Raw genomic sequence first — 57,253 nt, 5'->3', positions numbered from 1 at the left:
TACCAAAACCATTGCCGGGACGAAGATTATGATCTTGGTTCGTGGGGTTATGATTTTTATTTTAGCCCAGATTTTGGCCAACATCATCGGTCTGACGACAATCTCTTGGTTGATCAATCAGGTTATTACCTATGGGGTGATTGCTGCCGTGGTGATTTTTTCACCAGAGATTCGGACGGGTCTTGAAAAGCTGGGGCGAGCGACCGAGATTTTCTCAGCAACCCCGATTAGCAATGAAGAAAAAATGATTCAAGCCTTTGTCAAGGCAGTTGCCTACATGAGTCCGCGTAAGATCGGTGCTCTGGTAGCCATTCAGGGAACGCGGACGCTGCAGGAGTACATTGCGACAGGGATTCCACTGGATGCGGATGTATCTGGGGAACTTTTGATTAATATTTTCATTCCCAACACGCCCCTGCATGACGGTGCTGTCATTATCAAGGATGATAAAATTGCTGTTTCTTGTGCCTATTTTCCGCTGACAGAAAGTACAGGTATTTCTAAGGAATTTGGAACCCGACACCGAGCAGCGATTGGACTTTCAGAGGTTTCGGATGCCTTCACCTTTGTTGTTTCTGAGGAAACAGGCGGTATTTCTACGACACATAATGGAGTTTTCAAGCACGATCTAAGTTTAAGCGAGTTTGAATTAGAGCTGCGCAAGGTCTTTTTGTCAGATAAACAGGAGAAAAAGAATTTAAAAAACAGGTTGCTAGGAGGATGGAAGAATGAAACAGAGTAAAAAAATTCTCTATATTATCTCCTCTTTATTCTTTGCTATAGTTTTATTTGTTTATGCGACATCCAGTAGTTTTCAAAATAGTATCAGTATCCGGCAAATAACTTCAGAAACCTACAGCAATACAATTTCGAATGTGCCGATTGATATCAAATACGACAGTGAACGCTATTTTATCAGTGGATTTACCTCAGAAGCCACAGTTGTTTTAACCGGGGCAAATAGAGTTAGCCTGAGCAGTGAAATGCAAGAGAGCACACGGAAGTTTCGTGTGGTGGCTGATTTATCCAATGCAACGGAAGGGACAGTGGAGGCTCAGCTAAAAGTGGAAAATCTGCCAAGCGGCCTGTCTGCAACAGTCAATCCGCAAAAGATTTCGGTCAAGATAGGGCAGAAAGCAAGTAAGAAAGTAGCCGTTCGTCACCTGATTACCAATAGTCAGGTAGCTGAAAATGTCTCCATCACGAATGTTGCTCTTGAAGACACAGAAGTAACGGTGACAAGTGATGCAGAGACTTTAGATAATATTGAGTATGTAGCGGCGATTTTACCGTCAAATGTTACGATTTCAGGAAACTACAGTGGTATGGTACCGCTCCAGGCTGTTGATGCCAATGGAAATGTCATGCCTAGTGTTGTGACACCATTTGAAACAACCATAAAAGTAATCACAAAAGCAAAAAATTCAAACTCGTCATCCAGTTCGAAATCTGGCTCAAGTTCGAGTTCGACTTCATCAAGCAAGTAAAGTAAAATTTGAAAGGAAATTTTTATAAAATGGGTAAATATTTTGGAACCGATGGTGTTCGTGGAGAAGCAAATGTAGAATTAACGCCAGAATTGGCTTTTAAGTTAGGTCGTTTTGGGGGCTACGTTCTAAGCCAACACGAAAGTGAGGTGCCTCGAGTCTTTGTTGGCCGCGATACGCGTATCTCAGGAGAAATGCTGGAGAACGCATTGATTGCGGGGTTGTTATCAGTCGGCATTCATGTTTATAAGCTTGGTGTGATTGCCACTCCGGGCGTGGCTTACTTGGTCAAGTCAGAAAAAGCTAGCGCTGGTGTCATGATTTCTGCCAGCCACAATCCTGCTCTTGACAACGGCATCAAATTCTTTGGTGGTGATGGATATAAATTGGATGATGAACGCGAACTAGAAATCGAAGCTCTGCTAGACGCCGAAGAGGATACGCTTCCGCGTCCAAGTGCAGAAGGTCTGGGAAGATTGATGGATTATCCAGAAGGCTTGCGGAAATATCAACAATATCTAGTTTCAACTGGTTTAGAGCTAGAAGGCTTGCATGTTGCCCTTGATACGGCAAATGGCGCAGCTTCAACCAGTGCCCGGCAAGTTTTTGCAGACTTGGGAGCCCAGTTGACAGTTATTGGGGAAAGCCCAGATGGTCTTAACATCAACTTAAACGTTGGCTCTACACATCCAGAAGCCTTGCAAGAAACAGTCCGTGAATCGGGAGCTGCGATTGGACTTGCTTTTGATGGGGACAGTGATCGGCTGATTGCCGTTGATGAAAATGGAGATATTGTAGATGGTGACAAGATTATGTATATCATTGGTAAATATCTTTCAGGGAAAGGTCAATTAGCCCACAATACGATTGTAACAACTGTTATGTCTAATCTTGGTTTCCACAAAGCCTTGGATCGCGAAGGAATCAATAAAGCGGTGACCGCTGTCGGCGACCGCTATGTGGTAGAGGAAATGCGGAAATCGGGCTACAATTTAGGCGGCGAGCAGTCTGGACATGTCATTATCATGGATTATAATACCACTGGAGATGGTCAATTATCAGCGGTGCAATTAACAAAAGTGATGAAAGAAACTGGCAAGAGCTTATCTGAATTAGCTGCAGAAGTGACGATTTACCCACAAAAATTGGTCAATATCCGCGTCGAAAATGCCATGAAAGATAAGTCTATGGAAGTTCCTGCTATCAGAGAGATTATTGAAAAGATGGAAACTGAGATGGCAGGAAATGGCCGCATCCTTGTCCGCCCAAGTGGAACAGAGCCCCTTCTACGTGTCATGGCTGAAGCTCCAACTCATGAAGAAGTGGATTATTATGTCGATACGATTGCGGACGTCGTACGTGCCGAGATTGGCATTGAATAATTAAGTTCGGATTTAATTTCATAAATACATTAGTGGGGAAGAAAAAGGCTTGAGATCAACTGATTTCAAGCCTTTTCTATGAAAAAGAATGCGGAGTATGAATAGGGCTCCCTTTTTAACGCCTTAGCATTTTTTTAATTAAGCTAAGGATTTTAAACTTAAGAGGGTTGGGATAGTAGCGGAAAGTCCCCATTTTTCGGACGATGAAGCCGTTGAAATTCTGCTTGAAGCGCAGAACGCCGTCAGATCCGTCGAAAATTCCCATAATACCGAGGAAATTATAAAATGGAATGCCTCTCTTGATGCCTTCGGTCATAACGTATTCCTGCAGCAAGGCTGGAGCGTAGAATTTGTTAAACTCAGGATAGGAGCCGCTGAAGAGGTAGGTTGCTTCCTGAGGAGTGTAGATAAAGAGGCTGGCAGCCAGGATTTGGTCTTGGTCGCCGTACTTGTCAATCAGTTCTTGGGCTTCTGCTTTGCGGGTTTCAAAGCTATCAAACTGGCTGGAAAGCTCTCGCAGCTGATTTTGCTTCTTTTCAGATTGAGGATTTTTTTCCAAATCTGCCTGCAGTTTCTGAATTTTCTGGCCCAGTTTTTCTTGATCTTTTTGTAAGTTTTGAAGATAGTCCTTGAAGTTAAGGCTAGCTGTCATAAAGTCCGCTTGCTGACCAAAGCTATCATAAAAATCTTGATAGTAGTCTAGTGGTTTGTCATCATATTCCCGTCGGTCAGAGGTAGCAGCCGTGATGTCTTTGAAAATGCTGAGTTGGTCGCGTTCCAGCCTTGTTAGCTTGATACCAAAGGTATTAGCCTTTTTGACGGTCGCCTTGCCGTTTTTACTGAAGGATTTGAGCAAGTCTTTCTCTGTCAGATCAGTTAGGTCTTTGACATAGTGCCAATCAGGCTCCCCGCCCGGATAGCCCGTCTGAAGACCGTCAAAGGCAAAGCCTAAGTCAGTCAGTTGCTGGATAAGGTCGACTTTTTCATCAGATGTGGGCTGGCCATTGCTGTCAAAAGTCTGATAAGTCTCGTAGGGCTTGATAATCAGCTCTAGGGCGCCTTCTTTTTTTGCATAAACCTGCAAGTCTTGATAGAAGGGAGTCAGGTATTTAGCATCAGTAGAGACGGGGCCGCAATTGATTTCCATGTGGAGACCGCCAGTCATAGGCATACTGTAGAGGACAGCAGACACCACTACCTGTCCCTGCGGGTCAGTGTAGCCCACATACCGGGTGCTGAAGCCACGCTTACTCAGCAGCTCTGCCATTTCCACTGTCTGCATAAAAGAGCGTTGGGAGCTAGCTGAGGTATGCTGGATGAATTCTTCTTGGCTGAGAAGTTTAAAAGTCATAAGCTTCCTTTCTTTTAATGCTTGCTGCGCAGTTTCTTTCTGAGAGTGTAGGCCATATTGGAGAGGTGGTAAAGAGGATTGGTCGGCAGGTTAAACTCACCAGCAAATTCCTCAATGGTTGGATTGAACTTGGATTTAAAACTGTAGAGACCGCCCTTGAGGTCGTTTTCGATTCCGCCCATATTTTGCCAATCTGCTCCGCGCTCAAAAGCATGTTTGGCCGTTTCGTACCAAGTGATGATAGCTGGCTGGTAGCGACGGTATTCCTCGTCCATTCCGGCATAGATATTTTCAGAGGTCTTGCCGTATTCTAGGACCAGGGTGCCAGACAGGGGAACGACAGCAGTCCCTTGGCTGATTTTGTCCTGTAGGAAGTCAATCTCTTCTTGGAGGCGTTTCTGTTCTTGCTGGTTATTCTCAATCTTGCCGGGCTTGGTTTTCTCGGTAAATTTCTCTGCTTCTTTGAGTGTCTTGGTCAGCTGAGCCTGTAAGTCTTCCAATCGTGCCTTTAGATCAATGCTGGACAAGGTGATGTAGGAGTGCTCAGGATAAGTATCCAAGAGTTTTTGGTAATAGTCTTTGCCTCGCAGGTGGATGTTTTTTCTATTTTCCGTTTTCTTCATCAGGGCTGAAAAGTCATCCAGTAATTCTGCTCCGCCAAATTGGATTTGAATACCTTTGTTACGGGCTGTACGAATAGCCTGCCGAGTACTCTTAGAAAGCAGATCCTCGCTGAAATCTTCTTTATGAATATTGGCCTGCAAGCGAGGCTGGATGGTTTCATCCAGAGACTCAGTCCGTCCGACCCAGACAGCTCCAGCTTGCTGTAGCTCTTGAATCAGCTTAACCGTCTCAGTCTTGTCTTGCAATTCGCCACCCATCTTGCTTTCTACCAGAAAGAGGCTGGGATCAAACTTGACAAAAAGAGCTTTTTTCTCCTTGGCAAATTTCTTGAGCGACGCCAAAACAAAGGTCAGCAGCTCCTTGTCACTATAGTCCATGATGGGACCGCGCGGGATATAAAGCATAGTCATCCCCAAGGGCAATGGTTTGATCAGGATACTGCCTGCAGCAACCAAGTGGCCGTCTTTATAGAAGCCCAAGCGCTCGTTTCCCCAGTTGTCCTTGATTTGAGCCCAGGCTGCGCTCTGCAGGAGATTGGCCTGCGGATGAGCCGTGACAAAATCGTCGTGTTCCTGAGCTGAAATTCCAATTTTGTAGCTATACATTATTTTAAAACCCACTCTCTAATAGCGTGTGCTACACCAGATTCGTCGTTCGATTTGGTGATATATTTGGCAATTTTTTTGAGTTCTTCCCTGCCGTTTTCCATGACAACAGGAGAGCCGACTGCTTCTAGCATGGCGCGGTCGTTTTCTTCATCACCGATAGCCATGGTCTGCTCCTTGCTCAAGCCAAGTTTTTCAGCCAGATGGAGGATAGCAGCTCCTTTATTGACAGTTTTTTTGACAATTTCCAGATAGAAAGGAGCGGACTTAACCAGCGTATATTTTTCTGCTAATTCCGGCGGTAGCTTGGCAATGGCCGCATCCAGAATTTCCGGCTCATCAATATACATGCACTTGACGATTTCTTTATCAGTCATTTCCTCAGGTGTGCGGTAGTAGACGGGCATATTGACCAAGCTAGATTCATAGACCGTGTATTTTCCAATATTGCGGTTAGCTGTATAGATGCCGTCCTTGGTGATGGCATGCATGTGAACGCCTAATTTTCGTCCTAGCAGCTCGATATCCAGATAGTCATCATAGGTCAGGGTTTCTTTAATCAATTCTTCGCCTGTGACCGTATCTTGAACCAGTCCGCCATTGAAAGTAACAACATAGTTGTCCGGCTGATTAAGCTTCAGGTCTTCCAGCAGTTTTTGGACACCGGGAATCGGGCGGCCAGTTGCAATGACGATTTTGACACCAGCAGCCTTGGCATCCTGAATAGCAGAGAACACTTCAGGAGTGATTTCTCGTTTGTTATTTAAAAGGGTACCGTCAATGTCAACGGCAACTAATTTGATAGACATATTTATTCTCCGTAAGTAAATTGGTCGTTTTTGATATAGTGCATAAAGGTCTGGTTTTTTTCGCTGAAAAGTCCTGTATCTGCCAGCATTTCCTTAGGGAAGTAGAAGCGATTATCGCCCTGTCTGGTCCCTGCTAGCGAATGAACGATAGGAGACAGGCTGGACAGTTCTGCTAAGTTGCCATCTTTTTGCAGGATCTCAATCTGAGTCCGGGGTTTTTCAACATCAGGCCGATAAAAATCATAGGGTAAGTCAAAATTGCGATGGATAGCAGTATAGTAATCAGGGTCAAAACCGACTTGCCCAACCAGGTCTCGCATGATATCCAAATGCGCTTCGTTTTCTTGAGAGAAGACAATAGACTTGAAGACCTTGCGGTTGATAAAACGCTGAGCCAAGTCAGATAAAATCTTGTCTGGACTGGTCATCCAAACTTGGAAATAGGTATTCATGACACCATCATCCAAGGCCAGATAATCCTGCAGGGTCACTCTATTTTCAAAGAATGGAATGAGGTTGGGCGATGACAGCGCAAAATAATCCTTCTGAGCTGGATAGAGAAACTTAGCTCGCTTGAGCAGATTTTGTAGCAGCACTTCCATAGCTCGGCTGGCTGGGTGGAAATAGACCTGCATGTACATCTGGTAGCGGCTGACCACATAGTCCTCCACCGCGTGCATACCATTGCGCTTGAAGGCGATGCCGTTTTCTACAGGACAAATCACTCGTAGAATTCGAGTCAAATCGAACTGACCGTAAGAAGCGCCAGTAAAGAAGGAATCTCGTAAGAGATAGTCCATCCGATCCACATCAATCTGACTGGAAATCAGCTGAACCACTTGCTTATTAGGATAGGTATGATTGATGACGCTGGCTACCTTTTCTGGGAAATCAGGTGAAACCTGCACCAGTGCCTGATGAATCTCAGTCTCTGGACTGGTGATGATTTGACGTGTAATGTCTTCGTGGTTGGTATCAAAGAGCCGCTCGAAGGTGTGCGAATAGGCCCCGTGTCCCAAGTCATGCAGAAGAGCGGCCGTCATGGCTAGCAGGCTCTCATGACTGTCCCAGACATTGCTGTATTTTTCATTGAAAATCTCGGTGATACGCCGGGCAATCTCATAAGCTCCCAGACAATGCGAAAAACGGCTGTGCTCCCCGCCGTGGAAAGTATAGCCAGAAGTGCCCAGCTGTTTGATGCGGCGCAGCCGTTGAAATTCTTTGGTATTGATTAAATCATAAATGACCTGATGGTCCACATGAACGTAATTATGGACTGGGTCTCGAAATACTTTTTCAACCATAGTCCTATTATATCATAAATGCTCAGCGGACGAAATTCAAAGGGTGAGGTAGAAAGGGAGAATTCTACAGAAATTTTTGATAAAATAGAGAAAGGAAAAAAGAAATGTGAGACAATAATGAAAATTAGAATGAGAAATCAAATCAAACTAGATGATCAAATAGAGTTGATTGACCAAATCTACGATGTGGAATGGACACAAAAAGGTGACTATCACTACTTGCTCTATAAGAATGAGGAGAAGGAGAAGGTAGTTTTGAAATTTAATGCCGATAAGCTGACCATGACCCGTTTTTCCAAGCCCAAGTCCATATTATCCTTTGTCAAAGACAGTCAGCATTTGGTGGCGATTCCAACACCGCTGGGAGTTCAACAGTTTGTTACAGACACTCAGCATTATCACTTAGATGTAGACAATCAGGCTTTGGAACTTCATTATAATTTGAAAAGAGCCGACGATGATCAGCTTTTTGCTTCCTATCAGATGAAAATCGAATGGAAAGAAGAAAAAATTGAAAACTAGCTGCTCCGCCTTGAAAATTACAAGAATTTTGGTATAATAAATACACTCAAGGGAGTAGCTAACGGTCACACCGTTACAAGGTCGTCAATACGAAAGAAATTTCCGGCCTTGTATGAAATAGCGAGACTTGTTAATTAACAGGTCTCTTTTTGTTTATTTTGAAAGAGGCCCATCAAAAGGAGGAGACATTTTGTCAAAAGAACAAAAGCGTCAAGCTTTTTATACTCAAAGCCCTGAAGAAGTTTTGCAAGCAATGGAAGCTTCCGAACAAGGATTGACCAGCAGCCAAGCCCAGCAACGTTTGGCGGACTACGGCCGCAATGAATTAGAAGAAGGGGAGAAAAAGTCCCTCTTGATGAAATTCATTGAGCAGTTCAAGGATTTGATGATTATCATCTTGTTGGTAGCGGCGGTCTTGTCTGTCGTAACATCAGGTGGTGAGGATATTGCAGATGCTATCATTATCCTAGCTGTGGTCATCATCAATGCTATCTTTGGTGTCTATCAGGAAGGCAAGGCAGAAGAAGCCATTGCAGCCCTTAAATCCATGTCAAGCCCAGCAGCGCGTGTACTGCGTGACGGTCATGTCACTGAATTGGACTCCAAAGAATTAGTGCCTGGTGATATCGTTAGATTGGAAGCCGGTGACGTTGTCCCAGCAGATATGCGACTTTTGGAAGCTAATTCCCTGAAAATCGAAGAAGCAGCTTTGACAGGTGAGTCTGTGCCAGTTGAGAAAGATTTGACTGTTGCAGTAGCTGCTGATGCTGGTATCGGCGACCGAGTCAATATGGCCTTCCAAAACTCCAATGTCACCTACGGCCGAGGAGTAGGGGTTGTTGTCAATACAGGGATGTATACGGAAGTCGGCCATATCGCAGGTATGTTGCAGGATGCGGATGAAACGGACACACCGCTCAAGCAAAATCTTAATAGTCTGTCTAAAGTTCTGACCTATGCTATCTTGGTGATTGCCGCGGTGACCTTTGTAGTCGGTGTCTTCATTCAAGGTAAAAATCCACTGGATGAGCTGATGACTTCGGTTGCTCTTGCGGTTGCGGCTATTCCAGAAGGTCTGCCAGCTATCGTTACCATTGTGCTGGCTTTGGGAACACAGGTTCTGGCTAAGCGGAATTCGATTGTCCGTAAGCTTCCAGCTGTTGAAACTTTGGGCTCAACTGAGATTATCGCTTCAGATAAGACCGGTACCCTGACTATGAATAAGATGACGGTCGAAAAAGTCTTTTACGATGGGAACCTGAATGAAGCTGGTCAAGATATTGAACTTGGCTTGGAGCTGCCGCTCTTACGTTCGGTTGTCCTAGCCAATGATACTAAGATTGACCAAGAAGGGAAGCTAATTGGTGACCCAACAGAAACAGCCTTTATCCAATATGCTCTGGACAAGGGCTATGATGTTAAAGGATTTTTAGAGAAGTATCCTCGTGTGGCTGAGCTGCCATTTGACTCAGACCGTAAGCTCATGTCTACTGTCCATCCATTGCCAGACGGGAAATTCCTAGTGGCAGTCAAGGGTGCTCCTGACCAACTCTTGAAACGCTGTGTTTCCCGCGATAAGGCTGGAGATGTTGCAGCGATTGATGATGCTACATCACAGCTGATCAAGTCGAACAACTCAGAAATGGCTCACCAAGCTCTGCGCGTGCTAGCTGGCGCCTACAAGATTATTGATGCAGTTCCGACTGACTTAACTTCTGAAAATCTAGAAAATGATTTAATCTTTACTGGTTTAATCGGTATGATTGACCCAGAACGTGCAGAAGCAGCAGAAGCTGTTCGCGTGGCCAAGGAAGCTGGTATTCGTCCAATCATGATTACTGGTGACCATCAGGATACAGCAGAAGCTATTGCTAAGCGCTTGGGTATCATCGATGCGGGAGATACTGAAGATCATGTCCTGACTGGTGCTGAGCTCAACGAGCTTTCTGATGCAGAATTCGAAAAGGTTGTTGACCAATACTCTGTCTATGCGCGGGTTTCTCCTGAGCATAAGGTACGGATTGTCAAAGCTTGGCAAAACCAAGGTAAGGTTGTTGCCATGACAGGTGATGGTGTCAATGACGCACCAGCTTTGAAAACAGCCGATATCGGTATCGGTATGGGCATTACAGGTACAGAAGTATCTAAGGGTGCTTCTGATATGATTCTTGCGGATGATAACTTTGCGACCATCATCGTCGCCGTAGAAGAAGGACGCAAGGTCTTCTCAAACATTCAAAAGACCATCCAGTATCTCCTTTCAGCTAATACAGCTGAGGTGCTAACTATCTTCCTGGCTACCTTGTTTGGTTGGGATGTATTGCAACCAGTTCACCTGCTATGGATAAACCTAGTAACGGATACTTTCCCAGCTATCGCCTTGGGGGTTGAACCTGCTGAGCCAGGTGTCATGACTCACAAGCCTCGTGGCCGTAAGTCTAGCTTCTTCTCTGGTGGTGTCATGAGTTCCATCATCTATCAAGGACTGCTGCAAGGTGCTCTCGTTCTGTCCGTCTATGGCTATGCTATTGCTAATCCAGTTCATATGGGCGATGTAAAAGCGATTCATGCGGATGCCCTTACCATGGCCTTTGCGACTCTAGGGCTCATCCAGCTCTTCCATGCTTACAATGTAAAATCTGTTTACCAATCTATCTTTACAGTTGGTCCATTCAAGTCTAAGACCTTCAACTGGTCTATTCTGGTTTCTTTCATCCTCTTGATTTCAACCATTGTGATTGATCCACTTGAAAAGATTTTCCATGTGACCAAGTTAGATTTGACCCAATGGACGGTTGTCCTAGTCGGCAGTTTCTCTATGATTGTCATTGTTGAGATTGTTAAGTTCATCCAACGTAAATTAGGTATGGACAAAAATGCTATTTAACAGCAAAAAGTCATCTACGGATGGCTTTTTTGCTTAAACACTAAAAATGAACTCCCAAGTCATCTGAGAGCTACGATTCAAAGTTTTCATTATTAAAACTTCAATTTCAATCACCTTTAAAGCATCTCGCAGTTCGGCTGCAGATGTTTTTTCTTATAGTCTCAAAATTCGGCTAAATCTTTAACAGCATTATAACGCTTGTGCAGGCGATACATTTGGGGAATCTTATACTGAGGAAAGGCATTAAAACCATTCCGAGTCAACTCCCTTTCACAGCTGTAGCCCAGAGGCCGCAGGTGGCAGGGGAAGGTGTCAATTGCATACATAGAGTGACGATGGTGGAGAAGGTAGTAATAAAAGTCTTGATAGAGAACAAATGCAGGGCAGTGGTAGGCAGACTTCTAGTTGATTTTTGAGCATTAAATTACATGAATACTGTATTTCCCTTTGAAAATGTCTCCTTAAATCCGCTCTTACCCTAAAAATTTGTTATAATAGAGAAAGAAAGATTTGAAGGGAGAAACTGATGTCTGTAAAGGTCAAAGACCTATTAAATAAAGTACGACTTCATCTGATATACGGAGATGAAAATCTCTTAGAAAAAGAAATTCAGACTTCTGACATTTCTCGTCCAGGACTTGAAATGACGGGCTATTTTGATTACTACACACCTGAGCGTATTCAGCTAATCGGAATGAAAGAATGGTCTTATCTGATGAAGATGACCTCGCACAATCGTTATCAAGTGCTTTTGAAAATGTTTCAGCCTGAAACGCCTGTGGTTATTATTGCGAGAAAACTTGAAATTCCCGAGGAAATGCTCCAAGCTGCAGAAGAAAATAAGGTTGCTATCCTTAGAAGTAAGACACCTACCAGTCGCTTATCTGGTGAAATATCTAGTTATCTGGATTCACGCTTGGCAGAACGGACCAGCGTCCATGGGGTTCTGATGGATATCTATGGTATGGGAGTACTGATACAGGGGGACAGTGGAATCGGTAAGAGCGAGACTGGCCTTGAACTTGTCAAACGAGGCCATCGTCTAGTTGCAGATGACCGAGTGGACATCTATGCCAAGGATGAGATGACCCTCTGGGGAGAGCCTGCTGAGATTCTGCGCCATCTTCTGGAAATCCGAGGAGTTGGGATTATCGATGTCATGAGTCTATACGGCGCCAGCGCGGTCAAGGATTCATCACAGGTTCAGATTGCGGTTTATCTGGAAAATTATGACTCACATAAAGCATTTGACCGTTTAGGAAATAACGCCGAGGAACTGGAAATTGCAGGGGTTGGTATTCCGCGTATCCGTATTCCTGTTAAGACTGGGCGTAATATTTCCGTTGTCATTGAAGCGGCAGCGATGAACTATCGGGCTAAGGAAATGGGCTTTGATGCCACTAAGATTTTTGAGGAACGCTTGACTAATCTGATTAGCCAGAATGAGGTGACAGATGCTTGATCCAGTAGCCTTTACAGTAGGTCCCTTCAGCATCCGTTGGTACGCTCTTTGTATTGTCAGTGGCTTGATTTTAGCAGTCTACTTAGCTATGAAGGAAGCTCCACGCAAGAAAATGATCCCAGATGATATTATAGACTTTATCCTGATTGCCTTTCCTTTGGCTATCCTTGGAGCGCGGCTTTACTATGTGATTTTTGAATGGTCTTATTATAGCAAGCAGCCTCTGATTGAGATTTTTCAGATTTGGAATGGAGGCTTGGCCATCTATGGCGGTTTGATAACCGGCGCCCTAGTCCTCTATTTCTTTTCACAGAGAAGGCTGATCAATCCCGTTGATTTTCTGGATATTGCGGCACCAAGTGTCCTGATTGCCCAGAGTATCGGCCGTTGGGGCAATTTCTTTAACCAAGAAGCCTATGGAGTGGCGGTCAAGAGTCTCAACTATCTGCCGTCTTTCATTCGCGACAATATGTACATAGACGGTGCTTACCGTCAGCCGACCTTTTTATACGAATCCGTTTGGAATTTACTTGGCTTTGTCTTGATACTGATTTTACGACGTAGGTCTAAATTCTTCCGTCAGGGAGAATTGGCAGCCTTTTACCTAATTTGGTACGGCTTTGGTCGGATGATTATCGAAGGTATGCGGACAGATAGTCTCATGTTCCTAGGTATTCGTGTATCTCAGTGGCTGTCTGTTGCCCTGATTTTACTGGGCCTTGGCATTATCATTTATCAGAGAAAAAAACAAGCCCCCTATTATCAAGAATGAGAGGAGAAAACTATGCTTGAAATTGCTTATACTTTAGTTGCTGTCGCATTGATTGTCTTTCTAATATACATGACCATTACCGTCAAAACTCTCGGCGATAAGGCTGGGAAAATGCTAGATGAGACAGAAAACACCATCAAAGTTTTGACTTCTGATGTCAATGTAACCCTGCATCAAACCAATGATTTACTGGCTAAGGTCAACGTTCTGACAGATGATATAAACCAAAAGGTCGCAACCATTGACCCGCTATTTACGGCAGTTGCAGATTTATCTGAGTCTGTATCTGACTTGAATGATCAGGCTCGCACACTGAGCAAGAAGGCTGTTGCAGCCGGAAAAGGAACTGCGAAAACAACTGCAGGTTTAACTGCTCTTCGTTTTGCATCAAAATTATTCAAAAAATAAGAAAGTAGGTTTATTATGGGAAAAATTTCATCACTCTTGTTAGGTGCCGTTTCTGGTGCAGCAGCAGCGTATTTTCTGACCAGTAAAAAGGGAAAAGAAGTTACGGAAAAAGTACAAGATTTTGTCAGTGATTATCGGGAAAATCCAGACAAGACACATGAGGTAGTCGTCCAGTCAGTGAAAGATTTTTCTGACCAAGCTGTGAAGACCATCAACCAAACCAAAGAGAAGGTCGAAAAAGGTGAAATCACAGCCGAAACAGTGTTAGAATCTGTAAAAGACACAACTAAATCAGTGGTAGACTACTCACAGGATAAATTCCAAGAAATCAAAGAGAAATTTGAAAAAGAAGAGGAAATTTTTGAGGAAGTAGTCTCTGAGACGCTGACTGAAGAAGAGGAAACAACTCCTTCAGAAGAGATTATCATTGATTTAGAAACAGAAGCAAAAGAGAATGAGAAATAAAAAATAGGCCGGCATCCGCTGGCCTATCTTGATTTCTCCCAAAGAAAGCGTTATCATATTTATAAAAGGAGGTATTGATATGAAGAGTTTAAAAATGATTGCCTTGTTTGGGATGGCATTCTGTTTGCTGGCTTGTTCCCAGCAGAAATCTTCGGACAAACCCCAGTCTAGAAGCTCTGCCTCTTCTTCTCAAGCTTCGAGCACTAGCCAACCTAGTTCTAAGCAATCTAGCACTAGCCAGAATTCCATTTCCTCAGAGTCGGAAAGCCCCAGCCAAAGCAGTGAAAATGGTAAGCAAGCGACACAGCCTTCCAGCAAAGAAGCAGCTCTTTCAATCAGAAAACGCTTGGAAGTCCCTATGCAGGTTCAGAGAGCTTGGAATACTTGTGCACCGACTTCTGTCAGTATGATTTTAGCTTACAAGGGGGTCAATGTCAGTCAGGAAGAATTGGCGCGAGCGATGGGAACCGACGAGACATTCGGTACCCATAATGTCAATGCTGTCCGTGTCTTAAATCAATATCTGTTTGGCTATGCGGAAGTGCCGGCAGGTCAAGCGGGCTACCATCTAGCGACAGTGAGCAGTAGTGCAAAGAATTCTGAAGATATGCGCCTTTTTAAGGAGCGCTTACGCAAGAATATTGATGATGGCTACCCTATGTATTATACAGTTAATAACGCTCTTCTCTATCCAGGCCGCAAGGGAGAGCACAATGTTGTGGGAACAGGGTACGAGCTATCGGTAGATGGCACTGATATCCTGGCTGTTTATTATCTAGATCCTTCTTATTTGGTTCAGGACCCTGTTTATGGAGGGTTGAAGAAGGTCAGTCCAGAAGAGTTATTGACTGCGATGGTTGCCTGCCAGGAGCCAAATTATGCTTGGTAAATATAAAAGAGGCTGGGACAAAAGTCCGACCTCAAATATAAAAAGCGAACAAAACTAGTTTTCTGGTAATCAGAATTCTGCTTTGTTCGCTTTTTGCATTTAATTATAGATTTGAAGAGCTTAATAATTAAGATTTTTAAAAATTGAAATCTTTTTGTCTCAGCCTCCTTTTCAAAATTGTAGGGACATAAATTAATTTTTATCAGAATGTTTTTTTGCAAATGTTCGATAGAGCTGAATAGCAAACAAACTAGTTGCGATGGCAAGTACAAAAGCTATAAAAGCATTTACTTTGAAAGCCAAAAATATAAAACTAAATAAAACGGTTAAAACACAGAAAACAGCAATATTTAAAAAGAAGAACAATTCACTTAACTTTGGATCGGATTCAGCTTCAGGTAGATACTCTTGATAGAGTGGGGATTGTATAGTTTCATCTTGATAGGTATAGTCAATAGGGTCATCATATTGTTGGTATTTTCTTACGGGCATAATTCTCTCTCCTTCAGTACTCTATAATTTTACCATGTTTGTCTGTTTAAAATATTACAAGAACATTACAAAACGACTAAATTCGAATTAAGAATAGCTAGTAAATATTTTTTTGTTATAATAGATGGTATGAAAAAGATAATTATTACAGCTACAGCTGAAAGTGTAGAGCAAGTTGAGCAACTCTTACAGGCAGGAGTTGATAGAATTTATGTCGGTGAAAAAAATTATGGTCTTCGATTGCCTCATAATTTCACTTATGATGAATTAAATCGTATTTCTTCTCTAGTCCATCAGCACGGGAAAGAGTTGACAGTTGCCGTAAACGCTCTCATGCACCAAGATATGATGGATAAAATTAAGCCGTATTTAGACTATCTTCAAGAGATTGGGGTTGATTACATTACAGTCGGAGATGCAGGTGTTTTTTACGTCCTGCAGCGTGATGGCTACAATTTTAAGACTATTTATGATGCCTCTACTATGGTTACCAGCAGCCGTCAGATCAACTTTTGGGGCAAAAATGCTGGTGTCTCTGAAGCGGTTTTAGCGCGTGAAATCCCATCGGCTGAGCTCTTTAAGATGCCAGAAATTCTGGAAATCCCTGCCGAAATCTTAGTTTACGGTGCCAGTGTTATCCATCATTCGAAGCGACCTCTCCTGCAAAATTACTACAATTTTACGCATATAGATGATGAAAAGACCAGAGAAAGGGACCTTTTCTTAGCAGAGCCAAGTGATCCCAAAAGTCATTATTCGATTTTTGAAGACAATCATGGTACGCATATTTTTGCCAATAATGATCTGGATTTGATGACCAAATTGGGAGAATTAGTTGAACATGGCTTTACCCACTGGAAGCTGGAAGGACTTTATACGCCAGGTCAGAATTTTGTCGAGATTGTCAAGCTCTTTATCCGAGCCCGTGACTTGCTTGAAAAAGGTGAATTTACCCATGACCAAGCCTTCTTGCTGGATGAGTTGGTTCATAAACTGCATCCGAAGAATCGTTTTCTGGATACTGGTTTTTATGATTATGATCCAGATATGGTAAAATAAATATAGGGCAACTGCATGTCCAGTTGCTTTTTTGATTTAATTCGAATATCGGAATTAGAATTGTAAAAATAAAGTTGCTTATCTTGCTTTTAGCAGTAAATTGCTATAAAATAGATAAGGTTAAACATCAACACTTTTATATTGCAAATAGGAGAAAAGATGACAAAAAAATTAAAACGTCCAGAGGTGCTCTCACCAGCTGGTACGTTAGAAAAGTTAAAAGTAGCTGTTCGTTATGGGGCAGATGCTGTTTTTATTGGTGGTCAAGCCTATGGTTTGCGCAGTCGTGCGGGAAACTTCACTTTTGAGCAAATGGAAGAAGGGGTTCAGTTTGCGGCTGAGTATGGTGCCAAGGTCTATGTAGCAGCTAATATGGTCATGCACGAAGGAAATGAAGCTGGAGCTGGAGAATGGTTCCGTCGTTTGCGGGATATCGGGATTGCAGCTGTTATTGTTTCTGACCCAGCCCTGATTGCCATCGCGGCATCAGAAGCGCCTGGTCTGGAGATTCATCTGTCAACGCAAGCAAGTGCCACTAACTATGAAACGCTTGAATTTTGGAAAAATCTTGGTTTGACACGGGTCGTTTTGGCGCGTGAGGTTTCTATGGCCGAGCTAGCTGAGATTCGCAAGCGTACAGATGTTGAAATTGAAGCTTTCGTTCACGGGGCCATGTGTATTTCTTACTCTGGCCGTTGTACCCTTTCCAATCACATGAGTATGCGTGACGCTAACCGTGGTGGCTGCTCGCAATCTTGTCGCTGGAAATATGATCTTTACGATATGCCTTTTGGTCAAGAACGCAAGAGTTTACAGGGAGCAGTTCCAGAGGAATTCTCCATGTCCGCAGTTGATATGTCCATGATTGACCGCATTCCTGATATGATTGAAAACGGTGTTGATAGTTTGAAAATCGAAGGTCGGATGAAGTCTATTCACTACGTTTCGACGGTGACCAACTGTTACAAAGCAGCTGTGGACGCCTATTTGGAAAGTCCAGAAAAGTTTGAATCTATTAAGCAAGATTTGGTAGATGAAATGTGGAAAGTAGCCCAACGTGAGCTGGCAACTGGCTTTTACTATCATACGCCAACTGAGAATGAGCAGCTTTTCGGAGCCCGCCGTAAGATTCCAGAATATAAGTTCGTTGCTGAAGTGGTTGCTTATGATGAGGCCACACAAACTGCGACCATTCGCCAGCGGAATGTTATCCATGAAGGCGATCAGGTAGAATTCTACGGACCTGGTTTCCGCCATTTTGAAACTTACATTACTGACCTCCATGATGACAAGGGCAATAAGATTGACCGCGCGCCGAATCCAATGGAATTGCTGACGATTACCGTTCCACAGCCAGTCCAAGCTGGTGATATGGTTCGTGCCCGCAAGGAAGGCTTAATAAATCTATACAAAGAAGATGGCAGCAGTGTGACTGTTCGTGCTTAATTCGGAGCAAAGTCAGGAGGAATTTGCTAGTTAAGCAAGACTTGCCTGTACTGATGCGAATTGATAGCAGAACTAGTTATCCTATAAATACTGCCATTGACTTTCAAAGATAAAAAACTCTTCAAATCGCTTTTGATTTGAAGAGTTATTTTTTTGGTTTGCGACTTTCGAGCCGAATATCTTTCTTTTGAGCTTCACGGATATTATTGGGGACCAGACTGATGCGCTGGATATCAGGCACACGGATGATGGTTGTCATGCTTTTTTTGAAATTCTTGACAATTAACTGCTGGCGGTCACGGTCATATTTGACAATATCGCCAGTAAAATTCTTATCCAGAAAAATAACATGGACACCAGAATTTTTCCGCAGAGCCAGGTCAATGGTCTGCAGGATGTGACTGTTGTCGTCCTCTTCCTTATCTGTCTTTTTGTAGTTGATAAACTCATTAGTTTTTTGTAAAATCATTTCGAGATATTTTTTCATAGCTAAAATCTCCATAACTTGTTACAATATATTATATAATAAAATAATTAAAAAAGTAAAATCTTTTACGAATAATGAGATAGAAAGTAGAAAAGAGGTAAAGTATGGCAGAATTTAAATTTGAAATCGAGGAAAAATTGCTCGTTTTATCGGAAAATGAAAAAGGCTGGACCAAAGAACTCAACCGCGTAAGTTTTAACGGTGCGCCAGCCAAGTACGATATCCGAACTTGGAGTCCTGACCACAGCAAGATGGGCAAGGGAATTACCCTTTCCAATGAAGAATTTCAAGTTCTTTTGGATGCATTTAAAAATGGATAGACGCAAAGTCTATCCGTTTTTATTGTCTGAAAAATAGGAATGAAAAGCCAGACTCCTAAACATAGGAATGCTGATGAGAGTGATTGCGACAATTTTTAAAAGATCAGGAAGAATGAAAGGTGTGACACCAACAGCAATGGCCTTGGAAAATCCCATGTTAGCCAGAAAATGAAGTCCGATTACGCCACCGACAAAGACCAGTGCATCTCCGAGCAGGTTAGCCAAAAAGATCGTGTAAAACTTGCTATCCTTACTTGTCAAACTAGAAGTGAGCAATGCAAAGAGCAGATAAGCCCAAAGATAGCCTGCGCTTGGCCCGAAGAGGGCTTGAAAACCACCGCTTCCTCCGGCAAAGACTGGCAGGCCAATAGCACCCAGCAGCAGATAGAGCAGAACAGACAACACCGCTTCACGAGGCTTAAAAATGGTCGCAATCAAACCGACAGCAAAGGTCTGTAGGGTAATGGGAATGGTCCCAATGGAGAAACTAAGCTGGGAGAGTACAGCTAGGAAAGCAGCACCAATAGCTGGAAGGGCAAGAAGAAATGCTCTGTTCTTGTTCATAATAGTAAACCTCTTTTTAAAATTATGGTAACTATTCTAAATCAAAATAAAAAAAAGTCAAGTCTTTTTATATCAGACTAGACAGTTGTTTGCTTATTTCCGCTTTTTGCGACTCCGAATGAGGAGGAAGATAAAGGCGATTAAGCCAAAAATATTAAAGAAAATAATTCCCAGAGCTGCTAATAATTTTTTCGTTTTGCTCATTTCCAATCCCCTTTCTCTTAGTATTTCTTCTTATCATATCAAAAATTCCTCTTCTTGAATAGCAGAAAGGGTAAAAGATGGCTGGCAAGTAAATACAACAAGAAAATAAGACTGTCTTGAAAAATTACAACTTATAAGCTTGTTTAGAACAAGTAAGCATGCTGAATAAAAAAAGAGGAAGATCCTTTAAATAAATCTCCCCTAATTTTAGAAATAATTTAGAATTTCTTGAATGATAATTGAATCTTATGCTTTAAAATAAAGTAAGAAGCCAAAGAACAAAGCCAGATAGTGTGACTACTCTATCCAAATGGCATAAGACTTCTTTCTTACAAAAATGTAAGATAAAAATCAAAAATGAAAGGATAAGTTATGGTTGCCTTCTTTTCTTTATTTTATGATAATAATGAGCTTTCGTTAAGTTTCTAGTGTTAGCGCATGGTGACAAATTCTTCGGATCCGGTCGGATGGATGGCAACGGTGGCGTCAAAGTCAGCCTTGGTGGCTCCCATCTTGATAGCTACGGCGAAGCCCTGAATCATTTCATCTACGCCATATCCGATACCGTGTAGGCCAATGACTTTCTCATTGTCACCAGCGGTGATGAGCTTAAAGCGAGCCTGTTGGCGGTGGCGAGTAACAGCTGAGTACATGGAGGTAAAGCTAGAGGTGTAGACATGAGTTTGCTCAACACCATAATCTCGAATAGCTTCTTCCTCCGTCAGACCTACTGTTCCAATAGCGGGATGGGAGAAGACGACAGTTGGAATAGTTGAGTAATCCATCTTAGCATCTGTCTTGCCGTTAAAGAGGCGCTCAGATAGGGTGCGGCCAGCCTTGATTGCTACCGGTGTCAGCTCTTTTTCGCCAGTCACATCGCCCAAGGCATAGATGCCAGGTACGATAGTATTTTGGTATTCATCCACAGCGATGAAGCCTCGGTCATTTAGGGTAACCCCTGCAACATCAAGATTGAGGCCTTGGACATTTGGCTTACGCCCAATAGCCCAGATGATATGCTCTGCTGTGTGGTTGCTCCCATCTTGGAAGTGGATTTTCAGCTGGCCATTAGCCAGTTTTTCCACTCGTTCGGGTATCCTGTGAGCATGAAGACTTGGACCAGATTTTTCCATCTCTGCCACCAATCCGTCAATCAGATAGCTATCGAAATTACGGAGGGGACGGTCGCGACGGACAAAGAGATCCGTCTTAACACCTAGAGTATGGAGGACGCCGGCTAGTTCCACTGCGATATAGCCTGCTCCGACAACGGCAACAGACTTGGGAAGCTCTTCCCAAGCAAAAACATCATCGGAAGTCTCGCCGTATTCTGCACCAGGAATCTGAGGAATGGCTGCATGAGCGCCTGTTGCGATAACGATATGTTTGGCGCGAATTAGCTCTCCATTGACTTCGACTGTGTGCTTGTCAACGAAATGAGCACGACCTTCAATCAGTTCAACGCCGTTGCGTTTGAAGCTTCCATCGTAGGATGAACGAGCGCGATCAATGTAGGCTTCACGGTTTTTTCGTAAGGTAGCAAAGTCAAAGTGCTGATTTTCTGAAGTAAAGCCATAGTCTGGTCCATAGTGTTGGATGGCCTCAGCAATCTGGGCACCGTACCACATGATTTTTTTAGGAACGCAGCCAAGATTGACACAGGTTCCCCCTAATTTCTTTTCTTCAATGACAGCAGCTTTGGCGCCATGCTCGCCAGCACGATTCATGGTAGCAATTCCGCCGCTGCCACCGCCAATAGCAATAATATCGAATTCTTTCATAGTTAGATATAAGCTCCTTTAATCAATATGAGGTAATTGTACCTTTTTTAGAAAGTGAATGCAAAAATCTGCTACGAGAGGTGAAGAGCATTACAGAACAGGAATTAAAATACCTTTAAGATTTTCAAAGTTTTTTGTGAAAAAAATAAAATATAGTTATGATATAATATAAAAAAGAAAAATTCGTTTTCATCAGGAGGAAGAAAAAAGATGAAAAAGTTAAAAAAATGGCAGATATTTAGCATTATTGGAACTGCCGTTACAATTGTTTTAGTGGCCATTTTCTTTATGTGGTTTAGTGGAAACAATGCTTCGACACCAGAAGTAGAAGCAACTCCAATCGTCCAAAAAGTCAAAGAAGGTTCCGTTGCTTCATCTGTTTTATTGACAGGAAATGTGACTGCCAATGGAGAACAGTATGTTTACTATGATGGAACCAAGGGAGATTTAGAGAGTGTCTTAGTAAATGTGGGTGATCAAGTGTCAGTTGGTCAGGCTTTGGTTCAGTACAAGAGTACAGAAGCTCAGGTTGCCTATGATACAGCAGTTCGTGCTGTCAATAAAGTTGATCGTCAGATTTATGACCTACAGACAAATGGAGTCTCGGTATCATCAACGGGAGACGAAGAAGCTGATGATAAATCAGCAGCTTCTGCTCAACGCTCAGTCGACTCACAGCTTGCTGACCTGCGCGATGCGCGGGCTGATGCGGTTGACAGTATGAATAAAGCTTATGCCCTACTTGAAGCAACTACCGTAACAAGTACAGCAGAAGGTACCGTTGTTGAAGTAAATAGAGATGTTTCCAAATCTACAACGGGCAGCAATCAAACACTTGTTCATATTGTCAGCAATGAAAATCTGCAAATTAAAGGAGAACTTTCTGAATACAATCTTGCTAATTTGTCTGTTGGTCAGGAAGTAACCATTACATCAAAAGTTTACCCTGACAAAAAATGGACAGGTAAAATCAGCTTTATCTCCAATTATCCAAAAGATGGTCAACAAGCAGCGTCTGGAGCAGGTGGAGCAGCACCGGCATCTGGTGCAAAATACCCATTTACGATAGATATTACTAGTGAAATCGGAGAGCTCAAACAAGGTTTCTCTGTCAATATTGAAGTTAAAAACAATACTCGAGGCATTCTTGTGCCAGTCAGCAGTGTGGTACCAGACGGAGACAAAAACTATGTTTGGACGCTGGAAAAAGGAGTTGCCAAGAAGACAGAAGTAACTCTTGGAAATGCTGATGCTGAAAATCAAGAAATCTCATCTGGTTTGACAAAAGACAGTAAAGTTATCACCAATCCAACAGATAGCTTAAAAGATGGTCAAGAGGTGAAGTCTTATGAAGAAGCTAATTGATTTAAAGAATATAAATAAGAGCTATCGAAATGGTGATCAAGAACTTCGGGTTTTGAAAGACATCAATTTGGAAGTGGAAGAAGGAGAATTCGTTGCCATCATGGGACCTTCTGGCTCTGGGAAATCGACTCTGATGAATATCATTGGTATGCTGGATCGTCCGACAAGTGGTGAATATTATTTGGGAAACAAAGAAGTAGCGAAACTTGGAGATAAAAAGCTAGCCAAGGTCCGCAATAATAAAATCGGTTTTGTTTTCCAGCAGTTCTTTCTCTTATCTAAACTGAATGCTCTGCAGAATGTTGAGCTGCCGCTGATCTATGCGGGTGTTTCTCAGTCTAAGCGGAAGGCCTTGGCAGAACAATTTCTCAAAAAGGTTGAGTTGGAGTCGCGGATGCTCCATCTTCCCTCAGAACTTTCCGGAGGACAAAAGCAGCGGGTGGCTATTGCGCGTGCTCTGGTCAACAATCCCTCCATTATTCTTGCAGATGAACCGACAGGGGCTTTGGATACCAAGACTGGTGAGCAGATTATGGAATTTTTGACAGAGTTAAACGAGGAAGGCAAGACCATCATCATGGTTACCCATGAGCCTGAAATTGCAGCCTATGCCAAGCGGCAGATTGTCATTCGGGATGGGGTGATTTCTTCAGATAGTGCTAAGAAGGAGGAATTGGATTAATGCAAAATTTTAAATTTGCCATTAGCTCCATTCTTGGACATAAAATGCGAGCTTTTCTGACAATGATTGGGATTATCATCGGGGTTGCGTCTGTTGTCGTTATCTTAGCACTGGGAAATGGGATGCAACAGGGAGTTACCAAAAGTATCACCAAAGAACAACAGTATGTGAGCTTGCTTTATTCTCCTACTAAAAGTAATTATACGATGGGAGTCAACTTTATGAATCCCGGTGGTGGTCCAGATGCAGATAGTGAGATACTAGAAGAACCCCCTGTTGTCCAAGAGTCTTGGGTCAAGGAACTACTAAAGATTGATGGAGTCAAGGGGTATTATGTGACCAATGGTTCGACAGCTGACTTTTCTTATCAGAACAAGAAGTCTGATAAGGTCAATATTACAGGAGTCAATGCGACTTTCTTTAAAATTAGAAAATATGAGATTTTAGCTGGACGGACTCTCTTGCCTAGTGACTATCAAAGTTTTTCTAATGTGATGATGATCGATGAAACAGTGGCGAACAGCCTGTTTGGAAGTAGTGCAGAAGCCCTGAATAAAGTAGTTTCAGTTGGTGACAGCAACTACCGAGTTGTCGGTGTTTATAAAGATCCCAATGCTGGTCAAAGTATGAGTATGAGCTCAGGGAGCGCTCTGATGGCCAATACACAGGTAGCTTCTGAGTTTCAGACAGATGAAATCTCAACTGTCTATGTCTATGTGCCAGAAGTTAACCGTATCAATGAGGTTGGTGTAGAAGCTGCAAAAGAGCTGACTAATCTGTCAGGAGCTCGTCAAGGAGAATATCAAATCCTAAATATGGACAGTATGCTGGAACAATACAAGCAAATTACTGGAACGATGACCGGTGTGATCGGAGCCATCGCTGGGATTTCCCTCTTTGTTGGTGGTATCGGTGTGATGAATATCATGCTGGTATCGGTCACAGAGCGAACTCGTGAGATTGGTCTACGTAAGGCTCTTGGAGCAACACGTGGAAATATCTTAACACAGTTCTTGATTGAATCCATGGTATTGACCCTTATCGGTGGTCTACTTGGCCTTGGCCTTGCCTATGGGATTAATGCCTTGCTGGCTGCAGTCGTCCCAGAAGATGTATTCGGAGGGCCACCAGTTGTCTCTGCTACTGCCGCTGTTGGAAGCTTGATTTTTTCAGCTATGGTTGGGATCATCTTCGGTATCCTGCCAGCCAATAAAGCATCTAAATTAGATCCGATTGAAGCGCTGAGATATGAATAATGTAATCAAAAGTCTGGTTCCCCAGACTTTTTTGTGATGTAACAAAGTAAATCCTGCTGGAATTCCAGCAGGATTTACTTTGTTACAATCTATGTAAATTTTAGATTACTTCATAGTCGGGAAAAGCAATACATCGCGAATGGTAGTCACATCTGTCAGTAACATTACGAGACGGTCGATACCGATTCCGAGACCTCCAGTTGGTGGCATACCGTATTCCAAGGCTTCAACATAGTCATAGTCGATACCAGTTGCTTCGTCATCGCCGAGTTCTTTGGCTTTGGCTTGTGCTTCAAAACGTGATAATTGATCGATTGGATCGTTCAGCTCAGTGAAGGCGTTGGCATATTCTTTGGTCATGATGAAGAGTTCGAAACGGTCTGTGAAGCGTGGGTCTTCTGGATTTTTCTTAGCCAGAGGTGATACAGCAACAGGGTGACCGTAGACAAAGGTTGGCTGAATCAAGGTTTCTTCGACAAATTCTTCAAAGAAAGCATTGATGACATGGCCGACCTCGGTGAAGTGCTTTTCAAGTGGCACTTTCTTTTCCTTGGCCAAGGCAGCAGCTTCTTCAAAGCTCATATCTTGCCAGAAGTCTACGCCAGTGATTTCCTTGATAGCATCCACCATGTGAACCCGTTTGAAAGGCTCGTTAATCTTGATTTCAGTGCCCTGATAGTTGACAGGCCCGTCGCCATTTACAGAAATCGCTGCATGTTGGATAATGCCTTCGGTCAAGTCCATGATGTCTTGGAAGTCTGCATAGGCTTGGTAAACTTCGATAGAAGTGAACTCAGGGTTATGAGTGGCATCCATACCTTCGTTACGGAAGATACGACCAATCTCATAGACGCGCTCCATACCACCGACGATGAGACGTTTCAAGTGAAGCTCAGTCGCAATCCGTAGCACCATGTCAATGTTTTGAGCATTGTGGTGAGTAATGAACGGACGAGCAGCAGCACCACCAGCTTCATTGTGGAGAACAGGTGTTTCAACTTCGAGGAAACCTTGACCGTCAAGATAACGGCGGATTTCTGAGATAATTCTTGAGCGAGTGACAAAGCGCTCAAAGCTCTCACGGTTGGAAATCAAGTCCAAATAACGTTTGCGGTAGATGGTTTCAACGTCGGTCAAACCGTGGAATTTCTCTGGAAGGGGACGCAGAGCTTTTGAAAGGTGAGTAATATGCGTTGCTTTGATAGAGAGTTCTCCCATATCTGTGCGCATCACATCGCCTTCAATTCCCAAGAAGTCACCCAAGTCAGCTTTTTTGAAAATCTCATAGTTTTCTTCACCGACTTCATCCTTACGAACGTAAATTTGGATTTGGCCTTCACGGTCTTGGATGTGGGCAAAGCCAACTTTACCTTTTCCGCGTTTGGTCATGAGACGGCCAGCGATAGTCGCTGTTTCGTTCAATTCATGTAAATCTTCTTTGGATTTGTCGCTATATTTTTCTTTGAGTTGAGCAGAATTCGCAGTGCGCTCAAAACGTTTTCCGAAAGGGTCAATCCCTTGCTCAGCCAGCGCAGCCATTTTTTCACGACGAATAATCTGCTGGTCATTTAATTCTTCAATATGTTCAGTAGTCATTTTCTTCCTCCTAAGGGCTTTCCTTCCTATTTTATCATAAACTAGAAGGAAATTCAGCAATAATTACCTATAAAAATAGAAAAAACTGCGATTTTTAAAGGTTCGCAGTCTTATCTTCAACTAAATAATCTAAGTTATTCCAAGTAATCAATTTAAAAGAGTCAAAGTCATCTGTTTCTAGAATGGTGACGCTAGCATTGGCCAATCCGCCGTCCTTACGGAGAAGGGAGACTTCATAACCCAGCAGCGTACGAATGCTAGCAGTTAAGTTAGCTCCGTGACCGACGATCAAAACTTTCTGATAATTCTTTTCTTTCAGTGTTTTGATGAAAGAAGTGGTACGGTGAGTGGTCTGGTAAACGGACTCAGCACCAAATAGATTGTGGTCGAACTGGGCTAAATTGTGGCGGAATGCCCACATCTGCTGAGGATAAGCGGCTTCAGTAGCAGCAATTTTCGCGCCTTCCAGTTTGCCAAGCCCCCATTCTCTTAGCTCTGAAATGGGAATAAGGTCCGGCGCAAAATGGTTTTCCTGCTGAATGATTTTAGCGGAATGAAGGGCTCTAGGCAGGTCACTGCTGTAAATCTTATTAAAATGAGTATCGGATAAATGCTTTCCCAGTGTGTGCAATTCGTCAATAGCTGTTTGCAGCAAAGGGGAGTCTCCGTTTGCGCCTTGGAAACGCATTTCTAAATTCCATTCAGTTCTTCCATGTCTGATAAAATATAGTTTCATATAAGATCAATGCCTCGCTCTATTTCATATACATATAAATCTATAATAAACTGAAATGTCCAATTCAGCAAATTAAAAAGTATGGGATTAATCTTCTTTTAAATCTGCAAAAGTTGCTTGAACAAAATCTGCTAAATCTTGGGCCTTGATCTGGATGCTGCGTCCGACCTCACCAGCAGAAACAATAATACTTTCGCGACTCAGAGCTGTTTGGTCAATGAAAATTGGGAAGGGATGTTTTTGGCGAATTCCGACAGGATTATTGGCACCGTGAATGTAACCAGTCGTTTTTTCTAAATCTTTCTGCGGAATCATACTGACTTTTTTATTTCCTGAAATTTTTGCTAATTTCTTTTCCGAAAGATGTTCGGTGATGGGTAGGATGCCGATGACTGTTCCTGTTTTATCTCCGTTTAAAGCCAGTGTTTTATAAATTTGCGAGCGGTCAAATTCCTCTGTCAGGATATCATCTAAAGCATTAATTTGCAAGCCTAGGTGATTGATTTTTGCTTTATTTAAGATTTGCTCAACCAATGTTTTTTTTAGTTTCGTTTTTTTAGCCATTATTTATATTTCTCTTCTAACTGGGACATCCAGATTCCCAGCCAAATTCCTAATCCAAAGAAAAAGGCAGCGAGAACCAAAGTGAAAACAGATACGCCAGCATAGCTAATGCTCTCGCTATTTCCTGCTTGTGGAATGACAATTAGTAGGGTGCTGGACAAAACGATTCCGATGATAAAGTGGTAGACTCGAGAATGATAATTTTTCAAGATATAGTCCATAGCTTTTGAAAAGAGAATCAGAGCTAGAGCACCACCGATGCCGATTGGCAGGAAGGTACCAAATATATCCAAATGCTTAAAGCCTGTTAACATGGGTGAGTAGAGCCCTAAAATTAGCAGAAGATTTGATGGGCTGAGACCGGGAACCAGAACTCCTAAGGCGATTAGAGCGCCAGCCAAAACGAAAGACAGGAAATTAGCTGGAAGTGTCCCCACCATTCCATTCAGAGAATATAGGAAGATACCTGAGAGAATAAAACTGAGCCAGAAAGTGATAATATCAGCCCGATCGCGCTCGGATTCTTTGACGGACTCTTTTATCAGACTAGGAATTGTTCCGATAATAGCTCCAGCAAAGCCCCAGAGAACGATAACCTTGTAATTATCCAGTAAGAGATTGACTGGATAGGAGAAAGCTGCAATCCCTAAAACCATCCCAATAGCTACAGGAGTGAAGTAGAGAACATTCTCAACAAAATTTTCTTTGATGTGGGCTAAAAAGCGAATCATCCGCTCATAAATCCCTAAAATAGCAGCTAAAACACCACCTGAAACACCAGGTAAGATAAAGCCAAGTGCAATAATCATTCCTTTTAATATTCTTGTAATCCAAGAAACCATGTGAAACTCTCCCTTTTTTACTTTTTCATTAGGCTATTATACCATAAAATAGAGTATTTTCTGAAAAAAGTAGGAGAAAATCACGACAAATGTATAAATATTCTATCCTAAAGAAAAGATAGTTTGAGAGGTTAGGAAGAATTTCAGCTTCAGCAGTTTCATAGTTGAGCCCTGTAAGACGCGAGTCACCTGACTTGTTTCAATGATGATAACACCGTCGTTGGATTTGTTAGAATTTTTCTGCTTAAACTGATAAATATTGAAATAGGGGAGTTGAAATTTTTTAATTTTTGGGGTTTGTTGCCTTTCAACTCATCTCTTACATTTTCATACTCCTAATCTTCTCTTCATCTGGTGTGACGCGCAGGGTTTTCTGGCCTGTATAGGTTACAAATCCTGGCTTTCCACCGGTTGGTTTGTTGAGCTTTCTGGTTTCAATCATGTCCACTTGGACCAGATTAGAGAGTCTGGCCTTNCCACATGACTACCTGGAATATCCTTGGCGTGGAACCAAAGTTCGTCCTTCTTCGCCATCTTAAAAGTCAGCTCATCATTTTGTAGATTGTTGCGGCCAACCAGGATAATGGTTTGGCCATCTGTTGCCAAATATTTCTCCGGTTTCTGCCTTTTCTGGATTTTCTCTCTCTGGCGCCGTCGGATAAAGCCAGTCTGGATTAGTTCCTCCCGAATTTCCGCAATTTCAGTCAGGCTGGCCTGAGAAAGGGCTGTTTCTACGCTCTCTAGGTAGAGAATCGTAGTCCGTGTCTCCTCAATTAAGCTGGTCAGGTGTTTGACAGCTTCCTTTAGTTTCTGGTAACGTTTGAAATAGCGTTGCGCATTTTGATTGGGCGTAAGAGCCTTATCAAGCGCAATGACAATCTTCTCACCTGAGTAGTAATTGTCCAATTCCACCTGTTCCTGGTCGTTGGGCACCTGGTGGAGAAAGGTGGTCAAGAGTTCACCTTTTTGACGGAATTCTTCTGCATTCTCCGTTGCTAGGAGCTCTTCCTCTTGCTTGCCCAGTTTTTTTCGGTTCTTTTCCAACTCATTTTCTACTCGGCGGATGAGCTCGCTGGCCTGCTGGTTGACCCGATCGCGCTCCGCCTTGTCCTTATAGAAAGTGTCTAAAAGCTCGGATAACGTGGACATTTGGGTCTTGCTGTCGGAAAATAGCAGAGCAGAGAAAGATTTTTCGGTCAGGCTTGGCTGAGTCGGACTGGCAAAGAAGGCTCGGAAAGTTTTGAGCTTGTCAGCTGTCAAACGGCCACTGAGTTCAGTAGCCGTATCCCGACCCAATCCCTGAAACATTTGCTGCAGGCGTTTGGGCTCTAAGTCCTCTGTCTGTAGGATTTGGAAGAGCTTTTCATCACCGATGGTGAAAGGATTAAGACTGCCCGTCTGAGGCGGTGCGACATAAGTTGAGCCCGGCAGGATAGTTCGATAGCTATTTTGGGAAAATCCGATATGTTTGATGGCTTCAATAATCTTACCGCTAGCCTTATCCAAGAGAATGATATTGCTGTGCTTGCCCATGATTTCGATGACCAGAGTCACAGCCACGCTATCGCCGATTTCGTTCTTATTGGAGACACTGATTTCCAAAATTCGGTCATTCTCAACTTGCTGAATCGCTTCAATGACAGCGCCTTGCAGGTATTTGCGCATAACCATGATAAAGGTATTGGGAACAGCTGGATTTTCAAAAGTGGTCTCAGTCAGCTGGACGCGCCCAAAGACTGAGTGAGCTGATAGGAGCAGTTTGTGGCTTTGGCGGTTGCTGCGAATCTGTAAAACCAGCTCCTGTTCAAAGGGCTGATTAATCTTTTGGATGCGGCCGCCCAGCAATTCGCGGCGGAGCTCCTCTGTCATGTGGTGTAAAAAAAATCCGTCGAATGACATGCTTTTCTCCTTGAAACTTGCTACAGAAAATTATAACAAAAAACCAAGGTAAAAGCTTCTAAAGTCTCATCAAAAAGAAATTTATTTTTTGTCAATGATTATCAACATAACCAAAATCCGAACATTTTATAAAAGATTTCAAAGTAAGTGGTAAGAGTTTTTAGAATAAGAAATAATCCTGTATTTATGGGGAGAACGGAGAAATCTGTTCTCCTTTTTGTTCGCTTAAAATCTTATAAAGAAGGGAGTCTTACCATGAAGGAATTGGAAATTGTGATGAATATTGACACTTTAGAAATTTATGAAGTCATTGACCACGATCAGGAAACGAATTCAGATGTAACTGAAGAAAATGGAGATTCTATTTCTAGTCAAAAGGAGTCACAAACTATGTTTCGTCAAATGAATTTATTTGAGGAAATGAACTTGGGAAATACGTCTTAAAAAGTGCTTACAACAAGGTATAACTAGGAGGCTAGAATGATTAGAAATAAATTTTATGATCAGTTGATCAGTAGCGAGCCAATGGGTTTCATTGATCCTCTAACTGATTTAGGGGAGTTTGATTCTATTCAGATGAAATTCAAAGATCCTGTTAGAAACTTGGTAAATAAGTACTCTGGTAAACCTTATAACTTGAGCTGGCAGAGGAAAATCGAAAATATGAGAGTACTCTATGTCCAATATCAGAAAAGTTTGATAATGGAAGACCAAGAACAAGCTATCCATAATAGAGTTAGAAATAAAGAATCTAAAGAACATGTTCATGAAATTGTTACAACGTATTTGAAGCTAGGATTCAAGTTCAAAGAGATTGAAGCAAGAATTTCCCTGTTTAATACACGTCTTCGACGAAACTGGAAGAGAAGCGACTATGTAACAACTACAAGTCCTGAATTTTATTTGAAGAGAGATTTACAGGATGGTTATTGTTTGCCAAACTCAACTCTTCCACAGAGTATGAGAGCTAACTAAAGGAGAAGTTATGACTCAAGAAGAAACAGACAAGATGATTGAAAATTGGGTAAAAAATGGCTTCCCAACCGAGTTAAAACGATTGTTACCGGATGAGGAGAAAAAACATGGAAACAGGAATTTGTAGACGATGCGGATGTAATTGGATTACCCCTTGTATCGACGAAAAGTATGGTCCTTGCTGGTGGGTAGATAAAAATAGAACACTGTGTAGTCATTGTTTTTATGGTTTTAATGATGAACCTTATCAGACGAAGGTTTACTATAGACCAGGTTATGACTTTCTTGAGAGAGATAGAGAATTCGCTTGGGAAACCTTGACAAATTCAAAAAGTCACTGGGTTTATGATATGGAACATGATGTTTTGTGTGTAGTTGGCTTAGGGGATCATATTGGAGCTGTTCGTTTTATTGCAAAAAAATTCTATGGACTAAAACGTATCTATCGTGAAGAGATACCTAAATGGCAAGAAATTATCGCTGAGAATATGATTTTTTACAATGCAATGGTTGATGATCCAAAACATTATGCTTGGCATTTACCACGAAAGTATCGATTGGAGGATTGATATGAATAACAAGGTTATTTTTAAGATACAGAACCTTCTTGAATTAGCTTATGATGCACCAAATGACGAAGAAGGACAAACAGCTCTTCTGATGGCTCAAAAGCTGATGGTAAAGCACAATCTATCTATGAATGATATAACGACTACTCAAACTAAAAACAAGATTGGAGAAACAGTAGGCACCTGGGAGTATAGAATGCCTTGGTGGCAAGAGAAATTAGCAGCTATTCTAGGTGAAAATTTTAGATGTAAAGTGATAAGAAGAAGGGTTGTGGATGAAGGAATTACTCAGATGATCTTCTTTGGATATCAGTCCGATGCTGAATTGTGTACTAAGGTTTATGAAGGAGCTATCTTATATCTAAAATATCGATTAAAACGGTTCTTTTCTATAATTCCCAAGGCACGTTGGAAAGATTATAAAAAGTCATACTTGTTAGGATTTCTTGCAGGACTAGACGAGCGATTTAGAAAACAGGCACAAACCTCAGAAGAATTTGCGTTGATGGTGCAAGTCCCAGCAGAAGTAACGGAAGAACAAAAACGGCGTATGGGAGAATTGAAAAGTCGCGAAACTAAAGTAAAGATTGAGAATGTTGATTTTGAGGCATATGTAGATGGTCTTAACCATGCAAAAGAAACGAAATTGATGCCGGAAGAACTTCTTAAGGAACAAATTTAATTATTGAGAGACATTGAAAAAATGAAGAAGCTATTTTCAAAAGAAATAAGGAGACCTAAATGGTAAAACAGATAGAGACAATCTGTAACTTAATCCTAAAAGATGGGTTAAGACAAACCAAATTTAAGAATAGCCACCTAAAATTAGTCTCTTCAGCTGAAGAAGGAAAACGTGGGGCTATATTTGCCTATCGTTCTAAGACCAATATGACAAAGGCACGTGGGCTTGTCCTAACCTCGCTAGAAGCAATTTTAGAGAATCAGGATAACTTTACGCATTGGACACCGAATGTCTATCGCTATGGCTCTTATAGCGACGAGAAACGACAAATTACACGTGGACATGCTGAAGATAATCTGAGACAGATTAATACTTTCTACATAGATTTTGATATTACTTCTTCTGCTGAAGAGATGACTTCTGGAGACATCCTAACAGCTGCTATTGATCTAGGATTTATGCCAACCTTGATTCTAAAATCAGATAAAGGCTACCAGGCTTATTTTGTCCTGAAACAAGCAGCCTATGTGACGACTCATTCACAATTTCGAGTGGTCAAAGTGGCCAAAGCTATCTCGCAAAATTTGAGAAACTACTTTGCCCAAACCTTGCCAGTTGATATGACCTGCAACCATTTTGGGATTGCACGGATGCCACGAACAGACAATATTGAGTTTTTCCACAAGGAATACACCTATTCCTTCCAGGAGTGGTTAGACTGGTCTATGAAGCAATCTAATCTCCCCTTTTCAAGCAAGAAACCGAATCTAAGTGTAATATCAGGAACTGCTGGGGTAAAGCAGATTGATGAACCCTGGTATCAGATGCTTCTGAATGAGTCGAACATTAAGGGAGCGAAAGCCTTGATGGGAAGAAATAGCGTACTTTTTACATTAGCTCTTGCTAATTTCTCGTCCGGTGTCTCTCAGGGCGATTGTGAGGTCATTTTGAATGACTTTAACCTAGGATTAGACGAACCAGTCCATTCAGGAGAACTCCTGAAGCTCATTGCGAGCGCCTATTCTGGCAAATACGAAGCTGCTAGCCGTGAGTACATCACACTATTATGTAAAGCGTGGGTGAATAAGAATCTCAAACATACTGATCTATTCGTTAAACAACGCTGGTACAAATTCAAAAAGAAACGTGCAGATCGCAAATATAGTCATCTGTCAGAGTGGAAAGCAGACATCATGGCTTATTTAGAACGGACAACACATGAAGCTGGAGACCCGTTTATCCAGACGACAAAGAAAGCACTTAGAGAAACACTCAGTATTCCTGAAAGAAGCTTGGATAAGGTTTTAAAAGCTTTGAAACAGGATCAAAAGGTCTTCTATACAATTAAATCTGGTCGTTATGGAGGGATTAAATTAGCTTCTGTGAAAGCCATTGTCTTGTCTCTGATTCAAGTGAAAAAAGAACGCCAGGAGGCTTATTTTGCTAGTATTGCAGCTTTTTTTGAAGAAAGCTTAGGGTTTACCAAACGGGTGCTAGAAGGAGTTAAAAATGGGCTTAAACGAGCGACACAAGTGTCTTTATTTGAAGCAGATGTTGGTTGATAGGCAGAAGAAATTTCAAACCCGCAAACTGCCTTACATTTATATCTCTGATACTGAGAGGCAGAAATAGCAGTAACTAGAATAGTCATTATCATTAGTATTGTAATACTAAGTTATAGTGTAGGAATCATAAAGGAGGAAGAGAGGAAATGAAAACTTTATTATTAGTTATTAGTATTGTAGTAGTTCTATTTGTTGTTCTAATAGCAGAAATCCTAAAGGGTAACCACGCTATTAGATACGACAATGGATATGATAGTGAATTAGAAAACGACTATCATGCAATGATTTCTCAAATTAAAGAGAAAGGCGGAAAAAGAAATGAGATACATTATTTTTAGTTTTGAAGAAGGAGACTACCTCTGTGACGAAAATAATTGTCTTTTAGTATTTGAGAGTAGAGGGTTGGCCAGTCAATACATGCAAGAGAACTATCAAAACCCAATGCCTGTCCAACGAACGAAGAGAATTATGCATTATCCGAAATGTTATCAGGCTCCCTTTAAGGTAGAAAAAGTTTGCTGAAAGGAGGAAGATAATGGATGATATTAAGATTGTACGTGGGTACTATTTAACAGGATTAGGTCAGGAACCACTCGCCTACTATTTTAAGATAACAGCTGATTTTCCTGAATTTGAGACAATTAAGCCTGGAGATATTGCTTTGACCTTTTATCAAAATGGAGAAGCAATTACAAGCATCCCAGCGCTGATTAGAGTAGACGGTCTGATTGAGGCAGAAAAACAAGTCCTTGAGTTTCTTCAAAGTGAGAAGAAGGATCATTTCCCAATGTTGCCACTGGTGAGTGTCTTTGAACAATTTGACCCATTGCGATTCAATCTAATGATGACAACCTTTGATTGTCTAAAATCGGAGATAAAACGTTTGGCAAAAGTGAGTTACGTTCAGGGAGATTTGTTCGAGTTTATGGAAGGAGAAGAATAGTGGATAATCGATTTAAAATTTTAAAACTAGTTTGTGGTACGCTAGCTGCTATTGTAATGTTATCTTTTACGATTGTTGGCATACAAACTACTTGGACTGATTATGTGGCTAGGGATTATGACAAACACCTCACAGAGCAAGTTTATGTGGATACTGCGGTGAATCAGAATGTGAACCTGATCTTTTATAAAAAGGGCTGTCCTTACTGTGAGAAAGGTAAGACAGCTGTTATTACTGCTGCTAAAAAGAGTGTTTATCCGACATTTTACATCAATGTAGAATCAGAATTTGGCCAAGTTTTAGTAAAAAAATATCAGGTAAAAAAAGCAGCGACACTTGTCACGCTAAGAAACGGTAAACCACAGCTTTATCTCTATGCCGCTAAGGACAGAGAAGGGGATATTAAGGCTGATAAGATAGCTATTAAGGAGGCTTTAAATGACTCGAAAAACAAAGATCAGTAAGTGGGCAGAAACTGCTTTCCAATTCGATAGTGAATTGTGGCGTACGAAAACAACTGAAGGAATGGTTGTCCTAGGGAAACTTCCTGATGGAACTTTTACCTTGCACCGATTTAATGATGAAGGTGGAAAGCTTACGCATATTTCAGAAAGTGAAGCCTTATGGTTAACGTTGGATCTCGCTCCAGAAAAGATGAATTGTATTTAGGAGAATAAAAAATGGTCAGAACAGTTAGAAAAAATAGATCCTTTGAACAGAAACAAAAGAGACCTAATGCTCATCAGGTAGGAAGACAATTTCAAGTTTTTAGCATTAATAAAAGCCGCGAACCTATGAATATTTTACTGAAGACACAGATGTTGCTGAGAACGAATAAGGAATATAGAATTGCTGAGTTCCAGCAAGTTATAGGTGGCCTATTAGTAATGGGAACACTCATCTATATTTTTGGGTGTTGCGTGTATTACTTTAGTGTAACTACGCTAAAATGGTCTTTCCTTAAATTTGTGGATAATATAACCTTAGGTCTCTTAAAACCGTCACCTTTGGAACAATTTCATAGCTTTACATTTTGGGAAGTCTATGAAAGATATTCTATGGGGCAACCAATCATTGTTGGAATAATCGTCATTCTTTTTTTAGCGACTGGTGTTCTTCTAAGTATCAAGGGTGAAGAAAAGAAGAGTATAATTATAGCTAATATCCATGATGAGAAACTAAAAAAAGATTATGAAAAATTGGAAAAGAAAGGAAGTGCCGTTCATGATAGATACAATTAAACGATGGATTGAAAGAGTGAAGTCTAGTTCAATCGCCAAACCATTTATAGTAACTAAGAAATGGTTTCAAGAAAATGTGATTAAACGAAAGTTAGTCATTTTTTCCATACTGTTTACAGCTTGGATAAGCTTATTGTTGGGAGCTATCTACTCCCCACAAAGACAAACTTATACGGATGAACAGCTAAAAACAAAGAGGACATTTGAGAACGGCACAGGTGAAATCAGACTCTCTAGTCAAACCTATTCTCCTGAAACAGGGGTTATTGTTCTCCAGTTTGAAACGAAAGATTCCACCTCCCCAGTTGATCGTGGGATTGACACAAAACGTCTCAAATGGAACCTCTATGCTAAAAAGAAAACCAGTCAAACCACGATGGAAATTGTCCCCATCGTAGACAATAAAATCTCTGTTATTATTCGTAACGTACCTAAGGATTTTGGTGCCTATGCGATTGATATTACGAACAAGACGGTTTCCACTAGCTCAATTGATATTGATGTTTCCAGCCCTTCAGATGATCAAGAGAAGCCATTTAAAACAAAAGATAAGGGAGATGCTAATGTTGTTCAATTCTATGTGACGACTCAAAACAGTCAGCTTAAGAAGAGAAAAATAAGGACAGTTTCTCGTGAGGAATTTGCCTTATCAGAAATCACAGAAGAGAAATCTTTCCAAGAGGGTCAGATTAAAAAATTAAATAATTCTATCAAGCAATTAAAGACTTCCATTGAAGATGATAATTCTCGAAAAGATGGACTTCTTAAAGAAGCAGAATATCTATCTGGTGAGGATTTAGAAACTAATCAGAAAGATATTGCAGCTATTGAAAGTAGCATTGAAACTAAGAATAGGTCTATTAACACAGCGACTCAAAACATTGAAAAAGTTCAGGCTAAAATTGCTAGTCTGAAGAAAAAAGAAGTAGCTATCAAAGATGGTACATTTGAATTTTCAAGTCCGATAGAGACTGTAGAGATGAAATAACAAAATGCGGAAGTAAAGAGGTAAAAATTATGGAAAAAATATATGGTAAACTCGCACCAAAAGGACACCAACCTATTAGAAAACACCGTGTAGTATTTACAAGTACAAAAGGATTGTTTAGAAAACAAAGATGGGTGATGTTAGATATTGATGAAAATGGAATAACTTATAATAGTGAGCCTGGACATACAGGGGACATGTTTTCTTCAATGTATCTTACTATAGGGGAAATTATCATAGATGAACAAGCTTTTACAATAACCATTAAGAAGCCTGTCTGGGATGATCATAAAATTTATGTTATTGATCTAAAGAGACTAGATGGAGATTTATGGAGCAACTTCATAAAAATCAAAGATACACTCATCATTTTTGCAGGAAACAAGTTGGTCAATTAAGCTAAATTGAAAGGAAAAAAATCATGAAAAATTACACTCAAAAATGGAAAGAACTAAATAAGAATGGAATCAAATTATCATTGATTTGTGTCTTGAATTGGTTGATAAAATTCTTATTTAAGGGACAATTTTATCTTTTCTCAGCTATTTTTTTAGGTTTGTTGACCTATTACATGCCACAAGATATTCAAATTTTTACGGTGAAAGTTTTAGAATTGATAGTTATGTTTAAAATAACAACAGATGCTATCCATATTCTTCTTTCAAAAGAAGTTAAACGGATGAAAAAAACTCTTTTGTTAGTAGTGATGTACTTATTCTTTCTAGCTGGTAATGTCTATATTAAGCAACATGCTTTGACAGAATTTTTGGTCAATCGTCTCTTTACGTTTTGGCTCATTAGTCTTGTTTTGGCAACTCTGGTAATTGTCATCCAACCGAGATTATTTAAGGTCTATCTCTTCAAAAATGTGCTCAATAAAACTTATTTAGGAATCCGAAAAACAACAGATGAGCTACCTCCAGAGTGCAATTTTTACACAGATGCGGATGAAAAAGATGCGGACAAACGGATGAAAATGATGAACCAACATGTGATCAAAAAACCGTATCAGGGAGTTGTCGAATTAAGTTTTCTAAATAGAGAGGTAATTACAGGTATCAGTTATAAAGCAGTGCCATTTGAGAAAGAAAAGGAACGGGCTTTTATGGATGTAGACACGATTTATTATCCTGTTTTTAGGGTTTATCCATTTGGAATAATAGGAGATTTTGATCATCCGTTAATTGAATTCAAACTTAGTCGAAGAGATGCTTTTACAAAAAACGGTGAAGGTTTACTGAAGAAAGATTTTTAAAATATGCTGCTCCCTAATATTAGATTGGGGAGTTTTTATTTTACTTATGACTTGTCCTCTTAATGCAGAGAATTTGATTATCCCTTATACTAAATTTATCAAATAAAGGAGGCTATTATATGGCTAAGAAAAATCTCAATAAAATTGATTTGGAACTGGAAGAAGCAAAGAAAAAAGTTGCTTCTTTGGAAACTGAACGGAAGCTTGTAGAAGAAAATCTTCAACAACAAATTGGTAAATTCTACGTTCAGCTTCAATTGAAAAAAGATAAAAATCAGTCTTATGAAACGATTCTAGATGATCTCAAAACAGAGCTAGCGATCATCAAGGAAGAGGAAAAATCAAAACGTGAGGCAGTCAAAAAAGAACGTGAGAATGTAGAACAGTGATGTTAAATAGGCTTCAATTTTCAGCTGAATAAACACCTAATTAAGACACGCAACAGGGTGTGTGTCTGTGTGGCTTGGTTGTGTGTTTAGATGTGGGAAGCGGCGTATATGCACTGACACTTAGTGTGTTTAAGTATGCTATATATGTGTGTGTTTAGTAGGCGTAGCCGAGAGAATTGGGGACAAAGGAAACGTTGATACTATCAACTCCCAGCGGTACGATGGGACAGTTTCCCTTATGCTCTTTTCATGGGCTAGAACACATTAAGTGGGCTAGTTCTTGAAAAACCGCAAAAGTAGAAAATTTATTTTCGTGACGTTGCGAGGTTGTGGTTTTCTTTTTTGCTTCTTTTAGCTTTTGCCTCGACAAAAGAAAAAAGAAGGGCGCTGTTTTTTGAAAGGAGATGATTATTTTTATATGGTAACGAGAAGAACAGAGTTAAAAATTCGTGGATTAACTGAAAAAGAAATTGATTATTTAAAAGCTCAATCAAAGAGAACGAAATCAAAATCATTTAATGATTTTTTAGTTCATGTCTTGCGTGAAAAGATTGAAAAGGATCAATTTAATTTTGCTGAAGCGAATTATCTTGCTCATTTAGAAAATATGAAATTAACATCAGATCATGTTTTGCATTTAACGAAAAAACAGACAGAAATTTTATCTGACTTTGAAACGAAAATGGGTCGGTATGCTGATCACATTTCAAGGTGGCTGGAATATGAAGGTGAGGTAGAAAGGGATGACTAAGGAAATTAGATTACGCAAAGTTCCTGATGAATTATTTGTGCAATTAGAGATGATGTCTGAAAAATTTCAGTATCCTAATCTTGCCGATTTTTTGATGTCTCAGTTATATCGTATTGTTGAAAATGATGGTCTGGATTTATATGATAATAAATTTGCAGAGACGTTGGCAGATATTAAAGAACAACAAGCTCAAATATTGGTTCAGTTGCTCAAAAATGAAATTAAGTTACTGGCTTATCATGGAAAGCAAGATATTGTGGAAGAGCTAACAACAGACTGGTTACGTTTTATGGATGATGTTGATGCGCTGGCCACTGAAAGAAGAGCAGGAGGTCGTTCATGAAGAAGAATAAATTTCTCCTAGTCAGTATTTTATTTCTTGCAATTTTTTTAGTGCAGCCACAAAATTTTCAAACCTTGAAAAGTGCATTTACTCAAAATGATTTGCCCAGTCAATTGAATATCTCGAATTCATCTGAAGAAAAAAATGGTGACTTAGGAAATAGTCATCAGACACAAAATGAGGAACTAAAATCAAAAGTATTTGATGGTCAACATCAGGTCATAATGGTTAATGATAAGGCACAATTTACGGCAGAAGAGTTGAGCTTAAAAAATGGTTCATGGGAAAAATACAGTAACCTAGATTTTTTGAATCGTGTCGGGGTAGCTGAAGCAATGTTGGGTAAAGATTTAATGCCGACAAGTGAACGTGAAGATATTTCATCGGTCAAACCGACTGGCTGGAAAAATAAAAAAATCATGTTTAATGGTAAACAAGATTTTTTGTATAATCGTTCTCACTTGATTGGTTTTCAATTAAGTGGTGAGAATGCAAATGTGAAAAATCTATTTACAGGTACACGTGCGCTTAATGCTAACTTTAAAGATGAAAAATCATCAATGGTGTACTATGAAAATTTAGTCGCAGGTTATATTAAGAAAACAAATCATCACGTCCGTTATCGAGTAACACCTATTTTTGAAAATGTAGAATTAGTCGCTCGTGGCATCCGTCTGGAAGCACAGAGTATAGAAGATGATACTCTATCTTTTGATGTTTATATTTTCAACATTCAACCAGGATATGAGATTCATTATTTAACAGGAACTTCAAAAAAATCACAATAAAGGAGAAATAATGGCAACTAGAATTAATATCTATTTTAACGAAGAAACACTACAAAAGTTTTCTGAAATAAAATCCTATTTGTTAGAAGACGTAGGGGAGAGTTTGGAACGTCCAGGACAGAAACAGTCAGCGACTGTTGTTAAGTTGATTGATGTTTTTTATAGACTTTTTTTAGAAACTGAAGATAAACAAAATTTTTCTGAGAGGTTATCTCGTCTGGAAAAAAATTTGGTCAACTCGGTTGAAGGACGGACTTTAAAATCTATTCGTCGTCAAATGGACCAGCTGCTCTATTTAGAGTTAACTAATTTTCATGCCATCACAAAAGGTAATAATTTTGATATTCAAGATTTAGAGTCTATCCATTCTCGTTTTGATCCATCACAGCACGAACTGATGGCTAGAATTGATGATCTTATTAAAGAAGATGTGGCACGTGGCCAAACAATGAAGAACTCACATTAAGGATAATTAAAATGGCTGATATAGTTGATATATATTTGGAAACAGGAGATTTTCATGAGGCAGTAAAGCAATCTGGATTACCGACTCATATTGCACACTTGAAATTAATAAAGAGCGGCTGCTTGAAAATTCAAGATAAAATTCAGTACGGTTCTAGAACAGCTAAACTGGGAGGAATGGCAGAAGAACTCTTTCAAAAATATGTTCCAGAAGCAACAGATGCTAATAAATATTTTAAGAAAAACAATCCTGTCTATGATTTTTGGTTTGATGGTTTGACGATTGATGTTAAGTATAGTTCCCTGCATAAAAAGAAGAATGGAAACTCTCAACATTGGCAATTTAGAACAAATGGCAGTCAAGATTTTATCGTGGCATTTCTAGAACGTGAAAGTGGCTCAGAATTGAATCAGCCAAATATTTTATTAGTTCCTATGCAATTTATTGAAGCCAAAAAAGAGTTGCATGTCTCTCAATCTGGACCGTGGTTTCAAGATTTTAAAGTAGAACCTGAAGAACTCCAGCCTCTATTGAAAGATTATGTTCAATTAAGGAAAGATGGATTGTTTTGACTAAGAAAGGAGCATAAGTGATGAATCTATCGTCTAGTCCTAATATTACATTTATGCTTCAATATACAGAGGCTAATAGTCAATATGTGGATTATACAAATCGTGATGAAGCTGTCAAAATTGACGAAGAATTGTCCTTAGAAACAAACAGGCAAATGATTGAAGGATTGACTGAAGACGAGATGACTCGTATTCAGGAAGCTGTCCCTGAAACTCAGTTGAATTTTAGGGAATACATTGATTATATGAACCGTTCCTATGCAACCGAAAAACAATCTGAAGAATTAACCGCAGTCTTTACTCAGGAAGCAGATTATCTCCAAAAACGACGATTAACCGATCTAAAAAATAAGTTAGAATCGGCTTATCAAAATGGCTCCCTTCTCTGGCAGGGTGTTATCTCGTTTGATAATGCTTTTCTTGCTGAACAAGGATTGTATGATGTTGCAACTGGCCAAGTTGATCAAAAAGCAATCAAGGCTGTCATGCGTGACATGATGCCGACCCTGATTCAGAAAGAAGGTCTTTCTGCTTCTGCTTTTTGGTGGGGAAATATTCATTTAAACACAGACAATATCCATATTCATTTTGGTCTGTCTGAAGTGGAATCTAACCGTGAGAAAATCTTTTATCGGCCACGTGGTCGAATGGAATATAAGGGAAATTTTTCTCAAAAAACAATCAATCGCTTTAAAAGCGGTGTGTATCATGGTTTGCTAAAAGAGGAAACACGATCAAACCTTCTAAGAAAAGAACAGCTTCTAGCTAATCTCAAAGCGGATTTAATTACCTCTGTTTACCAGGAAGAAAAGATTATTTCTTCAGCTGAAAAAAATTTTTTGGAACAAGCCTATAATCACTTACCCCTTAATAAAAAGTGGCGTTATGGATCGAATGCTAGGGATTTTGCGGTTAGTAAGTTCTTTCTTGAGCGGTACTTAGACTCCTATTTGAAAAATGAAGGTAGTGTAGCCTATCAAGAATTTCTACAAGAAACCAGAGACTTTCTTAAAACTTATGAAGGTGTTTATTCCACTGAAAAAAATCAAGTCTATGAGAAAATCCGCAAAGTCGATGGGAAAACCATTCGGACTTTGGCTGAATCAAAAGGATACGATTTGGAACATCATTTGGCTCGTCGTGTCATGGATCTAAGAGAGCGCTTGGGCAATAACATTCTGCGCTCGTTCAGAGAAGCTGCTCCTCAAATTCAAGACGTTCAGCTGGAAAAAAATTTGAAAAACTTTTCTAGCTTGAACCAAAAGAAAATCTTGGAACAGTTACCAGAAGCGAGTGTTATTAAAAGTCAAAGTGCTTGGCAAAAATTAGGTTATTTTATAAAAACAGGAGAACAACCTCTTGAAATTATAAAGCCAATCTATAAAGCTTATGATAAGCATGGGAAGGGAATTGGTCAGCTAGAGTTTGTGGCAGATTATGTGTATGATGTCAGTCAGCTAACAGAAAATATTCAGCTAAAAACCTTGACCCTAAAAGACTTGTCCTTATTATCATCGAGTGAGTTAAAAGAGTTGGTAGATGCTGCTAAGTCAAAACCAACACTTTCTGAAAAAGAACGTCGTGAATTAGGGACATTTCGCTATGCGTTAAAACTCAGTATGCTAGAGGCTAGTCAGAAAGAATTGCAGGTACGTCAAAAGCTTCTAGAACAGATACAGCCCTTAGCTTCTGATCAGCCATTTGTGGACTTTAAAAAGCAATCTTTAACGCAAGAATTAAAAGCAATTGAACTACAATTGATTCCTAATTTTAAGCTTTCAGAAGATGATAAAGTCTTGAAAGAGCGATTGAAGAGGCAGTTTGAAGATAGTGTCGCGCTTCCTGTTTCAAAAGCCACTGCTGGTGCCATACAGCTTCCTATTAGGCAGCTTCGGGCTGAGCTGGGATTTGTTGAGCAGATTCAAGATGATAATATTTTAACGCTTTTGAAAGGGACATCAACTCGAAAACAAGCCTACATGGAAGAACTTCAGACTCATATCTCTATTTTTCAGTTGAAATATCAGATTAACAACAGGAATCATCAGATGAGTCAGTTATCGGATGAAGCAGCGATAAGGGAGATGAGAGTAGCTAATGCTAAAGGATTCTCTGAGTTAAAACGTTTATATGAGAAACTGCAACCGGCAAAAGATAATCAAAATCAAATCACTCAAACAGTTTCTAGGCAATTACAAGAACAAAAAGTTACTAAAAAAACTCAACTTCAACAGTCTCAAGGCCCTGCAAAGTTGAATACAGACTTCATGCGACAATTGACGGCATCGCTCAAGCGTTCTCAACAAGTAAGTAAAAAAGCATTGATGGAACGTGCTAGAAGTGATGAACGTGAAGAACAAGAAGAGCGCAGGCAAGCCCAGCGTTAATCAGTCATTGATGTTATTGTCAATGGCTTTTTTAGTTTAAAATCTCCTATGATTTGTCCGCTTAACGCAAGAATTTTTATTATCTCTTAGACTAGAAGTAACTGTAAATACAGGAAGGAGGTGGTGATAATGCTACAATTTCCAAACGTTTCTGAAGAGGAATTTGACTTTGAGGCTGATTGGCTAGTCAAGGCCATTGATGATACTCAAAAACATATTCTTTTTGTTGGACAAGGAAAAAATGGTGATTTGGAATTGGAATTGGACTACCAAAATAATCCAGAAGAATTTGAGCATTTTTCAGTAGGTGATCTAGTTTCTTTGCCAAGAGAAATGTTTATTGTGCCTGAAACGAAACCGTATCAGCCGAAATATGAGTGTTTTTAGTAAATGAAAGGAGTTTTTATGGCAGAAGAACACATACAACAACCTACGCCACGTGGAAAAGGTCGTCGAGAGAGAGTAGAATATGCTCGGTCTCGTGATATTTTAGACGTTGCCAGTGAACTGAACATGGAATTGATTCGTTCGGGACGAGATTACCGTTGGAAAGAGCATGACTCAATGGTCATTTCTCCTGATAAAAATATGTGGAATTGGTTTTCCCGCCACCAAGGCGGAGATGTCATTTCACTTGTTGAAACAATGAAAGAAGTGAACTTTAATCAGGCGATTAATTACTTAAATGATGGCAGTTTTAAAGAATATAAAGCTGTTGAAAGAGCGCAGGAAACATTTTCTTACTACCTAGAACCTTACGAACAGCCTTTTGAAGCTGCTAGAAGCTATCTAAAAGACCAACGTGGCCTTTCTGATGAAACTATTGATTTCTTCCTTGAAAAAGGAGTGCTAGCCCAGGCCAATGCCAAGGTCAATGGTAGTATTGAACCAGTTGTTGTTTTTAAGTCCTTTGATTTCTCAGGTGAAATGGTAGGAGCTACGCTACAAGGCATAGAAGAAAACTGGGAAAAATGGCCAGAACGTGGATATGCTAAAAATATTGTCCGAAATTCAGATGGTATCACTGGTATGCATGTGGATATTGGTCAGCCTAACCGTCTTATCTTTGCGGAAAGTGCCATCGATCTGATGTCCTATTACGAATTGTACAAAGATAATCTTCAGGATGTACGTTTGGTCTCGATGGACGGTTTAAAAGAAGGCGTTATTGGTCGACACTTAGCACAGCTCCAGTCTGACATCTCAGGTCGGCCACTTCGCTGGAGCTACGATCAACTTGCTGAAGGATTACAAACGGCTATTGATAATAATTTTTTTACAGATGGAAAACATGCAGATTGGATTACTCTTGCGGTTGATAATGATGAGGCAGGCCAAAACTTTATTAATTCACTGCGAGAAAAAGGAGCAGTGGTTACGGAAGCTTTACCAAACTTGCAAAATGGGCAGGAAAAAATGGATTGGAACGATGCACTAAAATCGAAATCTGTTGGTAGTGAAAAGCAAGATATTTCTAACTTGTTAAGTCAGGATTTACCAGCGCCTTATCTGGAATTGGCTAAAAAAGCAGATCATGATTATCATGCCCAAGTATCTTATGACACCTTTAAAGCGAATCGAAAAGGATTATCAGAAGCGGTTCAAAGTCAAATTAAAGCGGGTGTCTTGCAGATTACCCTCTCAGACGAGGTTTACTTTTACACTTTGGTCAACTATACGGGTTGGAGCCATCCTATGCAGCAGTTAAAGCCCAAAGCAATGGAAGGTTTAAAAGAACACCGAGCTTTCTTTGAGTCTATCAATGATACCAATATTAACCGTTTTAAAGAAAAAGGGACACCTGAACAAAATCAGATGTACGACATCTTGAAAGGCTTGCAAAAAGAGTTAGGGCGTTCGGATACTTCTACGGTCTTTTCAGCAGAAGTGGCTATTAGTGCTTATAACCTCAATCGTCAGTTAGATAGTCTGACAGCTGAAAAATGGGGTCGCTCAAACAGCGACCCACTAGGAGGTCTGGGGCGTGATGCTTGGAATATTATCAGTTATCCAGCAAATGAGATTATAACTAGAAATGCTGATTATTATTATCAATTGGTACCTTACCATTTGTTGGAATATCTGAATGGCAAGAGTGGCAGGGTTGAAATTTCTACTGAAACTTATGAGGCTATTCTCCAGCAGTTAAGAGATGAGACGATTATCATTACTCCAGAAGTAACGGAAGAGGATATTGTGAATCCAAGACAGGAAATCATTTCTTCCTCTGAGGAAACAGAAAAGCCCCTTGACAGTCGTCAAGAGGTAGCTTTAAATTCAGAGCAACAAAAAAACGAGAGGACGTCTCAGTACAAGGGTTCTTTACAGCCCGAAGCTGAGGGTAGCACCGCACCCGTATCAGAAACTGATACCTTTGATCGCTCTGTTACCAGTCGACCTACTAGATCCTCTCATTACTTAAATTTTACCATAAAAGATGGCTTTAAGTCAAGACATACACGATTAGATCATTCAATTGATAAGACAAAGTTAGCTAAGCTCAATCGGTTTTCTGATACAATTCAAGAGGCTGCTAAATATTATCAAAAAGAGCTTGCCAATAGCGAGATAAGCTATTTCACAGCAGATGGAAACATTGTTCAAGTTAATTTTTTAGAGAAGAATTTCATGCATCTCACGGGACTCAAATTTATTGGAAAAAACCAATCTCCTGAAAAAACTCTGAGTGATCTCGCTGCAGGTGGAGAGATTTCTTTTGATGATATTCGAATATCAAATTCGGATTCTGCTTTTGATAAAATTAAAGTTTTACCTGAATTAAAAGCAGTACTCCAAACAGACTCATTCTATTTTGATCAACTTCAAAATATAGACAGATATACTGATAGATTTGATAGTCTAATCAAAAGCAGCGATAAAGATATTATGGTGCTTTTTAAAGCTACAGATGAAAACAGGACTGTGCCGGCTTCTATATTCAAATCTAGAGAGATTTTAGAGAATGAGTTAGAAGCTGCGCGCAGAAATGAAATTATTGGTATTTTCCGTAAACGAGAAGGTGTTCTTGAACAAATTGCAATCAACGAGGAATATGTCAAAGATGGTGGTCAGGAAATGCTATCCATTTTACAGAATAAGCAATATGAAGAGTCTGATGTAGATTTTGAATCAACTCAAATAGATGTTCTATCAGCTGAACAGTTCACACAAGTATTAGATGCTGCGTATAATGTAGGAGACCCTAGAAAATTAGGAACACAGATTCCAGAAGAGTCGAAAGAAGCATGGGAGCGTTACTATGAACTTTTTGATACTCATGAAGGTAATTTTAGTGCAATTGTGGCTACTGCTGAACAGTTGGAACTAGTTGATAAAGATTCTAATTTCTATCAAGAATGGGCACAGGATCGGATTTATAACGAAAACTATCATATCCGCTTGCAGTGGACTGAAAAGTGGCCAGAAGGCCCACAATTGCCATTTGAAGAGTCAAGCTTGGTTTCTTATCAAGACTTTGTCACAGAGCTCTACAAAACTAATCAGGAAGTTTATCAGGCGCATCAAGAGAGTATTGCTCAAGCAAATGCTGGAAACCCAGATAATTACGTACCACCTACGAAAGTTAAGTTTGATATTTATGCTCCAGGTGGTCAAGTGATTAAAGAAGGCGTGCGCTATGATATTGGAGATGAAACAGAACCAGTCTCACGTCTTCTTGGTCTAGGCTATCGTCGCTTAGATGGTCAATCAGAGTTAGCAGCCATTGATGAAGTAGTTCTTTCTCAGCTGGAAAATCAAGAGCTGAATCAAGAAATTGCTGCTGAAGCGAATGAACAGAGTTTAAATTCAAAAGAGTTGCCTCCTAAGGAGGATTATTCAAGGGGAAGTTTTTATTCTCCTAACCAGGAAATAAAAACGAACTTAGCTCAACGAGTAGAAGAAATTATGGCAGAAGATAAAACCAAGATACTGGTTGCTTCGGTTCCTCACATTCAAGAAAATCTATCCGTCGAGGGGAACTTAGTTGGGACACCTCAATCAAATGGTCAAATGCTTTATACGAACAGAGAAGAATTTGGTCAAGATTATCAACTAGAGTTAGCGGTTCATAGTCCAAAAGCAATTGATTTTTTAGAAGATGTACAAGCTCCATGGACTTTGGCTCTGATGAGGGGAGAAGAAAAACTAGGTTATTTAGCCTATGGCAGTGATTGGGGCAATGATTTTCAAATTGAAGATGAGTTGAAGAAACTTGCTAAACAAATTGGGGTTGGAAAAGTACCAGAAGGGCTTTATCAACAGGATGAAGTAGAGGTCGTTCTTGCTAGCAACCAAGGAAAAGAAAGCAGTAAGGAACAACAGGATCCTGCTATCTCAGCTGAACCTTTTGATTATATGAATGCCTCAGCCTATGACATCAGCGAACATGCTTTCCAAAAAATTCGAGCGTATACACAGTCACCTGAAGATTTACTGGAGTACATGGACTTCATGAGTAAATTCCCACAACTATCCCCTCGCAATGTTGCTCTCATTCATGAACAATGGCAAGGTGCCAATGCAGTCGCGACTTATGAGCAATGGCAAGCAATGGGAGAAGCTTTAGAAATTAAACCAGAGGATGTGATTCAAACCAAAGCGACATACACAAATAAGCGTACAGGTGAAACTAAGGAGGTTGTTCATCAGAACTTGTCTGTTAAGGTAGGCGAAAAGTCGCGGATTACATTGTTCAGGCCACTGATGGTTCGAATGATTCCAGTCCTAGATGAAAACGGTCATCAAGTGAAAAATGATAAGGGAAATCCAAAATACAAAAAGTTTTCTGATGCCACGCCACAAGAAAAAGCCTTAGTGAAAGACGGTAAACTTCCTGTTCGTCAATTTCAAGAAAGAGATCCCAAAACAGGTTATCCACGTTTTACAACCTACAAGGTCTTTGAGTTGTCACAAACGACGCTGAAATCAGAAAGCTATCCAAAAGCCATGCCAAACCGTCATTACAACTTTAATACGGATCAGGTGAAGACGAAAGAGGTACTTGAAGGTTTATGTGATTACGCTGAAACCATTGGTATTACCATGATGAAAGATGAAGCCCATGTTTTAGGAAATGCGAAAGGGGCCTTTTACTCAGGAGAACAACTCATTCTGATCAATCCCGATAATACACCTGGGGAAAAAATTGCCACCACGATTCATGAGTTAGCGCATGCGACACTTCATAACCCTAAACTGGCCGATCAGTATAAAGAGCTACCGAAAGGACAAAAGGAATTTGAAGCTGAGATGACCAGTCATTTGTTGTCCAAACACTTTGGACTGGATACTTCTGAAAAAGCGATTGATTACATGGCAAGTTGGACAGATAATCTAAAAGCATTAGACGATAAGCAATTAGCGGATTCTTTGAAACGGGTTCATCAAACCGTTTCTAAGATGCACAAGCAAATTGAAAACCATACCAAACCCTATCCATTAGGAAAAAACCGAGGACAAGCGCCAAATTTTCCGAAAGCCCCAACCAAAGGGCCTAGTAGATAAGTTAAAAGGTGCTCTCAAGTGAGAGTGCCTTTTAATGTACACAAAACAACACAAAAAGTTATATAACTCTTATATTTTTTAATTAAAAAGCATCCATGTTCTATGGCTTGTCCGCTTAATGCAGAGAATTTGATTATCCCTTAGACTAAAATTATCAAAGCAAAAAGGAGAGAAGACATGGTAACAGTCATTCTAGCTGAAAAAGAAACTCAGGCTGCTGCTTATGCAGAATGTTTGGGTTCAGCTGGTAAAAAAGGAAAAGTACATATTGTGAAGCACACACCCTATTTTTCAGATGAAGTTCATGTTATTGCGGCTGAAGGGCATTTGTTTGAATACGGATTACCAAAAGATAATTGGAATTTAGAGAAGTTACCCTTGGTTGATGTTTCGTTTAAACAGACCTTGAAACAAGACAAAGTATCGAAAGAAACCTTCAAACAGATTTATCAGGAAGTAATGGCAGCGAATCAGGTGATTATCGGTACGGACTCCGATCGAGAAGGGGAACGAATTGCTTATTCAATTTTGTCCCATATTCCAGAAGGAAAAAATAAGGTCACCAAACGCCTCTGGGTGAATTCCATGACAACACATGCCCTTCAGAAAGCCTTTCAAAATTTGAGAGAGCCGATAGAAACCTATAACTATTATTTAGAAGCTGAAGCACGTGCACAGTCGGATTGGTTAGTGGGTATGAACTTATCTCCTCTGGTAACCTTGGAACTTCAAAACAAGGGACGGCTGCCAAGAGGAAAAGGAAATAGCTTATCAGTTGGACGTGTTCAGACCCCTGGAGTACGTCTCATCTGTGAAAATGATTTAGCGATTCAAAACTTTAGACCAGATACTTATTGGAAGTTACAGTTACAAGATAAGGAAACGGAGATTAGCTTTTCAAATAAAGAAAAGTACTCAGATAGTGAGGTCATCCTAGCGACATCACGACAACTAAGCCCAGTTTCTACAATTTCTTCAGTTGAAACAGAAGACCATCAACGAGCAGCACCCGCTCTATTTAATCTCTCAGATATTCAGGAGTTGGCAGCCAGACAGTGGGGATTTGAACCTACTAAAACAGAAAATTTGATTGAAAGCCTCTATTTGAAAAAATACTTGTCTTATCCCAGAACTGATACACGCTTTATTACGCAAGAAGAATTTGATTATCTAAAAACGTACTTGAAGAGCTATCAGGAGACCATCCATTGCTCATTTGAGCCAGTGAACGTAGAGGCAAGGGAAAATTACGTTAACCCAAAAAAAGTGGCTAAAACGAGCCACTATGCCCTGATTCCAACGGAAAATATTCCGAACTTAGTCACCTTAAAACCAGATGAACGATTCATCTATGAGGCGGTTGTTCGCAGAACACTTTTGATGTTTGCGGCAGATTGTCGCTACCAAACAACAACAGTTGAAATAGAGAATCAGGGGCTAGTCTTTAAGGCAAGAGGTCGGCAGATGATTGATTTTGGGTGGGTCACCTTCAGTCAACAGAAACTAAAAGAGGATGTTGAGCTACCTGATTATCGTGTTGGAGATCAAATCGAAACAAAGGCTACTATTCTTGAAGGCGTAACAAAGCCACCGAAGCGATTAACGGAAAGTCAATTCATTGGACAAATTCTACCAAAGTACGGTTTAGGTACGCAGGCAACACGAGCAACGATGCTGAAAACTATTCAGGATAGAGGCTATATTACAAAGGATAAGAAAACAGGTCAGCTGTTCCCAACGAATAAGGCCTATCTATTGATTCACTATCTCTATGATAATGAATTTGCTAGCCCTGAAACAACAGGCGGCTGGGAGTTCTTTCTATCTCAAATTGGAGAAGGAGAAATTAATCCACGTGAGTTTGTGGATGCCATAAAAGAGAAATTGACCGATCAAATTGTGGCTGCTAAGGAAAGGAATGATTGATGTGGAAGATGAGCTAAAAACCCCTTATTTGGATCAGTATACGGATAATTTATCAGCCAAGGTTGCTAAGCAAGCAGCTGATTATCAAGTCTATGGACGAGACAAGGAAGTTCAAGCTGTCATCATCTCTCTTCTCAGACGAACTAAGAACAATCCTATCCTAGTAGGAGAAGCAGGAGTTGGGAAAACAGCTATTGTCGAAGGGCTGACACTTGCGATTTTACGTAACAAGGTTCCAGATGCATTAAAAGGCTTGACCGTTCGTTCCCTGGAGCTTTCTAGCTTGATGAGTGAAGAAAATGGCGGTTTTATTGCCAAATTCAAAAAAATTATTGAGGAGATGGTGGCGACACGTGGTCATAACCTTCTCTTTGTGGATGAATTTCATACCATCGTTGGGGCAGGTAGTCAAGACGGCCAAGCACTTGATGCAGGAAATGTGATAAAGCCCGTTTTGGCTCGTGGGGATATTCAGCTGATTGGGGCAACTACCCTAGATGAATTTCATGATTACATCGAGACTGATCGAGCTCTAGAGCGTCGGATGCAGCCTGTTATGGTAGAGGAACCAACTATTCCACAAGCCATCACAATTATTGGACAAGCTAAGAGAATTTATGAATCCTTTCACGGAGTCGAAATTTCTTCAGAAGCGGTTCAACAAGCGGTTCGTTTATCCGTTCGCTATATGACAGATCGTTTCTTACCAGATAAGGCCTTTGACTTAATAGATGAAGCCGCAACTATTGCTTCAGCTGGAGGAAAAAGCAAGGTGACAGAAGAAGACATTGCTCAAGTCTTAAAAAATAAAACAGGAATTCCTGTCACAACAATTCTAAAAGGCGATCAGGAACGGTTAGAAGGCTTCAAGGAAAAACTAATGGCACGTGTTAAAGGTCAAGAAGATGCGATTGAGGCCATCGTCGATGCGGTCACCATTGCTCAAGCTGGCTTGCAAGATGAAAACAAGCCTATCTCTTCTTTTCTCTTTCTTGGCCCAACTGGGGTTGGAAAGACTGAGTTATCCAAGGCTGTCGCAGAAGCACTTTTTGACGACGAAAATGCCATGATTCGTTTTGATATGTCAGAGTTCAAACAGAAAGAAGATGTGGTCAAGTTAATCGGTAATCGTGCGACAAGAACAAAAGGGCAATTGACGGAAGGTGTGAAACAGAAACCTTACTGTGTCTTGTTGCTAGATGAAATTGAAAAGGCACACAATGAGGTGATGGATCTCTTCTTGCAGGTTCTGGATGATGGTCGCTTAACGGATAGTTCTGGGCGTTTGATTAGTTTTAAAAATACAATTGTGATGATGACCACTAACATTGGGGCTGAAAAAATCATTAATAAATGGGAACTCAAAGGTAATTTTCGCAATCTCACTGATCGTGATTGGCAACAATTTGAGAAGTCGATGGGAAGTGAGCTTCAAAATGAGTTCAGGCCAGAGTTTCTCAATCGGATCGAAAATAAAATCATCTTTAATCTTTTAGAACGTAATGTGATTGAAGAAATCGCAGAAAAAAACCTGTCTGAGATTGCAGATAGAATGAATCGACAAAATTTAACACTTTCATACGAGCCTAGTTTGATCCAGTATCTGTCTGATGTTGGTACTGACGTTAAGAATGGTGCACGTCCTTTAGAACGTTTGATGAAGCGAAAAGTATTAGCGCCTATCTCAGCTAGAAGCTTGACGTTAGATAAAAGCAAGCAAACTTATAACGTTCATTTATGGGTTGAGGGAGAGGCACCAGATAGTCAACATCGAAAAGATTTGAGACAAATTCAGCTGGATATTGAGGGAGAAAGAGATACATTATTCAGCTGAAAAAATTTTTCCTATGACTTGTCCGCTTAATGCAGAGAATTTGATTATCCCTTACACTAATAATGTCAATAAAATATGAGGAGGATTTCTATGAAAAACAAATTGACAAAAACGTTAAATGAAGTGAGATCTAAAGGCAAGTGCTATTTGCTTAGTCTCTCACTCTTTCTGTCAGGACTCCTGACGAACACTGTCTATGCGGATGATCCCTTTGCCAAGACACAAAATTTGGCTCAACAAGGAATTACCAAAGTTCAAGGAATTGGGATTGTTACCTTAGGAGCCGCCGTTGTTATTACAGGTCTCATCTATGGTTTTGGTGGTCGCGAAGTAAAAGCTGCGATTAAAAAACACTGGGTAGCTATTGCGGTATCCATTATTGCGGTTTCTGCTGGTCCAAGCATTGTTGAGTGGGGCTTTAACTTTGTGAGAGGTTAAGGTGGTTACGATGGCATTTATCCCATTTAAGAAAAGCTCCAAATGCGTAATAACAGATGATTTATTTCTCGAGGTCACATGGGAAGATGGGAAATCTCCAGATGATGATAGTGAGCTTCTTGGTATTATTGAAGGGCTAGACCAACAGTATTTGGATACTTTTGAGCAGTCAATTGAAGAGTCGCTTCCTTATATGACCTTTCTTCAAGCAGAACTGCTCTTCCAAGTTTTACAAGAGGCTTATGGTCAAATGCAGCTGAAAAGAGTTGCGATTTGTCACCTGGAAGGAAAAGAAGCGGTGTCAGAAGGAGAAGTTTTTGCCAGCCCATTCATCATTGATCAAAGGTATCAGAATTTACTGTTACCATTGATTCAAGCCATTATGACAGGGACAGATTTTCAATCCTATACCTATCACGAAAAACGAGAGTATTTTGTGAATCAAATTTATCCCGCTTACAAAAAGAGTTTGGGAATTCAAGAATCGGCACTACCTCTTTTCCCAGAAGAAGGGGAGCAAGTCTCAAATGTCTTGCCACAACAGAAGCTGGTTTCAAGCAATTCTGTAGCTATACCATCACCTGTAGAACACAAATTTCCAAAAGAACCATCCCTGAAAAAGGTCTATATACTCATGGGATTTCTTGTAACATTAGCTGTCGGGGGGATGATTTTATCTGTTATTTCGCAAGCGCAACTGTCCAAACAGAAGGAACAAGTGATCTATCTCTATCAAGAACTGAAAAATACCCAGAACTTAGCAGATAAGGAACATCAAATAGATGTCTTCAGTCGTTATTTCTTACCTAATTATTATTCTGGTAAAAAGGAAAACTTAACAGACTTTCTGTCAGATGGAGATGCCAAATACACTGTTCCAAAAGAAGGAACGTTGCAGTCAGTGATTCTTGAGAAACTAACCTATGATTCAAAAACAAAAGAATATTCGGTGACCTATGTCCTATCTGTAAAAGAAGGAGAGAAGGCTTCCAGTATTCGATTGAGTTTTTCAGTTGAGACTTCTAAGTCTTCTAAATATGGCTATGTCATCACGACAGAACCCAAAGCATCTGAATACATCAAAATTAAAAAGTAGAAAAGGAAACGTATCATGACTAAAAAACAATTACTCACACTATTAACTGTGTCCGCTCTTGCGCTATCTAAAGCTGGCTTTATCTCCGCTGATGAAGTGGCACCTGTTGATCCAAGCGCACCATCTACAGAAGTGGTAGTACCGCCAACGGATAGTACCCCTCCAGCCACAGATACTGGTTCTTCTGATACTGGGACAACGCAACCAACAGTTCCAGTAGATCCATCCACACCAAGCACACCAACAGAACCTAGTACTCCCACAGATCCAAGTACATCGGATCCAGTAGTGCCGACAAATCCATCTACTCCAGGAACTTCTACAGAACCATCTGACAACAACGGAAATAATGGTAATCCAACTACGCCTGGAACAACCGATCCGTCAACTAATGGAAATGGAGGGGCTACCCCTACATCACCAAGCGAAGAGCCGAAGAATCCAGCTCCAATGCCAGAACCTAATCGGACGTTTGATCCGTTTGAAACGAATGGTGGTCAAACCGTTGTCGGTACCCAAAATAGTCAGGTAGTCGTACAACAAGCTGATGGCAGCACTAATTTAGTCTCTGCCGAATCTATAGGCGGTAAGACAAATGCAGATGGTACGGTTACTCTAACTTCAGCCTCAGGTGAAATGAAAAACCTACCTGAAACAGGAGAAGAAGCGTTCATTAGTTCTCTGTTATCACTGATTGGTCTATCTTTGCTTGCAGTAGGAACAAAATTAAAAAAATTATTTTAATAAAATTTAAGGAGAAATCAAAAAATGAAATCAAATGAAACAAAAACGTATGGATCAATTCGTAAAATCAAGGCTTATGGTACTTGTGGGGTTATTTTAGGGCTTGCAGCACTAGCTGTAGCGACAACTAATGGTGTACAAGCAGATGAAGTCGCTAAAGAGCCTACTACAGTTGTACCAGCAAATACAGCTACAAATTTGTCAGATAGTCAACCAGCTCAAACACAAGCAGCTCAACAAATGATTGATCAGGCAAATCAATCTCAAGGAACGGTTAATGTTCAAGTTGACAATTCGCAGGTTAATCAAGCAGCACAAGCAGCCCAAAAAGAAGGTGTGGAAGTGGTGCAAGACTCTCCCGTTGATAAGGGTACCACAAACAGTTTAGCTGAAACACAAAAAGCCCAAGCTGAAATTGCAGCGGATCAAGCAAAACAAAAAGTAGCTGTTGAAAAAACAACAGAAGATTATCTAAAAGCAAAAGATGACTATGCAAAAGCAGCTGAAGAAACCAAACAAAAGAATGCGCAGATTGAAGCGGAAAATCAAGCCTTGAAAGAAGCACATGATAAGGCTAGCCAACAAGCAGCTCAAACCAATCAAGCAGTGGCTCAAGTAAAAGCTAAGATTAAAGCTGAGTTTCCAGATGCCAACGTAACCGAAACGACTAAAGAAGTGAAAGTGGATGCCAACAAAACTTCTTATGACGCTTATACAAAAGCTGTTGAACAAGTAAAAACCGAAAATCAAAAAGCTGCTGAAATGTATCAAGTTGAAAAAACAAAAGAAAATCAGGAAATTGCAGCTGCGAAGGCATATAATGAAGCGGTGCGTAAGCGAAATGTTGAGGGTCAAGCTCAGGTAGAAGCTGAAAATGCGGAAATTGAGAAACGTAATCAAGCTAAATTGGCTAACAAAAAGTCTGTTGAGGCTGAAAATGCGGAAATTTCTAAACGAAATGCTAAAGGGCAGTCTAAAGTTGATGGTGAAAACAAGGTGATTGATGAGTTCAATCGTAAAGTTTCTGAGCATAACAAAGCTGAAGATGCTCGTGTCGCTAAAGAAAAAGCTGAATCCAAAGCTAATAGTGCTAAGGATGGTTATGTTAAAGATATTGTAAGTAAGTATCTTGTCTTTGGCAAAGACAATGTAAAAAATGCTAAACTTGTGAGCGTCAAGGGTGCAGAATTTATTTCTCAGAAGAAATACTGGGAACAGGTTGATGCAAAAGGCGGTAATGTCTTTAATGTGATTGGTACTAATTGGGATAATTTGGTTACTAATGATGCCAAAGAAGCGACTTCTGCATCAAGTGGCAGTATCTTGGGGCGTCTTGCGGTAGGACAAACAGCAGTTGCTCGATATGAGGGATTGTCTGGTTCCTATGACGGTAAAAAAATTGTAGCCGCCGAATTCCAATATACGGCCAAAAAGGCTAATAGCCAATATGGAAAGATCAATCTGAATTTCGAAGGAAATCCTACATCGACAATTCTTGCTGGAACGCTGGCAGGTAAGGAAGGTTATGAGCTTGAC

At 40.5% G+C, this 57,253-nt stretch carries 57 protein-coding genes and 2 pseudogenes (2 of these 59 only partly in view); 45 read left to right on the top strand and 14 right to left on the bottom strand.

Annotated features, from left to right (window positions below; genetic code table 11):
• The 3 genes in view from cdaA to glmM are tightly spaced (at most 29 nt apart) and all read left to right on the top strand, a layout consistent with a single transcriptional unit that may run on beyond the window.
• Nucleotides 1-742, top strand: the 3' portion of a protein-coding gene (cdaA, locus tag SSIN_RS06015; protein WP_037616866.1) for a diadenylate cyclase CdaA. 116 nt of this gene lie to the left of the window's left edge; 742 of the gene's 858 nt are visible here — the last part of the coding sequence; its start codon lies beyond the left edge, outside the window; it ends in the stop codon at nucleotides 740-742.
• Nucleotides 729-1,487, top strand: coding sequence for a CdaR family protein (locus SSIN_RS06010; protein ID WP_037616864.1), 759 nt, complete (start codon nucleotides 729-731; stop codon nucleotides 1,485-1,487). Before cdaA ends, SSIN_RS06010 begins: the two co-directional genes overlap by 14 nt.
• Before the next feature lie 29 nt (nucleotides 1,488-1,516).
• The gene (glmM, locus tag SSIN_RS06005) at nucleotides 1,517-2,869 is read left to right on the top strand and encodes a phosphoglucosamine mutase (RefSeq protein WP_037616861.1); all 1,353 of its coding nucleotides are present in this window, start codon (nucleotides 1,517-1,519) and stop codon (nucleotides 2,867-2,869) included.
• A 115-nt stretch (nucleotides 2,870-2,984) separates the two neighbouring features.
• Here glmM and SSIN_RS06000 read toward each other — a convergent pair whose 3' ends face one another.
• From SSIN_RS06000 to SSIN_RS05985, 4 genes are read right to left on the bottom strand one after another with little or no spacing between them, the layout of a single operon-like run.
• Nucleotides 2,985-4,220: an aminoacyltransferase gene (locus SSIN_RS06000; RefSeq protein WP_037616858.1), complete on the bottom strand. Its 1,236-nt coding sequence runs from the start codon at nucleotides 4,218-4,220 to the stop codon at nucleotides 2,985-2,987.
• A 14-nt stretch (nucleotides 4,221-4,234) separates the two neighbouring features.
• Nucleotides 4,235-5,449 carry an aminoacyltransferase gene (locus tag SSIN_RS05995; protein WP_037616856.1) on the bottom strand — a complete coding sequence of 405 codons (1,215 nt, stop codon included), beginning with the start codon at nucleotides 5,447-5,449 and terminating at the stop codon, nucleotides 4,235-4,237.
• Entirely contained in the window at nucleotides 5,449-6,258 is an 810-nt protein-coding gene (gene yidA / locus SSIN_RS05990; protein WP_037616853.1) for a sugar-phosphatase, read from the bottom strand. The genes SSIN_RS05995 and yidA overlap by 1 nt, the downstream gene beginning before the upstream one ends.
• Before the next feature lie 2 nt (nucleotides 6,259-6,260).
• Entirely contained in the window at nucleotides 6,261-7,562 is a 1,302-nt protein-coding gene (locus tag SSIN_RS05985) for an HD domain-containing protein (protein ID WP_037616852.1), read from the bottom strand.
• Nucleotides 7,563-7,679: 117 nt separating this feature from the next.
• On the opposite strand from SSIN_RS05985, the gene SSIN_RS05980 reads away from it, so the two are divergent.
• Both SSIN_RS05980 and SSIN_RS05975 read left to right on the top strand, forming a co-directional pair.
• Nucleotides 7,680-8,084 carry a YwiB family protein gene (locus SSIN_RS05980; protein WP_037616849.1) on the top strand — a complete coding sequence of 135 codons (405 nt, stop codon included), beginning with the start codon at nucleotides 7,680-7,682 and terminating at the stop codon, nucleotides 8,082-8,084.
• Between the two features lie 190 nt (nucleotides 8,085-8,274).
• Entirely contained in the window at nucleotides 8,275-10,971 is a 2,697-nt protein-coding gene (locus SSIN_RS05975; RefSeq protein WP_037616847.1) for a cation-translocating P-type ATPase, read from the top strand.
• A gap of 99 nt (nucleotides 10,972-11,070) precedes the next feature.
• Here SSIN_RS05975 and SSIN_RS10535 read toward each other — a convergent pair.
• Nucleotides 11,071-11,366: pseudogene (locus SSIN_RS10535) on the bottom strand (phosphoesterase); the annotation flags it as partial.
• A 131-nt stretch (nucleotides 11,367-11,497) separates the two neighbouring features.
• Between SSIN_RS10535 and hprK the strand changes: the two are divergent.
• The 5 genes from hprK to SSIN_RS05945 all read left to right on the top strand — a co-directional run bounded on the left by hprK (nucleotide 11,498) and on the right by SSIN_RS05945 (nucleotide 14,967).
• Entirely contained in the window at nucleotides 11,498-12,433 is a 936-nt protein-coding gene (hprK, locus tag SSIN_RS05965) for an HPr(Ser) kinase/phosphatase (RefSeq protein WP_037616842.1), read from the top strand.
• On the top strand, nucleotides 12,426-13,205 hold the full coding sequence (gene lgt, locus SSIN_RS05960; RefSeq protein WP_037616839.1) for a prolipoprotein diacylglyceryl transferase: 780 nt from the start codon (nucleotides 12,426-12,428) through the stop codon (nucleotides 13,203-13,205). Before hprK ends, lgt begins: the two co-directional genes overlap by 8 nt.
• A gap of 12 nt (nucleotides 13,206-13,217) precedes the next feature.
• Nucleotides 13,218-13,613, top strand: a complete 396-nt coding sequence (locus SSIN_RS05955) for a DUF948 domain-containing protein (RefSeq protein ID WP_037616837.1) — start codon at nucleotides 13,218-13,220, stop codon at nucleotides 13,611-13,613.
• A gap of 15 nt (nucleotides 13,614-13,628) precedes the next feature.
• On the top strand, nucleotides 13,629-14,078 hold the full coding sequence (locus SSIN_RS05950; RefSeq protein WP_037616835.1) for a YtxH domain-containing protein: 450 nt from the start codon (nucleotides 13,629-13,631) through the stop codon (nucleotides 14,076-14,078).
• Between the two features lie 79 nt (nucleotides 14,079-14,157).
• Nucleotides 14,158-14,967: a C39 family peptidase gene (locus tag SSIN_RS05945; protein WP_037616833.1), complete on the top strand. Its 810-nt coding sequence runs from the start codon at nucleotides 14,158-14,160 to the stop codon at nucleotides 14,965-14,967.
• Between the two features lie 192 nt (nucleotides 14,968-15,159).
• Here SSIN_RS05945 and SSIN_RS05940 read toward each other — a convergent pair whose 3' ends face one another.
• Nucleotides 15,160-15,459, bottom strand: coding sequence for a DUF3270 family protein (locus SSIN_RS05940; protein ID WP_037616831.1), 300 nt, complete (start codon nucleotides 15,457-15,459; stop codon nucleotides 15,160-15,162).
• 129 nt (nucleotides 15,460-15,588) lie between these two features.
• Between SSIN_RS05940 and SSIN_RS05935 the strand changes: the two genes are divergently transcribed.
• Nucleotides 15,589-16,518 carry a peptidase U32 family protein gene (locus SSIN_RS05935; protein WP_037616830.1) on the top strand — a complete coding sequence of 310 codons (930 nt, stop codon included), beginning with the start codon at nucleotides 15,589-15,591 and terminating at the stop codon, nucleotides 16,516-16,518.
• A gap of 159 nt (nucleotides 16,519-16,677) precedes the next feature.
• Complete coding sequence (locus tag SSIN_RS05930; RefSeq protein WP_037616828.1) at nucleotides 16,678-17,964, top strand: peptidase U32 family protein; 1,287 nt, start codon at nucleotides 16,678-16,680, stop codon at nucleotides 17,962-17,964.
• 145 nt (nucleotides 17,965-18,109) lie between these two features.
• On the opposite strand, the gene SSIN_RS05925 is transcribed toward SSIN_RS05930, so the two are convergent.
• A complete protein-coding gene (locus SSIN_RS05925) occupies nucleotides 18,110-18,466 on the bottom strand; it encodes a hypothetical protein (RefSeq protein ID WP_037616826.1) in 357 nt (118 codons plus the stop codon).
• An 89-nt stretch (nucleotides 18,467-18,555) separates the two neighbouring features.
• Between SSIN_RS05925 and SSIN_RS05920 the strand changes: the two genes are divergently transcribed.
• On the top strand, nucleotides 18,556-18,771 hold the full coding sequence (locus tag SSIN_RS05920) for a YdbC family protein (protein ID WP_015605433.1): 216 nt from the start codon (nucleotides 18,556-18,558) through the stop codon (nucleotides 18,769-18,771).
• Nucleotides 18,772-18,780: 9 nt separating this feature from the next.
• Here the strand turns inward: SSIN_RS05920 and SSIN_RS05915 are convergent, their stop codons facing one another.
• Together SSIN_RS05915 and gorA are read right to left on the bottom strand one after the other, a co-directional pair.
• The gene (locus tag SSIN_RS05915; protein ID WP_037616823.1) at nucleotides 18,781-19,335 is read right to left on the bottom strand and encodes a biotin transporter BioY; all 555 of its coding nucleotides are present in this window, start codon (nucleotides 19,333-19,335) and stop codon (nucleotides 18,781-18,783) included.
• Between the two features lie 635 nt (nucleotides 19,336-19,970).
• Complete coding sequence (gorA, locus tag SSIN_RS05910; RefSeq protein ID WP_037616821.1) at nucleotides 19,971-21,320, bottom strand: glutathione-disulfide reductase; 1,350 nt, start codon at nucleotides 21,318-21,320, stop codon at nucleotides 19,971-19,973.
• Nucleotides 21,321-21,530: 210 nt separating this feature from the next.
• On the opposite strand from gorA, the gene SSIN_RS05905 reads away from it, so the two are divergent.
• From SSIN_RS05905 to SSIN_RS05895, 3 genes are read left to right on the top strand one after another with little or no spacing between them, the layout of a single operon-like run.
• Nucleotides 21,531-22,685 (top strand): efflux RND transporter periplasmic adaptor subunit, encoded by a 1,155-nt coding sequence (locus SSIN_RS05905; RefSeq protein ID WP_037616816.1) that lies wholly within the window; start codon nucleotides 21,531-21,533, stop codon nucleotides 22,683-22,685.
• Entirely contained in the window at nucleotides 22,669-23,367 is a 699-nt protein-coding gene (locus tag SSIN_RS05900; protein WP_037616815.1) for an ABC transporter ATP-binding protein, read from the top strand. The genes SSIN_RS05905 and SSIN_RS05900 overlap by 17 nt, the downstream gene beginning before the upstream one ends.
• Complete coding sequence (locus tag SSIN_RS05895; RefSeq protein ID WP_037616812.1) at nucleotides 23,367-24,623, top strand: ABC transporter permease; 1,257 nt, start codon at nucleotides 23,367-23,369, stop codon at nucleotides 24,621-24,623. Before SSIN_RS05900 ends, SSIN_RS05895 begins: the two co-directional genes overlap by 1 nt.
• A gap of 105 nt (nucleotides 24,624-24,728) precedes the next feature.
• Here the strand turns inward: SSIN_RS05895 and lysS are convergent, their stop codons facing one another.
• The 5 genes and pseudogenes from lysS to SSIN_RS05870 form a co-directional block, all read right to left on the bottom strand.
• Nucleotides 24,729-26,219 (bottom strand): lysine--tRNA ligase, encoded by a 1,491-nt coding sequence (gene lysS / locus SSIN_RS05890; RefSeq protein ID WP_037616810.1) that lies wholly within the window; start codon nucleotides 26,217-26,219, stop codon nucleotides 24,729-24,731.
• Nucleotides 26,220-26,313: 94 nt separating this feature from the next.
• Nucleotides 26,314-26,955 carry a histidine phosphatase family protein gene (locus SSIN_RS05885; RefSeq protein WP_037616808.1) on the bottom strand — a complete coding sequence of 214 codons (642 nt, stop codon included), beginning with the start codon at nucleotides 26,953-26,955 and terminating at the stop codon, nucleotides 26,314-26,316.
• A gap of 87 nt (nucleotides 26,956-27,042) precedes the next feature.
• Nucleotides 27,043-27,519: an aminoacyl-tRNA deacylase gene (locus SSIN_RS05880; RefSeq protein ID WP_037616805.1), complete on the bottom strand. Its 477-nt coding sequence runs from the start codon at nucleotides 27,517-27,519 to the stop codon at nucleotides 27,043-27,045.
• Nucleotides 27,519-28,361 (bottom strand): DUF368 domain-containing protein, encoded by an 843-nt coding sequence (locus SSIN_RS05875; RefSeq protein WP_037616803.1) that lies wholly within the window; start codon nucleotides 28,359-28,361, stop codon nucleotides 27,519-27,521. The genes SSIN_RS05880 and SSIN_RS05875 overlap by 1 nt, the downstream gene beginning before the upstream one ends.
• A 319-nt stretch (nucleotides 28,362-28,680) precedes the next feature.
• Nucleotides 28,681-30,260 (bottom strand): annotated as a pseudogene (locus SSIN_RS05870) (Rqc2 family fibronectin-binding protein).
• 255 nt (nucleotides 30,261-30,515) lie between these two features.
• On the opposite strand from SSIN_RS05870, the gene SSIN_RS05865 reads away from it, so the two are divergent.
• The 29 genes from SSIN_RS05865 to SSIN_RS05725 form a co-directional block, all read left to right on the top strand.
• Nucleotides 30,516-30,704, top strand: coding sequence for a hypothetical protein (locus SSIN_RS05865; RefSeq protein WP_037616894.1), 189 nt, complete (start codon nucleotides 30,516-30,518; stop codon nucleotides 30,702-30,704).
• Between the two features lie 36 nt (nucleotides 30,705-30,740).
• Complete coding sequence (locus SSIN_RS05860) at nucleotides 30,741-31,235, top strand: hypothetical protein (RefSeq protein WP_037616801.1); 495 nt, start codon at nucleotides 30,741-30,743, stop codon at nucleotides 31,233-31,235.
• A 107-nt stretch (nucleotides 31,236-31,342) separates the two neighbouring features.
• Nucleotides 31,343-31,804: a hypothetical protein gene (locus SSIN_RS10530; RefSeq protein ID WP_244880077.1), complete on the top strand. Its 462-nt coding sequence runs from the start codon at nucleotides 31,343-31,345 to the stop codon at nucleotides 31,802-31,804.
• A gap of 1 nt (nucleotide 31,805) precedes the next feature.
• Nucleotides 31,806-32,486 (top strand): DUF2786 domain-containing protein, encoded by a 681-nt coding sequence (locus SSIN_RS05850; RefSeq protein WP_037616799.1) that lies wholly within the window; start codon nucleotides 31,806-31,808, stop codon nucleotides 32,484-32,486.
• Between the two features lie 59 nt (nucleotides 32,487-32,545).
• The gene (locus SSIN_RS05845) at nucleotides 32,546-34,048 is read left to right on the top strand and encodes a primase C-terminal domain-containing protein (RefSeq protein ID WP_037616797.1); all 1,503 of its coding nucleotides are present in this window, start codon (nucleotides 32,546-32,548) and stop codon (nucleotides 34,046-34,048) included.
• 149 nt (nucleotides 34,049-34,197) lie between these two features.
• Nucleotides 34,198-34,389, top strand: a complete 192-nt coding sequence (locus SSIN_RS05840) for a hypothetical protein (RefSeq protein WP_037616795.1) — start codon at nucleotides 34,198-34,200, stop codon at nucleotides 34,387-34,389.
• Complete coding sequence (locus SSIN_RS10925) at nucleotides 34,370-34,573, top strand: hypothetical protein (protein ID WP_037616794.1); 204 nt, start codon at nucleotides 34,370-34,372, stop codon at nucleotides 34,571-34,573. The genes SSIN_RS05840 and SSIN_RS10925 overlap by 20 nt, the downstream gene beginning before the upstream one ends.
• A 13-nt stretch (nucleotides 34,574-34,586) precedes the next feature.
• Nucleotides 34,587-34,994, top strand: coding sequence for a hypothetical protein (locus SSIN_RS05830; RefSeq protein ID WP_187423863.1), 408 nt, complete (start codon nucleotides 34,587-34,589; stop codon nucleotides 34,992-34,994).
• A complete protein-coding gene (locus SSIN_RS05825; RefSeq protein ID WP_037616789.1) occupies nucleotides 34,994-35,458 on the top strand; it encodes a hypothetical protein in 465 nt (154 codons plus the stop codon). Before SSIN_RS05830 ends, SSIN_RS05825 begins: the two co-directional genes overlap by 1 nt.
• On the top strand, nucleotides 35,433-35,663 hold the full coding sequence (locus SSIN_RS05820; protein WP_037616787.1) for a hypothetical protein: 231 nt from the start codon (nucleotides 35,433-35,435) through the stop codon (nucleotides 35,661-35,663). Before SSIN_RS05825 ends, SSIN_RS05820 begins: the two co-directional genes overlap by 26 nt.
• Before the next feature lie 11 nt (nucleotides 35,664-35,674).
• Nucleotides 35,675-36,235, top strand: coding sequence for a hypothetical protein (locus tag SSIN_RS05815; RefSeq protein ID WP_037616784.1), 561 nt, complete (start codon nucleotides 35,675-35,677; stop codon nucleotides 36,233-36,235).
• Complete coding sequence (locus SSIN_RS05810) at nucleotides 36,219-37,223, top strand: hypothetical protein (protein WP_037616781.1); 1,005 nt, start codon at nucleotides 36,219-36,221, stop codon at nucleotides 37,221-37,223. The genes SSIN_RS05815 and SSIN_RS05810 overlap by 17 nt, the downstream gene beginning before the upstream one ends.
• Nucleotides 37,224-37,252: 29 nt before the next feature.
• Nucleotides 37,253-37,621, top strand: a complete 369-nt coding sequence (locus SSIN_RS05805) for a hypothetical protein (RefSeq protein ID WP_037616779.1) — start codon at nucleotides 37,253-37,255, stop codon at nucleotides 37,619-37,621.
• A 23-nt stretch (nucleotides 37,622-37,644) separates the two neighbouring features.
• Entirely contained in the window at nucleotides 37,645-38,478 is an 834-nt protein-coding gene (locus SSIN_RS05800; RefSeq protein ID WP_037616777.1) for a hypothetical protein, read from the top strand.
• A gap of 119 nt (nucleotides 38,479-38,597) precedes the next feature.
• Complete coding sequence (locus SSIN_RS05795; RefSeq protein WP_037616775.1) at nucleotides 38,598-38,867, top strand: hypothetical protein; 270 nt, start codon at nucleotides 38,598-38,600, stop codon at nucleotides 38,865-38,867.
• 418 nt (nucleotides 38,868-39,285) lie between these two features.
• Nucleotides 39,286-39,618 (top strand): hypothetical protein, encoded by a 333-nt coding sequence (locus SSIN_RS05790; protein WP_037616773.1) that lies wholly within the window; start codon nucleotides 39,286-39,288, stop codon nucleotides 39,616-39,618.
• On the top strand, nucleotides 39,611-39,961 hold the full coding sequence (locus SSIN_RS05785; protein WP_037616772.1) for a hypothetical protein: 351 nt from the start codon (nucleotides 39,611-39,613) through the stop codon (nucleotides 39,959-39,961). Before SSIN_RS05790 ends, SSIN_RS05785 begins: the two co-directional genes overlap by 8 nt.
• Nucleotides 39,958-40,749 (top strand): DNA/RNA non-specific endonuclease, encoded by a 792-nt coding sequence (locus tag SSIN_RS05780; RefSeq protein ID WP_037616768.1) that lies wholly within the window; start codon nucleotides 39,958-39,960, stop codon nucleotides 40,747-40,749. The genes SSIN_RS05785 and SSIN_RS05780 overlap by 4 nt, the downstream gene beginning before the upstream one ends.
• Before the next feature lie 10 nt (nucleotides 40,750-40,759).
• Nucleotides 40,760-41,215, top strand: coding sequence for a hypothetical protein (locus tag SSIN_RS05775; protein ID WP_037616766.1), 456 nt, complete (start codon nucleotides 40,760-40,762; stop codon nucleotides 41,213-41,215).
• A gap of 11 nt (nucleotides 41,216-41,226) precedes the next feature.
• Nucleotides 41,227-41,787: a hypothetical protein gene (locus tag SSIN_RS05770; protein ID WP_037616764.1), complete on the top strand. Its 561-nt coding sequence runs from the start codon at nucleotides 41,227-41,229 to the stop codon at nucleotides 41,785-41,787.
• A gap of 20 nt (nucleotides 41,788-41,807) precedes the next feature.
• Nucleotides 41,808-44,174 (top strand): MobP2 family relaxase, encoded by a 2,367-nt coding sequence (gene mobP2, locus SSIN_RS05765; protein WP_037616762.1) that lies wholly within the window; start codon nucleotides 41,808-41,810, stop codon nucleotides 44,172-44,174.
• A gap of 129 nt (nucleotides 44,175-44,303) precedes the next feature.
• Complete coding sequence (locus SSIN_RS05760; RefSeq protein WP_037616760.1) at nucleotides 44,304-44,561, top strand: hypothetical protein; 258 nt, start codon at nucleotides 44,304-44,306, stop codon at nucleotides 44,559-44,561.
• Nucleotides 44,562-44,579: 18 nt separating this feature from the next.
• Nucleotides 44,580-49,679: a PBECR4 domain-containing protein gene (locus SSIN_RS05755; protein WP_037616758.1), complete on the top strand. Its 5,100-nt coding sequence runs from the start codon at nucleotides 44,580-44,582 to the stop codon at nucleotides 49,677-49,679.
• A gap of 177 nt (nucleotides 49,680-49,856) precedes the next feature.
• Nucleotides 49,857-51,605: a type IA DNA topoisomerase gene (locus tag SSIN_RS05750; RefSeq protein ID WP_037616756.1), complete on the top strand. Its 1,749-nt coding sequence runs from the start codon at nucleotides 49,857-49,859 to the stop codon at nucleotides 51,603-51,605.
• Nucleotides 51,598-53,439 carry an AAA family ATPase gene (locus SSIN_RS05745; RefSeq protein ID WP_037616754.1) on the top strand — a complete coding sequence of 614 codons (1,842 nt, stop codon included), beginning with the start codon at nucleotides 51,598-51,600 and terminating at the stop codon, nucleotides 53,437-53,439. Before SSIN_RS05750 ends, SSIN_RS05745 begins: the two co-directional genes overlap by 8 nt.
• Before the next feature lie 90 nt (nucleotides 53,440-53,529).
• Nucleotides 53,530-53,877, top strand: a complete 348-nt coding sequence (locus tag SSIN_RS05740) for a TrbC/VirB2 family protein (RefSeq protein WP_037616752.1) — start codon at nucleotides 53,530-53,532, stop codon at nucleotides 53,875-53,877.
• Nucleotides 53,878-53,887: 10 nt separating this feature from the next.
• Nucleotides 53,888-54,973 (top strand): hypothetical protein, encoded by a 1,086-nt coding sequence (locus tag SSIN_RS05735; protein ID WP_037616750.1) that lies wholly within the window; start codon nucleotides 53,888-53,890, stop codon nucleotides 54,971-54,973.
• Between the two features lie 48 nt (nucleotides 54,974-55,021).
• The gene (locus SSIN_RS05730; protein WP_342341878.1) at nucleotides 55,022-55,717 is read left to right on the top strand and encodes a hypothetical protein; all 696 of its coding nucleotides are present in this window, start codon (nucleotides 55,022-55,024) and stop codon (nucleotides 55,715-55,717) included.
• Between the two features lie 24 nt (nucleotides 55,718-55,741).
• A protein-coding gene (locus tag SSIN_RS05725) for an SspB-related isopeptide-forming adhesin (protein ID WP_037616747.1) crosses the window boundary here: on the top strand, nucleotides 55,742-57,253 show its 5' end (the start). It continues 2,316 nt past the right edge of the window; only the first 1,512 of its 3,828 coding nucleotides appear in the window; it begins with the start codon at nucleotides 55,742-55,744; its stop codon lies off the right edge, out of view.

The organism is Streptococcus sinensis (assembly GCF_000767835.1).
GTDB classification, from domain to species: Bacteria; Bacillota; Bacilli; order Lactobacillales; family Streptococcaceae; genus Streptococcus; species Streptococcus sinensis.
This window is presented reverse-complemented; position numbering and strand designations above follow the sequence as displayed.

Excerpts from the sequence above, each read along its gene's own strand:
- SSIN_RS06010 (WP_037616864.1), top strand. The coding sequence starts at position 729 with ATGAAACAGAGTAAAAAAATTCTCTATATTATCTCCTCTTTATTCTTT.
- glmM (WP_037616861.1), top strand. The coding sequence starts at position 1,517 with ATGGGTAAATATTTTGGAACCGATGGTGTTCGTGGAGAAGCAAATGTA.
- SSIN_RS06000 (WP_037616858.1), bottom strand. The coding sequence starts at position 4,220 with ATGACTTTTAAACTTCTCAGCCAAGAAGAATTCATCCAGCATACCTCA.
- SSIN_RS05995 (WP_037616856.1), bottom strand. The coding sequence starts at position 5,449 with ATGTATAGCTACAAAATTGGAATTTCAGCTCAGGAACACGACGATTTT.
- yidA (WP_037616853.1), bottom strand. The coding sequence starts at position 6,258 with ATGTCTATCAAATTAGTTGCCGTTGACATTGACGGTACCCTTTTAAAT.
- SSIN_RS05985 (WP_037616852.1), bottom strand. The coding sequence starts at position 7,562 with ATGGTTGAAAAAGTATTTCGAGACCCAGTCCATAATTACGTTCATGTG.
- SSIN_RS05980 (WP_037616849.1), top strand. The coding sequence starts at position 7,680 with ATGAAAATTAGAATGAGAAATCAAATCAAACTAGATGATCAAATAGAG.
- hprK (WP_037616842.1), top strand. The coding sequence starts at position 11,498 with ATGTCTGTAAAGGTCAAAGACCTATTAAATAAAGTACGACTTCATCTG.
- lgt (WP_037616839.1), top strand. The coding sequence starts at position 12,426 with ATGCTTGATCCAGTAGCCTTTACAGTAGGTCCCTTCAGCATCCGTTGG.
- SSIN_RS05955 (WP_037616837.1), top strand. The coding sequence starts at position 13,218 with ATGCTTGAAATTGCTTATACTTTAGTTGCTGTCGCATTGATTGTCTTT.
- SSIN_RS05950 (WP_037616835.1), top strand. The coding sequence starts at position 13,629 with ATGGGAAAAATTTCATCACTCTTGTTAGGTGCCGTTTCTGGTGCAGCA.
- SSIN_RS05945 (WP_037616833.1), top strand. The coding sequence starts at position 14,158 with ATGAAGAGTTTAAAAATGATTGCCTTGTTTGGGATGGCATTCTGTTTG.
- SSIN_RS05940 (WP_037616831.1), bottom strand. The coding sequence starts at position 15,459 with ATGCCCGTAAGAAAATACCAACAATATGATGACCCTATTGACTATACC.
- SSIN_RS05935 (WP_037616830.1), top strand. The coding sequence starts at position 15,589 with ATGAAAAAGATAATTATTACAGCTACAGCTGAAAGTGTAGAGCAAGTT.
- SSIN_RS05930 (WP_037616828.1), top strand. The coding sequence starts at position 16,678 with ATGACAAAAAAATTAAAACGTCCAGAGGTGCTCTCACCAGCTGGTACG.
- SSIN_RS05925 (WP_037616826.1), bottom strand. The coding sequence starts at position 18,466 with ATGGAGATTTTAGCTATGAAAAAATATCTCGAAATGATTTTACAAAAA.
- SSIN_RS05920 (WP_015605433.1), top strand. The coding sequence starts at position 18,556 with ATGGCAGAATTTAAATTTGAAATCGAGGAAAAATTGCTCGTTTTATCG.
- SSIN_RS05915 (WP_037616823.1), bottom strand. The coding sequence starts at position 19,335 with ATGAACAAGAACAGAGCATTTCTTCTTGCCCTTCCAGCTATTGGTGCT.
- gorA (WP_037616821.1), bottom strand. The coding sequence starts at position 21,320 with ATGAAAGAATTCGATATTATTGCTATTGGCGGTGGCAGCGGCGGAATT.
- SSIN_RS05905 (WP_037616816.1), top strand. The coding sequence starts at position 21,531 with ATGAAAAAGTTAAAAAAATGGCAGATATTTAGCATTATTGGAACTGCC.
- SSIN_RS05900 (WP_037616815.1), top strand. The coding sequence starts at position 22,669 with ATGAAGAAGCTAATTGATTTAAAGAATATAAATAAGAGCTATCGAAAT.
- SSIN_RS05895 (WP_037616812.1), top strand. The coding sequence starts at position 23,367 with ATGCAAAATTTTAAATTTGCCATTAGCTCCATTCTTGGACATAAAATG.
- lysS (WP_037616810.1), bottom strand. The coding sequence starts at position 26,219 with ATGACTACTGAACATATTGAAGAATTAAATGACCAGCAGATTATTCGT.
- SSIN_RS05885 (WP_037616808.1), bottom strand. The coding sequence starts at position 26,955 with ATGAAACTATATTTTATCAGACATGGAAGAACTGAATGGAATTTAGAA.
- SSIN_RS05880 (WP_037616805.1), bottom strand. The coding sequence starts at position 27,519 with ATGGCTAAAAAAACGAAACTAAAAAAAACATTGGTTGAGCAAATCTTA.
- SSIN_RS05875 (WP_037616803.1), bottom strand. The coding sequence starts at position 28,361 with ATGGTTTCTTGGATTACAAGAATATTAAAAGGAATGATTATTGCACTT.
- SSIN_RS05865 (WP_037616894.1), top strand. The coding sequence starts at position 30,516 with ATGAAGGAATTGGAAATTGTGATGAATATTGACACTTTAGAAATTTAT.
- SSIN_RS05860 (WP_037616801.1), top strand. The coding sequence starts at position 30,741 with ATGATTAGAAATAAATTTTATGATCAGTTGATCAGTAGCGAGCCAATG.
- SSIN_RS10530 (WP_244880077.1), top strand. The coding sequence starts at position 31,343 with ATGGAAACAGGAATTTGTAGACGATGCGGATGTAATTGGATTACCCCT.
- SSIN_RS05850 (WP_037616799.1), top strand. The coding sequence starts at position 31,806 with ATGAATAACAAGGTTATTTTTAAGATACAGAACCTTCTTGAATTAGCT.
- SSIN_RS05845 (WP_037616797.1), top strand. The coding sequence starts at position 32,546 with ATGGTAAAACAGATAGAGACAATCTGTAACTTAATCCTAAAAGATGGG.
- SSIN_RS05840 (WP_037616795.1), top strand. The coding sequence starts at position 34,198 with ATGAAAACTTTATTATTAGTTATTAGTATTGTAGTAGTTCTATTTGTT.
- SSIN_RS10925 (WP_037616794.1), top strand. The coding sequence starts at position 34,370 with ATGAGATACATTATTTTTAGTTTTGAAGAAGGAGACTACCTCTGTGAC.
- SSIN_RS05830 (WP_187423863.1), top strand. The coding sequence starts at position 34,587 with ATGGATGATATTAAGATTGTACGTGGGTACTATTTAACAGGATTAGGT.
- SSIN_RS05820 (WP_037616787.1), top strand. The coding sequence starts at position 35,433 with ATGACTCGAAAAACAAAGATCAGTAAGTGGGCAGAAACTGCTTTCCAA.
- SSIN_RS05815 (WP_037616784.1), top strand. The coding sequence starts at position 35,675 with ATGGTCAGAACAGTTAGAAAAAATAGATCCTTTGAACAGAAACAAAAG.
- SSIN_RS05810 (WP_037616781.1), top strand. The coding sequence starts at position 36,219 with ATGATAGATACAATTAAACGATGGATTGAAAGAGTGAAGTCTAGTTCA.
- SSIN_RS05805 (WP_037616779.1), top strand. The coding sequence starts at position 37,253 with ATGGAAAAAATATATGGTAAACTCGCACCAAAAGGACACCAACCTATT.
- SSIN_RS05800 (WP_037616777.1), top strand. The coding sequence starts at position 37,645 with ATGAAAAATTACACTCAAAAATGGAAAGAACTAAATAAGAATGGAATC.
- SSIN_RS05795 (WP_037616775.1), top strand. The coding sequence starts at position 38,598 with ATGGCTAAGAAAAATCTCAATAAAATTGATTTGGAACTGGAAGAAGCA.
- SSIN_RS05790 (WP_037616773.1), top strand. The coding sequence starts at position 39,286 with ATGGTAACGAGAAGAACAGAGTTAAAAATTCGTGGATTAACTGAAAAA.
- SSIN_RS05785 (WP_037616772.1), top strand. The coding sequence starts at position 39,611 with ATGACTAAGGAAATTAGATTACGCAAAGTTCCTGATGAATTATTTGTG.
- SSIN_RS05780 (WP_037616768.1), top strand. The coding sequence starts at position 39,958 with ATGAAGAAGAATAAATTTCTCCTAGTCAGTATTTTATTTCTTGCAATT.
- SSIN_RS05775 (WP_037616766.1), top strand. The coding sequence starts at position 40,760 with ATGGCAACTAGAATTAATATCTATTTTAACGAAGAAACACTACAAAAG.
- SSIN_RS05770 (WP_037616764.1), top strand. The coding sequence starts at position 41,227 with ATGGCTGATATAGTTGATATATATTTGGAAACAGGAGATTTTCATGAG.
- mobP2 (WP_037616762.1), top strand. The coding sequence starts at position 41,808 with ATGAATCTATCGTCTAGTCCTAATATTACATTTATGCTTCAATATACA.
- SSIN_RS05760 (WP_037616760.1), top strand. The coding sequence starts at position 44,304 with ATGCTACAATTTCCAAACGTTTCTGAAGAGGAATTTGACTTTGAGGCT.
- SSIN_RS05755 (WP_037616758.1), top strand. The coding sequence starts at position 44,580 with ATGGCAGAAGAACACATACAACAACCTACGCCACGTGGAAAAGGTCGT.
- SSIN_RS05750 (WP_037616756.1), top strand. The coding sequence starts at position 49,857 with ATGGTAACAGTCATTCTAGCTGAAAAAGAAACTCAGGCTGCTGCTTAT.
- SSIN_RS05745 (WP_037616754.1), top strand. The coding sequence starts at position 51,598 with ATGATTGATGTGGAAGATGAGCTAAAAACCCCTTATTTGGATCAGTAT.
- SSIN_RS05740 (WP_037616752.1), top strand. The coding sequence starts at position 53,530 with ATGAAAAACAAATTGACAAAAACGTTAAATGAAGTGAGATCTAAAGGC.
- SSIN_RS05735 (WP_037616750.1), top strand. The coding sequence starts at position 53,888 with ATGGCATTTATCCCATTTAAGAAAAGCTCCAAATGCGTAATAACAGAT.